32 protein-coding genes (1 of these 32 cut by a window edge) are annotated in these 44,313 nt (G+C 66.5%); 11 read left to right on the forward strand and 21 right to left on the reverse strand.

Annotation, left to right across the window (positions count from 1 at the left end):
- The 4 genes in view from hutU to hutI are tightly spaced (at most 1 nt apart) and all read right to left on the reverse strand, a layout consistent with a single transcriptional unit that may run on beyond the window.
- Positions 1 to 1,641, reverse strand: partial view of a urocanate hydratase gene (gene hutU / locus ACODRZ_RS07115; protein WP_488969182.1) — the 5' portion only. 24 nt of this gene lie to the left of the window's left edge; 1,641 of the gene's 1,665 nt are visible here — the first part of the coding sequence; the start codon lies at positions 1,639 to 1,641; its stop codon lies off the left edge, out of view.
- Position 1,642: 1 nt separating this feature from the next.
- Entirely contained in the window at positions 1,643 to 2,455 is an 813-nt protein-coding gene (gene hutG, locus ACODRZ_RS07120) for an N-formylglutamate deformylase (protein ID WP_488969181.1), read from the reverse strand.
- Positions 2,452 to 3,981 carry a histidine ammonia-lyase gene (gene hutH / locus ACODRZ_RS07125; protein WP_488969180.1) on the reverse strand — a complete coding sequence of 510 codons (1,530 nt, stop codon included), beginning with the start codon at positions 3,979 to 3,981 and terminating at the stop codon, positions 2,452 to 2,454. Before hutH ends, hutG begins: the two co-directional genes overlap by 4 nt.
- Positions 3,978 to 5,174: an imidazolonepropionase gene (gene hutI, locus ACODRZ_RS07130; protein ID WP_488969179.1), complete on the reverse strand. Its 1,197-nt coding sequence runs from the start codon at positions 5,172 to 5,174 to the stop codon at positions 3,978 to 3,980. Before hutI ends, hutH begins: the two co-directional genes overlap by 4 nt.
- An 89-nt stretch (positions 5,175 to 5,263) precedes the next feature.
- Between hutI and ACODRZ_RS07135 the strand changes: the two genes are divergently transcribed.
- The 3 genes from ACODRZ_RS07135 (at position 5,264) to ACODRZ_RS07145 (ending at position 9,075) form a co-directional block, all read left to right on the forward strand.
- Entirely contained in the window at positions 5,264 to 6,643 is a 1,380-nt protein-coding gene (locus ACODRZ_RS07135) for a formimidoylglutamate deiminase (protein ID WP_488969178.1), read from the forward strand.
- 2 nt (positions 6,644 to 6,645) lie between these two features.
- Positions 6,646 to 7,353 carry a histidine utilization transcriptional repressor HutC gene (gene hutC / locus ACODRZ_RS07140; protein ID WP_488969395.1) on the forward strand — a complete coding sequence of 236 codons (708 nt, stop codon included), beginning with the start codon at positions 6,646 to 6,648 and terminating at the stop codon, positions 7,351 to 7,353.
- 249 nt (positions 7,354 to 7,602) lie between these two features.
- Entirely contained in the window at positions 7,603 to 9,075 is a 1,473-nt protein-coding gene (locus tag ACODRZ_RS07145) for a glycosyl hydrolase family 79 N-terminal domain-containing protein (RefSeq protein WP_488969177.1), read from the forward strand.
- 276 nt (positions 9,076 to 9,351) lie between these two features.
- Here ACODRZ_RS07145 and ACODRZ_RS07150 read toward each other — a convergent pair whose 3' ends face one another.
- From ACODRZ_RS07150 to ACODRZ_RS07160, 3 genes are all read right to left on the reverse strand, one after another.
- Positions 9,352 to 11,952: a M14 family metallopeptidase gene (locus ACODRZ_RS07150; protein WP_488969176.1), complete on the reverse strand. Its 2,601-nt coding sequence runs from the start codon at positions 11,950 to 11,952 to the stop codon at positions 9,352 to 9,354.
- A 152-nt stretch (positions 11,953 to 12,104) separates the two neighbouring features.
- Entirely contained in the window at positions 12,105 to 14,390 is a 2,286-nt protein-coding gene (locus ACODRZ_RS07155; protein ID WP_488969175.1) for a TonB-dependent receptor, read from the reverse strand.
- Between the two features lie 259 nt (positions 14,391 to 14,649).
- Complete coding sequence (locus ACODRZ_RS07160) at positions 14,650 to 15,117, reverse strand: Lrp/AsnC family transcriptional regulator (protein WP_488969174.1); 468 nt, start codon at positions 15,115 to 15,117, stop codon at positions 14,650 to 14,652.
- A gap of 126 nt (positions 15,118 to 15,243) precedes the next feature.
- Between ACODRZ_RS07160 and alr the strand changes: the two genes are divergently transcribed.
- From alr to ACODRZ_RS07175, 3 genes are read left to right on the forward strand one after another with little or no spacing between them, the layout of a single operon-like run.
- Positions 15,244 to 16,362 carry an alanine racemase gene (gene alr / locus ACODRZ_RS07165; protein ID WP_488969173.1) on the forward strand — a complete coding sequence of 373 codons (1,119 nt, stop codon included), beginning with the start codon at positions 15,244 to 15,246 and terminating at the stop codon, positions 16,360 to 16,362.
- Complete coding sequence (locus ACODRZ_RS07170) at positions 16,359 to 17,609, forward strand: D-amino acid dehydrogenase (RefSeq protein WP_488969172.1); 1,251 nt, start codon at positions 16,359 to 16,361, stop codon at positions 17,607 to 17,609. Before alr ends, ACODRZ_RS07170 begins: the two co-directional genes overlap by 4 nt.
- Before the next feature lie 42 nt (positions 17,610 to 17,651).
- Positions 17,652 to 17,999: a RidA family protein gene (locus ACODRZ_RS07175; protein ID WP_488969171.1), complete on the forward strand. Its 348-nt coding sequence runs from the start codon at positions 17,652 to 17,654 to the stop codon at positions 17,997 to 17,999.
- A 49-nt stretch (positions 18,000 to 18,048) separates the two neighbouring features.
- Here the strand turns inward: ACODRZ_RS07175 and ACODRZ_RS07180 are convergent, their stop codons facing one another.
- The 5 genes from ACODRZ_RS07180 to ACODRZ_RS07200 form a co-directional block, all read right to left on the reverse strand.
- The gene (locus tag ACODRZ_RS07180; protein ID WP_488969170.1) at positions 18,049 to 19,230 is read right to left on the reverse strand and encodes an SGNH/GDSL hydrolase family protein; all 1,182 of its coding nucleotides are present in this window, start codon (positions 19,228 to 19,230) and stop codon (positions 18,049 to 18,051) included.
- A 325-nt stretch (positions 19,231 to 19,555) separates the two neighbouring features.
- A complete protein-coding gene (locus ACODRZ_RS07185) occupies positions 19,556 to 20,692 on the reverse strand; it encodes a glycoside hydrolase 5 family protein (protein ID WP_488969169.1) in 1,137 nt (378 codons plus the stop codon).
- Positions 20,693 to 20,705: 13 nt separating this feature from the next.
- Complete coding sequence (locus ACODRZ_RS07190; RefSeq protein WP_488969168.1) at positions 20,706 to 21,830, reverse strand: aldose epimerase family protein; 1,125 nt, start codon at positions 21,828 to 21,830, stop codon at positions 20,706 to 20,708.
- Positions 21,831 to 21,852: 22 nt separating this feature from the next.
- Complete coding sequence (locus ACODRZ_RS07195; RefSeq protein WP_488969167.1) at positions 21,853 to 22,752, reverse strand: SMP-30/gluconolactonase/LRE family protein; 900 nt, start codon at positions 22,750 to 22,752, stop codon at positions 21,853 to 21,855.
- Positions 22,752 to 24,623, reverse strand: coding sequence for an IlvD/Edd family dehydratase (locus tag ACODRZ_RS07200; RefSeq protein WP_488969166.1), 1,872 nt, complete (start codon positions 24,621 to 24,623; stop codon positions 22,752 to 22,754). Before ACODRZ_RS07200 ends, ACODRZ_RS07195 begins: the two co-directional genes overlap by 1 nt.
- Positions 24,624 to 24,798: 175 nt before the next feature.
- Here ACODRZ_RS07200 and ACODRZ_RS07205 point away from each other — a divergent pair, with 175 nt between their 5' ends.
- Entirely contained in the window at positions 24,799 to 27,492 is a 2,694-nt protein-coding gene (locus tag ACODRZ_RS07205) for a TonB-dependent receptor (RefSeq protein ID WP_488969165.1), read from the forward strand.
- A gap of 104 nt (positions 27,493 to 27,596) precedes the next feature.
- Here the strand turns inward: ACODRZ_RS07205 and ACODRZ_RS07210 are convergent, their stop codons facing one another.
- Complete coding sequence (locus ACODRZ_RS07210) at positions 27,597 to 28,688, reverse strand: TauD/TfdA family dioxygenase (protein ID WP_488969164.1); 1,092 nt, start codon at positions 28,686 to 28,688, stop codon at positions 27,597 to 27,599.
- A 243-nt stretch (positions 28,689 to 28,931) separates the two neighbouring features.
- Here ACODRZ_RS07210 and ACODRZ_RS07215 point away from each other — a divergent pair, with 243 nt between their 5' ends.
- From ACODRZ_RS07215 to ACODRZ_RS07225, 3 genes are read left to right on the forward strand one after another with little or no spacing between them, the layout of a single operon-like run.
- Positions 28,932 to 29,570: an isochorismatase family protein gene (locus ACODRZ_RS07215; RefSeq protein WP_488969163.1), complete on the forward strand. Its 639-nt coding sequence runs from the start codon at positions 28,932 to 28,934 to the stop codon at positions 29,568 to 29,570.
- A complete protein-coding gene (locus ACODRZ_RS07220) occupies positions 29,567 to 30,487 on the forward strand; it encodes a hydroxymethylglutaryl-CoA lyase (RefSeq protein ID WP_488969162.1) in 921 nt (306 codons plus the stop codon). The genes ACODRZ_RS07215 and ACODRZ_RS07220 overlap by 4 nt, the downstream gene beginning before the upstream one ends.
- 5 nt (positions 30,488 to 30,492) lie before the next feature.
- On the forward strand, positions 30,493 to 31,704 hold the full coding sequence (locus ACODRZ_RS07225) for a CaiB/BaiF CoA transferase family protein (protein WP_488969161.1): 1,212 nt from the start codon (positions 30,493 to 30,495) through the stop codon (positions 31,702 to 31,704).
- Positions 31,705 to 32,152: 448 nt separating this feature from the next.
- On the opposite strand, the gene ACODRZ_RS07230 is transcribed toward ACODRZ_RS07225, so the two are convergent.
- From ACODRZ_RS07230 to scpC, 8 genes are all read right to left on the reverse strand, one after another.
- Complete coding sequence (locus ACODRZ_RS07230; protein ID WP_488969160.1) at positions 32,153 to 32,794, reverse strand: GntR family transcriptional regulator; 642 nt, start codon at positions 32,792 to 32,794, stop codon at positions 32,153 to 32,155.
- A gap of 152 nt (positions 32,795 to 32,946) precedes the next feature.
- The gene (locus ACODRZ_RS07235; RefSeq protein ID WP_488969159.1) at positions 32,947 to 34,344 is read right to left on the reverse strand and encodes an efflux transporter outer membrane subunit; all 1,398 of its coding nucleotides are present in this window, start codon (positions 34,342 to 34,344) and stop codon (positions 32,947 to 32,949) included.
- A gap of 166 nt (positions 34,345 to 34,510) precedes the next feature.
- Positions 34,511 to 37,693 carry an efflux RND transporter permease subunit gene (locus tag ACODRZ_RS07240; protein ID WP_488969158.1) on the reverse strand — a complete coding sequence of 1,061 codons (3,183 nt, stop codon included), beginning with the start codon at positions 37,691 to 37,693 and terminating at the stop codon, positions 34,511 to 34,513.
- 265 nt (positions 37,694 to 37,958) lie between these two features.
- Positions 37,959 to 39,227 (reverse strand): efflux RND transporter periplasmic adaptor subunit, encoded by a 1,269-nt coding sequence (locus tag ACODRZ_RS07245; protein ID WP_488969157.1) that lies wholly within the window; start codon positions 39,225 to 39,227, stop codon positions 37,959 to 37,961.
- Entirely contained in the window at positions 39,224 to 39,616 is a 393-nt protein-coding gene (locus ACODRZ_RS07250; protein WP_488969156.1) for a hypothetical protein, read from the reverse strand. The genes ACODRZ_RS07245 and ACODRZ_RS07250 overlap by 4 nt, the downstream gene beginning before the upstream one ends.
- Before the next feature lie 532 nt (positions 39,617 to 40,148).
- Complete coding sequence (locus ACODRZ_RS07255) at positions 40,149 to 40,772, reverse strand: TetR/AcrR family transcriptional regulator (protein WP_488969155.1); 624 nt, start codon at positions 40,770 to 40,772, stop codon at positions 40,149 to 40,151.
- A gap of 86 nt (positions 40,773 to 40,858) precedes the next feature.
- Complete coding sequence (locus tag ACODRZ_RS07260) at positions 40,859 to 41,491, reverse strand: DUF4198 domain-containing protein (protein WP_488969154.1); 633 nt, start codon at positions 41,489 to 41,491, stop codon at positions 40,859 to 40,861.
- A gap of 227 nt (positions 41,492 to 41,718) precedes the next feature.
- The gene (gene scpC / locus ACODRZ_RS07265; protein WP_488969153.1) at positions 41,719 to 43,233 is read right to left on the reverse strand and encodes a succinyl-CoA:acetate CoA-transferase ScpC; all 1,515 of its coding nucleotides are present in this window, start codon (positions 43,231 to 43,233) and stop codon (positions 41,719 to 41,721) included.
- A gap of 112 nt (positions 43,234 to 43,345) precedes the next feature.
- Here scpC and ACODRZ_RS07270 point away from each other — a divergent pair, with 112 nt between their 5' ends.
- Positions 43,346 to 44,215 (forward strand): LysR family transcriptional regulator, encoded by an 870-nt coding sequence (locus tag ACODRZ_RS07270; protein WP_488969152.1) that lies wholly within the window; start codon positions 43,346 to 43,348, stop codon positions 44,213 to 44,215.
- Positions 44,216 to 44,313 lie beyond the last annotated feature (98 nt).

Below are 44,313 nucleotides of genomic sequence, written 5' to 3' on the forward strand. Positions count from 1 at the left end.
CCCCTTCTCCGCCGCGCAATCCCGCGCGATTTCGTAGCCTGCATCGGCGTGGCGCATGACGCCGGTGGCCGGGTCGTTCCACAACACCCGCTCCAGACGCGCCGCCGCCTCGGGCGTACCGTCGGCGACGATCACCATGCCCGAATGCTGCGAGAAGCCCATGCCGACGCCGCCGCCGTGGTGCAGCGACACCCAGGTCGCGCCGCTCGCGGTGTTGAGCAGGGCATTGAGCAGTGGCCAGTCCGAAACCGCGTCCGAACCGTCTTGCATGGCCTCGGTCTCGCGGTTGGGCGAGGCGACCGATCCGCTGTCGAGGTGGTCGCGGCCGATCACCACCGGGGCCTTCAACTCGCCCTTCGCGACCATCTCGTTGAAGGCGAGGCCGAGACGGTGGCGGTCGCCCAGACCCACCCAGCAGATGCGCGCGGGCAGGCCCTGGAAGTGGATCTTCTCGCGCGCCATGTCGAGCCAGTTGTGCAGGTGCGCGTTGTCGGGCAGCAGTTCCTTCACCTTGGCGTCGGTCTTGTAGATATCCTCCGGATCGCCCGAAAGCGCGGCCCAGCGGAACGGCCCGACGCCCCGGCAGAACAGCGGGCGGATGTACGCGGGCACGAAGCCGGGGAAATCGAAGGCGTTCGCCACGCCCTCGTCCAGCGCGACCTGGCGGATGTTGTTGCCGTAGTCGGTGGTGGGGACGCCCGCTGCCTGGAAATCGAGCATCGCGCGCACGTGCTGCGCCATCGATGCCTTGGCGGCCTTGGCGACTGCCTCGGGTTCGCGCTCGCGCCGTTCGATCCATTCGGCGACGGTCCAGCCTGCGGGGAGGTAGCCATTGATCGGATCGTGGGCGCTGGTCTGGTCGGTCAGCAGGTCGGGGCGGATGCCGCGCGCGTAGATTTCGGGCAGCAGTTCGGCGGCATTGCCCAGCAGGCCGACCGAGACGGGCTTGCCGTCCGCCTTCGCCTGATCGATGATCGCCATGGCCTCCTCGATGGTGGTGGCGGACTTGTCGAGGTAGCCGGTGCGCAGGCGCATCTCGATCCGGCTGGGCTGGCACTCGATCGCAAGGCACGATGCGCCCGCCATGACGGCGGCCAGCGGCTGCGCGCCGCCCATGCCGCCAAGGCCCGCTGTCAGCAGCCACTTGCCCGAAAGGTCACCGCCGTGGTGCTGGCGACCCATCTCCACGAACGTCTCGTAAGTGCCCTGAACGATGCCCTGCGTGCCGATGTAGATCCACGAACCGGCGGTCATCTGCCCGTACATGGCAAGGCCGCGCTTATCGAGTTCGTTGAAATGCTCCCAGTTCGCCCAGTGCGGCACGAGGTTGGAATTGGCGATCAGTACGCGCGGCGCATCGGCATGGGTGCGGAACACACCCACCGGCTTGCCCGACTGCACCAGCAGCGTCTCGTTGCCTTCAAGGCGCTGGAGCGTCTCGACGATCCGGTCGTAGCTCTCCCAGTCGCGCGCGGCGCGGCCGATGCCGCCGTAGACCACCAGTTCCTCAGGGCGCTCGGCGACGTCGGGGTGGAGGTTGTTCATCAGCATGCGCAAAGGCGCCTCGGTGAGCCAGCTTTTCGCGGAAAGCTGCGTGCCGGTGGCGGGCTTGATGACGCGGGTATTGTCGATACGGGTCATGTCAGGCGTCCTGAAGGGCGAAGGCGCGGGCGGCCTTCATGATCTGGGAAAGGATTTCGGTGAGCGCGGCAGCGCGTGCTGGATCGAAGGCGGGCGGCCAGTTGGCCTCGCTGGGCACCTCGGGCTCATCCATGTAGCCCCGGATGGCGAGTTCCATCTGGATGGCGTGAATGTCCTTGTCGGGCTGGCCGTAATGGCGGGTGGTCCAGCCGCCCCGGAAGCGGCCGTCGAGGACGTGGCTCTCGCCCGATTGGGTGCAGATGCCTTCGACGACGGCCGCCAGCGCGGGATCGCAGGTCTTGCCGCCGTTGGTGCCGATATTGAACTGCGGCAGTTCGCCGTCGAACAGGCGCGGTACATGGCTGCGGATCGAGTGCGCGTCGTAGAGCACTACCCGGCCATGGACGGCGCGCAGCCGCTCGATCTGGGCCTGCAGCGCGGCATGGTACGGATCGAACCAGAGCGCGCGGCGGCGGGCGATCTCGGCTTCGTCGGGGGTATCACCGGCGTAAAGCGGCTCGCCGTCGAAGGTGGTCGTCGGGCACAGTTCGGTCGTCGCCTGCCCCGGATAGAGCGAGGCGCCCGAAGGATCGCGGTTGAGGTCGATCACGCTGCGCGAGATGCGCGTGCTGACCAGCGTGGCGCCAAGATCGGCGGCGAAGGCGTAGAGTTCGTCCACCCACCAGTCGGCATCGCGCCGCGCCAGCCACTCGGACGCGAAGAGGTGCCCCACGTCGGCAAGCTGGGTGCCGACGTGGGGGAAGGCGACGATGAGGGGGGCGTCGCCTTCTACGATCTTGAGCCAATCGCTCACGCCACACCCGGCAGGCTGTCACCCGCCGAGGCAAGCAGCGCGCCCGAGCGGATCAGCAGGTTCGCGGCCTCCATGTCCGGGTGGAAATGGCGATCGTCCTCCAGCGTCGGCACCTGCTCGCGAAGGGTCGCGCGGGCGGCTTCAAGCGCATCGCTGGACGCGAGCGGGGCGTGGAAATCCACCCCTTGCGCGGCGGCGAGCAGTTCGATGCCCAGCACGGCGGTCGCGTTCTCGGCCATGTCGAGCAGGCGCCGCGCGCCGTGGGCGGCCATCGAGACGTGGTCTTCCTGATTGGCCGAAGTCGGGATCGAATCCACGCTGGCCGGATAGGCGCGCTGCTTGTTCTCGCTGACCAGCGCGGCGGCGGTCACCTGCGGGATCATGAACCCCGAATTGAGGCCGGGGCGCGGCGTCAGGAACGCGGGCAGGCCGGACAGCGCCGGGTCCACCAGCATGGCGATGCGGCGCTCGGCGATGGAGCCGATCTCGCAGATGGCCATGGCGATCATGTCGGCGGCGAAAGCGACCGGCTCGGCATGGAAGTTGCCGCCCGACAGCGCCTCGTCCGTCTCCGGGAAGATCAGCGGGTTGTCGGAGACGCCGTTGGCTTCGATCTCCAGCGTGGTCGCAGCCTGGCGCAGAATGTCGAGCGCGGCGCCCATGACCTGCGGCTGACAGCGCAGGCAGTAGGGGTCCTGCACGCGCGCGTCGTTCTCCAGATGGCTGGCGCGGATGGCGCTGCCGATCATCAACCCGCGCAGGGCATCGGCGACTTCGATCTGGCCGCGATGCCGGCGCAGCGTGTGGATGCGCGGATCGAACGGGGTGTCGGAGCCTTTGGCGGCCTCGGTCGAAAGCGCGCCGGTGACGAGCGCGGAGCGGAACAGCAGTTCGGCCTCGAACAGCCCGGCCAGCGCGTTGGCGGTGGAGAACTGGGTGCCGTTGAGCAGCGCCAGACCCTCCTTAGGCCCCAGTTGGGTGCTGCCCAGTGCCGCTCTGTGCAGCGCCTCGGACGCTGGCAGGCGTTCACCCTGATAGAATATCTCGCCCACGCCAATCATCGTCGCGGCCATGTGCGACAGCGGGGCAAGGTCTCCGCTCGCGCCGACCGAGCCCTGGCGGGGCACTACCGGGGTCAGCCCCTTGACCAGCATCGCCTCCAGCAGCGCCACCGTCTCTGGCCGCACGCCCGAGGCGCCCTGCGCCAGACTGGCGAGTTTCAGCGCCATCATCAGCCGGATTACCGGCACCGGCGAGGGCGTGCCCGTGCCCGCCGCGTGGCTCAGCACGATGTTGCGCTGGAGCGTCGCGAGGTCTTCGTCGCCGATGCGCACGCTGGCGAGCTTACCGAAGCCGGTGTTGATGCCGTAGACCGGCGCGCCTTTGGCGAGGATGCGCGAAACGGCGGCGGCGCTCTCCGCCACGCGCGGCGCGCAGGCCGGGTCGAGCGAGACGGCAGCGCCGCGATAGATCGCGCGCCAGTCCGCCAGCGGGATGTCGCCGGGGGTGAGCAGGACAGGATTCATTGACCACTCCAGATGCGGGCATGGAGCGGATTGAACCCCATGCGATAGACCAGTTCGGCGGGACGCTCGACGTCCCAGATGGCAAGGTCGCAGCGCTTGCCCGCCTCCAGCGTACCGCGATCGGCAAGCCCGAGGGCGCGCGCGGCATGGCGGGTGACACCGGCAAGGCATTCGGCGACGGTGAGGCGGAACAGCGTCGCGCCCATGTTCATCGTCAGCAGCAGCGAAGTGAGCGGCGACGTGCCGGGATTGCAGTCGGTCGCCAGTGCGATGGGCACGCCGGCCGCGCGCAAGGCTTCGATCGGCGGCAGCTTCGTCTCGCGCACGAAATAGTACGCGCCCGGCAGCAAGGTGGCGACGGTGCCTGATGCGGCCATGGCGGCGATCCCGGCCTCGTCCAGATGTTCGAGGTGATCGGCGGACAACGCCCCGTGCCGCGCCGCCAGCGCCGCGCCGTGGAGGTTGGAAAGCTGCTCGGCATGGAGCTTCACCGGCAGGCCATGGCGCGCGGCGGCGGCGAACATGCGCTCCGTCTGCGCCGGGGTGAAGCCGATGCCCTCGCAGAAGGCGTCCACCGCATCGGCAAGGCCGAGCGCGGCGACCTCGGGCAGAACTTCGTCGCAGAGCAGGGCGATGTAGCCGTCCGCATCGTCCGCGAACTCGGGCGGCAGGGCGTGCGCACCGAGGAAGGTGGTGGCGATGGACACCGCGCGCTCCTCGCCCAGACGGCGGGCGGCGCGCAGCATGCGGATCTCGCTGTCGCGGTCGAGGCCGTAGCCGGACTTGACCTCCACCGTGGTCGCGCCTTCCGCGATCAGCGCGTCGAGGCGGGGCAGGGCGGCGGCGACGAGTTCGTCCTCGCTGGCGGCGCGGGTGGCGCGCATGGTGGAGACGATGCCGCCCCCGGCCCGCGCGATGTCCTCGTAGGAGGCGCCGCCTAGGCGCATCTCGAACTCGGCCGCGCGGTCACCGCCGTGGATCAGGTGGGTGTGGCAGTCGATCAGGCCTGGGGTGATCCAGCGACCTTCGCAGTCGACGATCCGCTTTGCATCGAGGGCCGGAGCCTCTGCCGCAGGCCCGGCATAGGCGATCACGCCATCCTTCGCAGCGATCACGCCATGGTCCACCGCGCCCATGCCTTCACCCGCCATCGTGGCAAGCCGGGCGCCTTTCCAGACGGTGTCGTACAGCATGATTCCGTGGCCCTCGTTTGCCTCGCCCATTGTGATTGCACCGTTCAAAATTAATGTATAGACAAAAAATCGAAGCAAGGAGCAGATTCATGTCGGCAAGGTCGGGTGGGCCGCACAGGTCGTTGTTTTTCGAGCATTGTCTGCTGCCCGAAGGCTGGGCGCGGCGTGTCCGCGTCACGCTGGCGCAGGGCCGGATCGCCGCCATCGCGGCGGGTGCGGAGCCTTCGCCCGAGGACGAGCGGCACCTTTGCGCGTTGCCCGGAATGCCCAACCTGCACAGCCACGCCTTCCAGCGCGGCATGGCCGGGCTGGGCGAGCGCCGTGGCCCGTCGAACGACAGCTTCTGGACCTGGCGCGAGATCATGTATCGCTTCGTCCAGCGCATGACCCCGGACGACGTGCGCGCCATCGCCGCGATGGCCTATGTCGAGATGCTGGAAGGCGGCTTCACCCGCGTCGGCGAGTTCCATTACCTGCACCACGACCGCGAGGGCCGCGCCTTCGCCGACGTCGCGCAGATGAGCGCGGCGGTGCTGGCGGCGGCCGGGGACACCGGCATCGGCATGACGCTGCTGCCGGTGCTCTACAGCTACGCCGGGTTCGGCGCGCAGCCGCCGAGCACCGGGCAGGCGCGCTTCATCAACGATCTGGACCGCTACGCACGGTTGTTCGAAGGCGCTCAGGCCCATGCCCGCGCGCTGCCCGATGCCGTGGTCGGTGTGGCGCCGCATTCCCTGCGCGCCGTTTCGCCCGATCAACTGCGCGATCTCGAACCGCTGGCGAAAGCCCGTCCGGTCCACATCCACATCGCCGAGCAGGTGAAGGAAGTGGACGACTGCCTCGCATGGAGCGGCCGGCGCCCGGTCGAATGGCTGCTGGACAATGCCGAAGTGGACGGACGCTGGTGCCTCGTCCACGCCACGCATATGACGAAAAGCGAAACCGTCGCCGCCGCGCGCAGCGGCGCGGTGGCGGGGCTCTGCCCGATCACTGAGGCGAACCTCGGCGACGGGCTGTTTCCGGTGGAGGGGTTCCTGCAGGCGGGTGGCCGCTACGGCATCGGCAGCGATTCCAACGTCCTGATCGACACGACCGAGGAACTGCGCCTGCTCGAATACGGCCAGCGCCTGACCCGCCGCGCGCGCAACGTCATGGCCCGGGAGAGCGGGCGCTCCACCGGCGCGGATCTTTACGCAGGCGCGCTGACGGGCGGGGCGGCGGCATTGGGCGTCGAGGGCGGCATCGCGGTCGGCCTGCCTGCCGACATCGTCAGCCTGAACCTCGACCATCCGGCCATGCTGCACCGGGCGGGCGATGCGATAACCGACAGCTTCGTCTTCGCCGCCGGGCGCTCGGCCATTGACTGCGTGTGGCGCCATGGCGACAAGCTGGTGAGCGAAGGGCGCCACCGCGCCCGCGACCGGGTGGTGCGCGACTATGCCAAGGTACTGGAGACACTGATCGCGTGAGAATGCCCCTTCACGAACGCATTCGATCCGATTTCGAGGGCCGCATCCTCGGCGGCGAACTGGCTCCCGGAGACCGCCTGCCGATCGAGCAAGAGCTGATGCAGGAATACGGCTGCTCGCGCATGACGGTGAACAAGGCGCTGTCCGCGCTCGTCGCGGCGGGGCTGATCGACCGTCGCAAGCGGGCGGGGACCTTCGTAGCGCGCCCCAAGGTCCACTCGATGGTACTCGACGTGCCCGACATCGCTGCGCAAGTGCGCGAGCGCGGGCAGGACTATGCGTTCGAGCCCATCCGCCGCCGGGTGCGCCCCGCTAGTGATGATGAGGAGGAAGTGCTGCTCGCGGGTGGCGGGGAACTGGTCCACATCGACGGCCTGCATCTGGTGGACGGCGCGCCGCTGGGCGTGGAGTTCCGTCTGGTGAGCGCGGCGGCGGTGCCGGAGATCGTCGGCGCCGACCTCGACGCGGTGCCTCCGGGTACGTGGCTCCTGCAGCACGTCCCCTGGACCGAGGCGGAGACGCGCATCTCGGCCGTCGGTGCGCAGGGCGAGGAAGCGGAATGGCTGGGCGTGGCGGCCGGAACGCCGTGCCTGTGCGTCGAGCGCCGGACGTGGCGCGGCTCGGAGCGGATCACTTACGTGCGCCAGTTGTTCCTCGGCGATGCCTACGACATGGTGGCGCGTTTCGGGCCGGGCGCTTCGGGGCGGTAATACCCCAAAGGCGGCTTACCATGCGCGTCATCCCGGCGCAGGTTGCCAGTCACAGCAACACTTTAAAACACATACTTTTCCCGGCAGGCAACCAAAGGCACATCCCGCCTTCAGTAACCCCTTCGAAGGCCCGACCCTTGCGCGCAGTCTGATCCAGTGTGCGAGGCGAGATTGATTCGGAAGCGTCTTATTCTTTTCACCGGCTGCGCCGCCTCGGCACTTGCAGGTTGCGCGACGGCGCATCAGCCATTGGCCAACGCTGAAGATGCCGCCATCCGCCATTTGTCCGTTTCACGACTTCCTGCGGTCGGGACGATCAGCGAGCGCTTCCTCTCCTACAACGTCGAAATGCTGGAACTGACAGGTGGGCGCTTCTGGAAGCCTTACGGCAGCACCAACGGTTCCAAGACCGATCTTTACGAGGATCGTCCCCCGATCGACTTGCAGAATTCCCGGCTGCGCGTGCTCGCCAGAGCGCTTGGACCGGCTTACGTCCGCTATAGCGGTACATGGGCCAACGGGACGGTCTTCTCCGATACCGAAGCGGCGCCTGCGACCGTGCCCAAGGGATACGACGCGGTTCTCACCCGCCGGCAGTGGCGACAGGCCGTTGAGTTCGCGCGCGATAGCGGCGCCGAGATCGTCGCGTCGATGCCCACGAGCCCGGGATCGCGGGACACTGATGGAAATTGGACACCCGAAGCTGCCGAACGGCTGTTCGCCTATACGCAGAGCCTTGGCGGCAGGATCGCGGCTTCGGAATTCGCGAACGAGCCCAATCTCATCGGCGGCACCAAGCCCCCGACCAACTACGATGCGGCGCGCTATCGCGCGGATTTCGGGCGGTTTCACGACTGGCTGCGCAAGCGGTCGCCTGATGCGCTCATCCTCGGGCCGGGTGCGTTCGAACTGGGCAAGGGCAGCGCCTTTCCGCCGTTCATCAAGATGCTGCCGACGGCGGATGTGGCGTCCATGACGGCGCATCGACCGGACGCGGTTTCCTTCCATTTCTATGGGGCACTGTCCCAGCGCTGCAACGGCCGGAAGGACATTGATCCGCAGTCGGGCGCATGGCTCTCGACGATCGACACGGCGATTGCGGACACCCGCGCGCTGCGCGACCGGATCAGCCCCGACGCGCCCTTGTGGCTGACCGAGACCGCCGACGCGGCCTGTGGCGGCAATCCGCAGGCGAAGACTTTCGCGGATACCTTCCGGTTCGTCGACCAGCTTGCCGCTTCGGCCCGGCAGGGCGTGCAGGTCGTCATGCACAATACTTTGGCGGCGAGCGATTATGCCCTGCTCGACGAACACGATTTTGCGCCCCGGCCCAACTATTGGGCGGCCTGGCTCTGGCGCAGAACGATGGGAACGACAGTGCTCGACGGCGGCGGCATCGTCGGGACTGACGGGCTGAGGATCTACGCGCATTGCCAGCGTGGACGACCGGGCGGGGTGACGGTTCTTGCCATCAACCCGGATCGAACGAGTGCACGTTCGCTGCGGGTGGATGGACGCGCGGAGGTCTTCACCCTGACTCAGCCGGACGGCCAGCCGGGCGGCGCGGCGCTGAACGGCGTGGTGCTCGAACTGGGGCCGGGTGACGCCTTTCCTCGCATGACGGCACGGCGGCAGCGCGGGGGCGTTACAGTGCCTGCGTCGAGCATCACCTTCATCACGATACCGGATGCAGCCAACCCGGTATGCGCGGCGAAGGGCTGATCCGCGCTTTCCTACAAGGTGCGCGGACCGGTACGTTGCGCGGCATGAACTCGCCGCTCGCTTCTTCCCGTCACAAGGTTACACATCGGGTCCGCAAGGTGACACTTCGAGCGCGCAAGGTGACACATTTTGCGCCGGATGTGTCACCTTGTGTGCCCAAGGTGACACTTTTCGGCCCAAGGTTACACCTTTTCCCTCTGGACCGTGTAAACCGTGTAAACCTGCGTCACCTTGTGAAAAAAGGGGCGCCGCCATCGCGACGCCCCCAAGGGTGGATCACTTGCCCGCGCTGTCGGGGTAGAGCGTGTTGAAAAACGCCTTGTAGGCCCCGTGCGACTGGCCCCGCCACTGCGGGCGGAAGCCGTAGAGGTAGACCTTGCCCTTGCCGTACTCGACGACGACGGCGGCCGCCTTACCCTGGATCGCCTCAGGGTGGAGCAGGACGCCGCTGCGCAGCGGATTGCCGGTGGGGGCGTAGGAGGCGAGCACCTCGCCCTTGAAGCCGGGCTTGGGTGCGAACGCGGGGCCACGCTCGAACATCACGATGGGGTCGATGGGCATGCCCGCCGCCATCTTCGTGCCGGGCGTCAGCTGCACCTGCAGCAGCGCGCCGGAGCAGAAGAAGAAGTCGGCCTTGGCGTCCTTGAGGATGTTGGTCACCGGCAGGTCGAACAGGTCGATCACCGCGTCCGACGCATTGTTCAGCGCCACCAGCGTACCGCCGTTCTTTACGAAGTCCTTGAGCTTCTTCGCACCGTCCTCGCCGATGCCGCCGGCGTAAGGGGCGGGCATCTGGTTGGGGCTGAACCCGTCCATCAGCGAGGCGAGGGGGCCTTTGTACTTGGACTCGAAGTCGGCGGCAGGCGCGGTGTCGCCGGGGCGGGATTTGCCCGGAGCGGACATGTCGGGCAGGACGATGGTGTCGTACTTGCCCGCAAGGCCCGCCTTGACGTCGGCGTTGTAGACGCTCTTGGCGCCGAAGTCGTACTGCTCCAGCAGCCAGCGGGTCCAGCCTTCGTCAATGTTGGAGCCCCACGGCCGGTAAAGCGCGACGCGGCCCTTGCGCACTGCCTCGCCCGCCAGTTCGCCGGTGTTGGCCACGACATTGACGCTGTACTGCGCGGCGATCTTGCCCATGGCTTCGGGCGAAAGGCCGGTGATGGCGATCTGGCCCTCGTTCCAGCGCGCCTTGCCGCCCGCCGCCAGCGCCGTGTTGAGCACGCGGTAGCTGTTGTTGACGTGGCGATCGACGATGTAGCTGGTGCCGGTCCCGCTGATCCCGCCGGTGGGCGGCGTCGCGGCGTCTACCTTGGTGAGCGCGCCGCGGACGGCGGCATCGAGCGGCTTCTCGACGCGGTCGACGCGCACGCCCATATGCATCGGCAGGGTCCAGCCGGTGACGTCGTAAGGCAGGTCGGCCGGGTTGCCGTCCCCGCCGAGGATCGCATCGGGGTACTTCTGTGGATCGAACAGCTCACGCGCCAGCCCGGCGAAAGGCTGGTCCATCGGCACCACCCAGCTGCCCGCCGGATAGTTTTTCTCGCCGATGGAGACGGGCGCAGAGGTCTGCATCACGTCGAGGCCGTGCGAAATCATCAGCTGCGCCAGCGAGGCTGCTTCAGGCAGATCGGGCTGGTTCGCCGGGATGACGTAGGCGCCCGGGCCGCCCTTCGCTGCGGCGGCGATCATGTCGCGGCCCGCCTGATAGCGGTTGAACAGCAGCGTCTCGCGGTACTTCTGCGCCGTTTCCAGCACCGACATCGACGCGGTCAGCATGTAGTCGACCGAGTTCTTCAGGTGCCACTCGCCGCCCTGCCAGGGGTGCGGGTACATGATCTGGGCCTTGAGATCCTGCTGCGGCTTGGGGAAGTCGCTGACCTTCCAGGTCTTGGGCGTCGCGCTGTCGTGCGCGGTCTCGGTGAAGAACGAGATCGTGTTGCGGAAGACGTGGATGTAGTCGAGGAACCCGGCGTACCAGTTGTCGAACCGGGCCTGCGCGATGGCGCCGGGCTTACCCTCGGTCTCCATGCGGGTCATGATGTTGGTGCCGATGGCGTTGGTCCAGATCCGCATGTACGGGCTGATGTTGGACGAGACCGGATCGGCGAAGGGCGGCACCCAGATGCGCGCGGGGAACGGCGCGACCTGATGCTGGCTGTACCAGATCACCGGCGCGTAGTCCTGCTCCGTCGCGTTGACGACCTGGCTCTCTTTCATGTTGAGCATGTAGCCGTCGCGGTTGTTGTCGTGGCCGACATATTCCTGATAGAGCCAGGGCGTACGGCTGGTTTCCCACTTCGTGCCGCGCTGCTTGCGGTACCAGTCGACCACCATGTCCTGCCCGTCCGGATTCAGCGTGGGCCACAGGACGAGCACGACGTTCTTGAGGATGCCGTCGACTTCGGCGTCGTTCTTCGCCGAAAGCAGCTTGTGCGCCAGCGCCAGCGGCAACTGGTGGTCGGACACTTCGCTGGCGTGCATGCCGCCGTCGATGTGGACGATGATCGGGCTTTCGGCGGCGAGCTTTTTCGCCTCCGCGTCGGTCAAGCCGCGTGCGTCGCCGAGGCGCTTGGAGATCGCCTTGTACTTGTCGAAATTGGCGATGTTCTCAGGGCTGGAGATGACGGCGTAGACGAAGGTCTTGCCGTGCGTGGACTGGCCGCTCCGGAACAGCTTGATGCGGTCCGAGGCCTTGGCAAGCGCCTCGAAATAGCGGACCGAGTCTTCGTAGTTGGCGAGGTAGTAGTCCTCGCCGACCTCGTGGCCGAGCACGTCCTTGGTGCTCGGCACATTCTGGGCAAGCGCCGGGGCACAGAGCCCCAGCGCCGAGGCGGCCATCAGGACGCGCGCGAGGCGCGCCGACTTGTGCGTTTTCATGTGCTGGAACTCCGTGAGCAGATCAAAATGAGAAGGTTTCCGATCCCCGCTTCGTTATTGCGAGGCCCGCCAGGGCCGCGGCAATCCAGAGCGGCGTGGCACCCGCCCTGGATTGCTTCGCTACGCTCGCAATGACGAAGTCGGGGTGAGCATCAGAAGCTGCGACGCACGTTCACGCCGATGGTGCGCGGCGCGGCCGAGGTGGCGGCGTAGCTGTTGGGCGTGGACGACATCGAGGCGCGGTTGATCGCGACCGCATCGAAGACGTTGTTCACGAACAGGTAGATGCCCGCATCGCTTTCCGGCAACTCGAAGCCGACGCGCAGGTTGGCGAGGGCGTAGCTGTCCATCTTCACGCGGTAGACGTTGGTCGGGCGGAACTCCGAGTAGGACGCGCCGACGTAATTGACGTCCGCGCGGGCGAAGAACTCGACCGTGTCGCTGACCGGCGTGCGATACTCCGCGCCCACCGATCCGGTGAAGTGCGGGATGTAGGGGATGCGGTCCCCGGCGCGGCCCGCAGCGACGACGGCGTCGCTGACCTGGTCCTGGGTCAGCTTGGCGTCGAGGTAGTTGCCTGCAAGGTTGAAGGTCAGGCCCGGCGCCGGGCGGATGAACGCTTCGGCCTCAAGCCCGCGGATGCGTGCGGCACCGGCGTTCGACAGGAACGAGAACGCGCCGTTGGTGGTGCGGCCGCTGACCTGCATGTTGTCCCAGTCGATCTGGAACGCGGCGAGGTTCAGCGTCAGCGCGCGGCCCAGCAGGCTGAGCTTGCTGCCCACTTCATAGTTCCACAGCTTGTCCGACTGGTACGGGGTGAGGTCGGCGGAAAGGCCGATCACCTGGTTCGCGCCGCCCGGACGGAAGCCCTGCGATGCCGTCGCGTAGAACAGCATGTCGGGGTTCGCCTGCCACGAGGCATTGAACTTGAGCAGCGTGCCGTTTTCGGAGGAATCCACGGTGTTGACCGGGCGAACCGGCGCGCCGATCAGCGTCCAGCCGATGTCGGTGAAGCCCGAGACGGTCTTGTCGTAGTCGTAGTAGCGGATGCCCGCCGTCAGGCTGAGTGCGGAGGTGACGTGGTAGGTGCCTTCGCCGAAGACCGCGACCTGCTTGAGCTTGTCGAAGATCTCGCGGCGGTAGAACAGCTGCACCGGGAAGATGATCTCGCCGGTGGCGTCGTCGGCGCGCGCGTCGGACGAGGTGACGTCGTTCTTGCGGTTCTGGAAGAAGGCGCCGACGGTCCAGTCGAACACGTTGTCGCCGGTGGAGCTGAGGCGCAGTTCCTGCGTGAAGTCCTTGGTCGAGCCGGGGTAATAGATCGCCGCAGGGCTCAGGCTGTCGATATAGCCGTAGTAGCTCGAAAGCTGGTCTTCCGAGCAGGCGCCGCCCGCGTTCACATATGTCGCACAGCGCGCGGCGGTACGGTAGGTGCCGATGTAGTAGCTGTCGTCGGCGGCGTAGGCCGACTTGCGGTGCTGGTAGCTGGTGATCGAGGTCAGGTTGGCAAAGCCCACGTCCCAGTTCGCGGTCAGGCTGTAGAGCTGCGACTTGTCGGTATAGGGCAGGTTGACCTGCGCCGCCGACTTGTAGCGGCCCACCGCCGGGTTCCAGGTGGCGGAGACCGCATCGGTGTTCTCGAACGCGGCGGTGCCGTCGATCGTGAAGTTGGAAGTCGGCGTGAAGCGCAGCATCAGGCGGCCGCCGGTGGCGGTGTAATCGTTGACGTTCTTGCGGTTGAGGAAGGTGTTGTCGATGTAGCCGTCGCTGTCACGGCGGTAGAGCACCGCGCGCGCGGCCAGCACATCCTTGACCAGCGGCACGTTGACCATGCCGTTGACGAAGTAGCCGAAGCCGCCGCCCTTGGTGGTCATCGCCTGGCCCTCGACGGTGCCCTCGTATTCCTGCGTGGGCTTGTTGAAGATCACGCGGATCGCGCCGCCCATCGAGCTGGCGCCGTAGAGCGTGCCCTGCGGCCCGCGCAGCACTTCGATGCGGTTGACGTCGAACAGGGTGAAGTCGGCGGTGCGACCCGCCGCGTCGCTCGACACGCCGACCGAGCCGGTCACCGGGGTGTCGTCGTAATAGACACCCACGGTCGCCTCGCCCGATGCCTGGACGCCGCGAAGGCTGACGCGGCGCTGGCCGGGGCCGTTGTCCTGAATGCGCAGCGAGGGGACGAACTTGGCGTAGTCGGCGATGTTGGTGACGCCGGCATTGGTCAGCGTCTCGCCGGTGAGGGCGGTGATCGCCATCGGCGTGGTCTGCACGGTGGTGTCGCGGCGCAGCGCGGTGACGACGATGTCGGTGCCGTTATCGGTCGCCTCTGCGGCGGTTTGCGCATGAGCGACGACAGGAGTGATGGCGGAGAGCGTGAAAACGGCGGAACCGACCCCGCAATTCAGGAAGGCGCGACGAAACTTGCTGTGAACGGTCATCGACAATCTTTTCCCTCAATATGGCGAAGGCGGCTTCTTTTGGCCGGTAACCTTCATCCCTGTTGACGACTCGCATAGTGCCGAGTCGATAATGTATATACAAGAAATATTATTGCTCAAAAAATGAACATAGAGCAGCTCAAGTTGCTCATTTTTTGTGCATTACCACGCGGACGGCGGCGGCGCCCCGAAAGCCGATGCAATGGGGAAGGTCAAGGCCGCAGTGCGGCGAAACCCGAAATCGACGGAAGCTGCGGTGCTATTTCCTCGCACGGCGTGGCCGCATCGCGTCCCGCATGGCGAAGCTGGAATTGATGCGGGTGACGCCGGGCAAGCGAGACAGCACTTCGCCGTGGATCGCTTCGTAGGCGGCGACGCTTTCCGTGCGCAGGCGTAGCCAGTAGTCCACGTCACCGGTCATCAGGAAGCATTCTCGCACTTCGGGGCACTGTCGTACTGCATGTTCGAAGCGGGACAGATAGTCGTCCGTCTGGCGGTCCAGCGTGACCTGGACGACGACGTCGACCCCGCGTTCGTCATCATCCTCTGGCCCGGTCAGCACGGTGTAGCCGCGAATGACGCCGCGGTCTTCCAACAGGCGGATGCGGCGAAGGCATGCCGATGGCGACAGGCCCACCTCTTCGGCGATCTCGGAATTGGGACGTCGCCCATCCAAACGCAAAAGGCGAAGAATCGCACGATCGACGGCATCGGCGGCAATTGGCATGATCTTGTGATTTCTCCGCATTATCGTGTGCAAAGTCTCATAATATGGCAAAATATTGGAGCATTTGGCAGCCTATTTGCTTCGTTATGCGATACGATTCACTCATCGGATCGCCAAGGGGGCTTCGTGATCACCGCCACACGCCTGACTATCGACATGGAAGCTCTCGCAGCCAACTATCGCCTGATCCGCGACCGGGTGGCGCCTGCGCAGGCGGGCGGGGTCGTCAAGGCGGATGGCTACGGCCTGGGGGCGGTCACCGTGGCGCGAACCCTCATCGCTGAGGGTTGCGCCCACCTTTTCGTCGCCCTCTTCAGCGAGGCGGAAGCCCTGCTGCCGCATCTGACGGGCAAGGCAGCAGTCTACGTACTCAACGGCCTGCTTCCCGGGCTTGATGCGCGGTGCGCCGACCTGGGTGCCATTCCGGTTCTCAATTCGCTGGATCAGATCGAACGCTGGTCCGCTCAGGCGCTCCTGCGCGGCGAGACGCTGCCTGCCATCCTTCAGGTCGATACCGGCATGTCACGCATGGGGCTGCCGCCTGACGAGGTTGCGCGCCTGATCGCCACACCAAGCCTGCTGGACGGCATCGAGCTGCGCTTTATCATCAGCCATCTCGCTTGTGCGGATGATCCGGCTGACCCGGCCAACGCCGCCCAGCAAGCCCGCTTCGGCGCCATTGCCGCGCATTTTCCCGGCGTACCTCAGGCGCTCGACAACAGCGGGGGAACGTTCCACCCACGCGGGCATTTCGACCTCGTGCGCGCAGGTATCGCCCTTTACGGCGGCAACCCAGGGACCGGGCCGAACCCGATGCAGCCGGTCGTGGGGCTGGAGGCACCGATCGCGCAGTTGCGCACCATCCCGCCGGGCACGGGCGTCGGTTATGGCCTGACCTTCCATGCCTCGCGAGAGACACGCATAGCGACGATACCGGTGGGCTATGCCGATGGCTGGCCGCGCTGCCTCGGCAACCGGGGCGCTGCCTATGTCGCGGGTGTGAGGGCGCCTATCGTCGGCCGGGTGTCGATGGACAGCATCACCCTCGATGTCACCGACGTTCTGGCCGAATACCTGTATCCCGGTGCTCCGGTCGAACTGATAGGGCCTCATCAGAGTGTCGATCAGGTCGCGGCCGATGCCGGCACGATCTCCTACGAAATCCTCACCCAACTCAGCCGCCGCTATGATCGGGACTACCGTCCCGTCCGACCGCCCGCCCTTGATCGGAGCAACAACGCATGAAGATCGTCATTCTCGGCAGCGGCGTCATCGGCGTCACCTCGGCATGGTATCTGGCCGAGGCGGGCCACGAGGTGATCGTGATCGACCGGCAGGAGGGGCCTGCGCTGGAAACCAGCTTCGCCAACGCCGGAGAAATCTCGCCGGGCTATGCCTCCCCGTGGGCTGCGCCGGGGATTCCGATGAAGGCGGTGAAATGGCTGATGATGAAGCACGCCCCGCTGATCCTGCGGCCGCATGCCGACATGGCCATGCTGCGCTGGCTCGTCGCCATGCTGGGCAATTGCAATGCGCGGGACTACGCCATCAACAAGAGCCGCATGGTGCGCCTTGCCGAGTTCAGCCGCGACTGTCTGATCGCGCTGCGCATGGAGACAGGCATCCGCTACGACGAGCGCAGCCAGGGCACCTTGCAGCTGTTTCGCGAGGAAAAGCAGCTCGAAGGTATCGGCAAGGACATCGCTGTCCTGAAGGCTGACGGAGTTCCCTTCGAAGTGCTGGACCGCGCGGGATGCATCGCGGCGGAGCCCGGCCTCGCCGCCAGCACCGCGCCGATCGTCGGCGGGCTTCGCCTGCCGCACGATGAGACGGGCGACTGCTTCAAGTTCACCAATGCCCTGGCGGCTATGGCAGCAGCGAAGGGTGTCGAATTCCGCAATGGAATCAACATTCAGCGTCTTGTGGAGGAGGACGGCCGGATCGTCCGGGTAGACACCGACAAGGGCAGTGTCTCCGCCGATGTCTTCCTCGTTGCGATGGGCAGCTTTTCGCCGCAGGTGGTCGCACCGCTGGGCATTCGCCTGCCGGTCTATCCGGTAAAGGGCTATTCGCTCACCGTGCCGATCGTCGACGAAGCGCGCGCGCCCGTATCGACGCTGCTGGACGAGAGCTACAAGGTGGCGATCACGCGCCTCGGTGACCGTATCCGGGTGGGCGGAATGGCGGAAATCTCAGGGTTTTCGCGCGACCTTCCGCCCGCGCGCCGCGCCACGCTCGAGCATTCGGCGGGCTCGCTGTTCCCCGGCGGCGGCGATCTGGAGGCGGCGAGCTTCTGGTGCGGACTGCGGCCGATGACGCCTGACAGCACGCCGGTGATCGGCCCGACATGCATTCCCAACCTGTTCCTCAATACGGGGCACGGCACGCTGGGCTGGACCATGGCGTGCGGTTCGGCCCACGTCATCGCCGATCTTATCGGCGGGCGTCGCCCGGCAATCGAGGCTTCCGACCTCGCCATCAGCCGCTATTGAGCGGCACACAACGGCACTCAACGGCACACAGAAGGGCCAGACATGACCATAACCCGCATCGATCAGGGCACCCGCATGAGCGAAGCCGTGATCCATGGTGACACCATCTATCTCGCCGGCCAGATCGGCGTCTCCGGTGAAAGCGTCGCCGAGCAGACCCGCGTGGCCCTTGCCGAAATCGATGCGCTGCTGGCCCGGACCGGGAGCGATCGCGATCACCTGCTGTCGGCGACCATCTGGCTTGCCGACATGGCCGACTTCGAGGAAATGAACTCGGCCTGGGACGCCTGGATCGCCGGGCACCCGGCGCCCGCCCGCGCGACCGGCGAGGCGCGGCTGTTCGAGCCGGGCTACAAGGTCGAGATCATCGTGATCGCGGCCAAGGCATGACCGACCAAGGGTAACCGGCCAGGCGCCCCTTGCCGCGCCGGAGCGCCTGTCAGGGCAGGCGCTTCAGCGTGGCAAGGTCCACGGCGTCGCCCATGGCCTTCAACCCGGCGTCGTTGGGGTGGAGGTGATCGCCCGGATCGAATTCGGGCCTCAGGTCGGCGGGCGCGGCGGGGTTACGCACCGCCGCGTCGAAGTCCACCACCGCGTCGAAGACCTTGCCGCTGCGGATCGCGGTGTTCACCGCCTGTCGCACCCGCTCCTTGACCGGCGACATGTACCCGGCGCGCAGCGCGGGCGTGATCGTGCCGCCGAGCACCTTGATGCCGAGCGCATGGGCGCGCGCCACGAACTGACGATAGCCATAGAGCAGCTGCTCCGGCGTCACCGCGTCGGGGCCGGTCTCCGTCCCCGCGCCGATGTCGTTGATGCCTTCCAGGAAGATCACGTGCGTGACGTTGGGCACGCTCGCCACGTCGCGCCAGAAGCGGTCGAGCGCGGAAGTCGCGCGGCCGGCCCGCAGCACGCGGTTGCCGCTGATCCCCATGTTGACGACACTGCAACGCTGCGCGGCGGGAAGGGCGGCGAGCCGTTCGGCAAGGCGCCCCGGCCAACCGCGCGTCTGCGGCGAGAGCCCGAGGAAGCCGTCCGTGATCGAGTCCCCGAAGGCGACTACGGTGCAGGGCGCCTGCGTAGAGCGCACCGATACCAGCGAAAGGTAGGGCCTGACCTTGATCGGCGAGAACGTTGCCCCCGGGGTCGCCGGTGCGAATGCCATCTCCATGCCAAGGTTGGTCCTGCCCGGCCGCGTGGGCGTGGAGAACGTTACGCTGACAATCACGTCCTGCGCATTGTGGAACGGCGCCAGGATCGGATCGCTGACGACCGTACCGCCCCTGGGCAGCGCCACCGCCTGAAGGCCGGAGAACCGGATCGGATGGACGGGGTTGGTCCCCATCTCCGTCCCAACCGGGCCGGAGGGGCTGGCGATCGTCACCGAACCGATGGCGATCGGCTTGTCGCCTTCCGCGTTGCTGAAGCTTAACTGCAATGCATCGCCGGACTGTGTCAGACGCACGCGATAGCGGTATGTGCCGGCGGGCTGTTCCGGCTCGTTAGTGCCGCTGTCGGCGGGAGCGTAGCCCCATGCACCCGCCCATACCGGAGCGGCCGAGGCAGGAGTGGCGATCAGGGCTGCGCCGCAAAGAGCGGCGAGGAACGTGGGCGTCTTCATGCGCTTCTCTTGTCGGAGCAATCGGGTCGCTGTCCAGCCCCTTTGGAGGCGGCCATGTGTGAAAAAGGGGCGTGGGGGCTGAACACTTCCACGTGGCTTGCCTGTCCTCGTTCGGCATCACCCTTCATCATCGCGCTTGGCCATTGGGCTTAACCATTTCCCTTCGTCATTGCGAGGCCCGAAGGGCCGAAGCAATCCAGGGCAGATGAGAACCGCCCCGGATTGATTCGCCAGGCTCGCAATGACGAACGGTTGACGCTCACGCCCCCCACTTGAGCTTCACGGCCAACAGCCGTAGCCGACAGCGAACGGTACGGCCGGCTGCTTACTTCTTCGGGGCCGGAACCACGCCCTTGGGCGCATTCGCCAGCGAACGGATCAGGTCGACCTCGGCCTGACGGTAAGGCGTGCCGTCAGTGTGGAACACTTCGTGGAACCAGATCGTCGGCTCTTCCATCGTGTAGGGCTTCTTCCAGGAATCCCATGGCATCCGGGTCTGGGTCTTGCCGTCCACGAAGCCCCAGTTGATCATCGCCACGTTCTCGCGCTTGCCGATCGGCAGCGAGCCGTCGAAGGTCGAGCCGTTGCCGCGTGCCATGAATTCGGTACACAGGATCGGACGGCCATAGACCTTGAGCTGGTTCACGCGGTCCTGGAACTTCTCGGGCCAGTTGTAGTCGTGGAACGAGATCACGTCCGACTGGGTGAGCTGCAACTGCTCCATCGGGGTGAGGGCGCTGGCCGTCTTCCAGTCGTCATGCTGCCACACGCCCGAGGTGAGCGGCTGCGTCGGCTCGGCCTCGCGCGCCCAGCCGTAGACCTTGGTCAGCAGCGCGAGCACCAGTTCCTGCTTGCCTTCCTGGCCCTTGTACTGGTCGGCGCCGTTGTCGGGCTCGTTCCACAAGTCCCAGCCCAGCACGCGGTCGTCCTTGGCGAAGGCGCCTATCACGCCCTGGACGTAGGCCTTGAAGCGCGGCTCCTGCGAGGGATCGCGCATGGCGGGAAGGCCCGGGCCTTGCACCCAGCCCGAGTTGTGGACGCCGGGGATCGGCGGGTGCTGCGGCCCGAGCACCGGGTTCGGGTCCCAGCAGCTGTCGAACAGCACGAACAGCGGCTTGATCTTGTGCTTCGCGGCGATCGTCAGGAATTCGTCGATGCGCTTCCTGAAGCCCTCGGGGTCCTGCTGCCAGAGCTGGTCGTGCAGGAACACGCGCATGGTGTTCATGCCGATGCCTTCCGCCAGGCCCAGCTCGTAGTCGATGCGCTTGGGGTCCCAGGTGGCTTCCTGCCACATCTCCAGCTGGTTGATGGCATTGGCGGGCGCGAAGTTGGAGCCGACCAGCCAGGGCTGTTTGGCGTACCATGCCTTTGCTTCGGCCGGCGTCCACTGCGGGCGCGCTTCGGCCGGAACGGCGGCCATGGCCGCGACGCTCGCGAGCAGGGCGGTTGCGAGAACTTTCACAGGTATTCCCCTCTTATTCTGCGACAAAGAACTTGTAGGTGATGACGTTCCGGTAAGTCTTGCCCGGATCGAGACGGACCGACGGGAACTGCGGCTGGTTCGGGCTGTCCGGGAACAGCTGGGGCTCGAAGACGAGGCTGTCGCCCTCACGGTAGATCTGGCCGGACTTGCCGACGATCGTGCCGTCCATGAAGTTGCCCGAATAGAACTGGAGACCCGGTTGGTTGGACCAGATCTCGAAGCCGCGGCCCGAGGCGGGCTCGGTGACGCGGGCCATCAGGTGCTGGTCTTTCGTGACCGCATCGCCGACGACCCAGTTGTGATCGTAGCCCCGGCCGTAGACGATCTGCTCGTCCCTGCCTTCGCGGACGCGCGCACCGACAGGCGTGGGCTGGCGGAAATCGAACACGGTGCCCTCGACGCTCTTGTGCCGGCCGAGCGGAATCGCGGTCGCGTCGGTCGGCGTGAAGCGGTCGGCGGGGATGGTCAGGACATGGTCCATCGCCGTGCGCCCCGGCCCGGCGAGGTTCCAGTAGGCGTGGTTGGAGATGTTCACGACCGTCGGCTTGTCGGTGGTCGCGGTGTAGGTGATGGTCAGGTTGTCCTGCTCGTCCAGCGCGTAGGTCGCATCGGTGGTGAGCGTGCCGGGATAGCCCATGTCGCCGTCAGGGCTGACGTAGCGCATGGTGACGCTCGCGCTCTTGCCGTTCTTTACCTCGCGCACGGTCCATACGACCTTGTCGAAGCCCCTGGTGCCACCGTGCAGCGAGTTCACGCCGTTGTTGACCGGCGTGGTGTACTGCCTGCCCTCGAAGGTGAACTTGCCCCTGGCGATGCGGTTGGCCACGCGGCCCACGGTGGCGCCGAAGAACTGGCCATCCTTCGCGTAGCCGTCGAGGCTGTCGTAACCTACCGCGACGTCCACCGCCTTGCCGTCCTTGCCGGGCATCAGGACCTGCTGGATCGAGGCGCCCAGCGTCATCACGCGCACCGACATGCCCCTGGCATTGGTGAGGGTTACCGCTTCGACGGCAGTGCCATCCGGCATCGTCCCGAAAGTCTCGCGCTTCGCCTCGGCAGCAAGCGCGGAGGTGGAGGCCGCGCACAACAGGGCGGCGGTTGCCAGGGTCTTCAGCATCGTCTCTCCTATCATTCCAAATTCACCCTGCGCTCGCAATGACGAGCGGCGGGGGTGGCAGTTGCTGGTCCCGGTACAAGAACGCCGGCACACCGCGGCAGCCCGGATCGACCTCGAACAGCGCGCCGCCGTGTTGCTCCTCGACGCCGTTGGCGGCGCTGGTCACGTAGAGGCGGTCGAGATCGACCCCGCCGAACACGCAATTGCTGATCTGGCTGGCGGGCAGCGCGATGCGGCGCAGCAGCACGCCCTCGGGCGAGAAGCGGGTGACGCACGAGGCGCCCCAGCACGCGACCCACAGGCAGCCCTCGGCATCGAACGTCATGCCGTCGGGCGAACCCCAACCCTCCTCGAACACCACGAAAGGCGTGCGTTCGCCCGGCACGCCGTCTTCCAGCGGATAGCGGAAGATGACGCCCAGCGCGCTGTCGGTGTGCAGCAGGAAGCGGCCTTCGGGGTCGATCGCCGGGCCGTTGGGGATCGTGTAGGGTGTTGCGTCGGCGCGGGTGACCGTGCCGTCGAAGCGCCAGAATGCGCCGGTCGGCACGTCGCACGAGAACGGCATCGTACCCAGCCAGAGGCGGCCCTGCGGGTCGGCTGCGGCGTCGTTGACCCGGGTTGCCCCGGTCTGGCCGGGTATCTGCGCCAGGACATCGACGGTGAAGGGATCGAACGCCACTTGCGCGATCGAACGGCCGATCCCTGCAAGGAAGCCGCCCTCCGCGCGCTCGATGATCCAGCCCGCGACGTCGGGCGCCTCCCAGCTCTCGACCAGCCCGGTGGCCGGGGAGAGCCGGTTGATGCGGCGGCCGAGAATGTCGGTCCAGTACAGCACGCCCTCGCGCGCCGACCAGAACAGGCCCTCGCCCAGCGTATCGACGCGGTCACGGGCGATCACGCCGACGCTGCCCCCGGCAACCATCAGTGGCTGTCCCTCGGCAATCCGCGCGTCTGCGCGATGCGCTGGTACTTCTCCGAGCCTTCGAGGATCGCGCCGGTGGCGAACTGGCCGACGAGACTGCGCTGGATTTCCTGCCACGGCGTCTGCGATTCCGGGGTCACGCGGCGCTCGACCTTGACCAGTTCCTCGCGGCGGCGGGCGATCTCGGCGTCATCGACCAGCATGTCGGCGCTGCGATTGGCAAGGTCGATGCGGACCCGGTCGCCGGTGCGCAGCAGGGCGAGACCGCCGCCGACCGCAGCTTCCGGGGAGGCGTTGAGGATCGAGGGGCTGCCGCTGGTGCCTGACTGGCGACCGTCGCCGATGCAAGGCAGGGCGTGGATGCCTGCGCGGATCAGCGCGGCGGGGGGACGCATGTTGACGACTTCCGCACCGCCCGGATAGCCGACCGGCCCGGCGCCGCGGATGACGAGGATGGTGTTCTGGTCGATGCCCAGCTCCGGCTCGTCGATACGTGCGTGATAGTCCTCCGGACCGTCGAACACGACGACGCGGCCGGTGAAGGCATCGGGATTCTCGGGATCGGAGAGATAGCGGCTGCGGAACTCCTCGGAAATGACCGAGAGCTTCATCACCGCGCCTTCGAACAGGTTGCCCTTGAGCACGGTCAGCCCCGCAGCGTCCTTGAGCGGGCGCTCGAACGGGCGGATCACGTCGGTATCGACGATACGCGCGCCGACCAGGTTCTCGGCCACCGTCCTGCCGTTGGCGGTCATCGCGGCGCCGTCGATCAGGCCCGCCTTATCGAGCTCGGCCATGACGGCGGGGACGCCGCCCGCGCGGTAGTAATCCTCGCCCAGATACTCCCCGGCGGGCTGCAGGTTGACCAGCAGCGGCACGTCGGCGCCGGTCTGCTCCCAGTCCTCCAGCGTCAATTCCACGCCGATATGGCGGGCGATGGCGTTCAGGTGGATCGGCGCGTTGGTGGAGCCGCCGATGGCAGAATTCACGCGGATCGCGTTAAGGAAGGCCGAACGGGTGAGGATGTCGGACGGCTTGCGGTCGGCCTTCACCATCTCGACGATGGCGCGGCCGGTTTCCCAGGCGCATTCCTGACGGTCGCGGTAGGGGGCGGGGATGGCGGCAGAGCCGGGCAGGGACATGCCCAGAGCTTCACACAGCGAGTTCATCGTCGTCGCGGTGCCCATCGTGTTGCAGTAGCCGGTGGAGGGCGATCCCGATGCCACCAGCTTCAGGAAGCCCTGATAGTCCAGTTCTCCCTTGGCCAGCATCTCGCGCGCCTTCCACACGATGGTCCCGGCGCCGGTGCGCTTGCCCTCGTGCCAGCCGTTGAGCATCGGCCCGACCGAAAGCGCGATCGCCGGGATGTTCACCGTCGCGGCAGCCATCAGCGAGGAAGGCGTCGTCTTGTCGCAGCCGATCGTCAGCACGACGCCGTCGAGCGGATAGCCGTAAAGCAGCTCGACCAGGCTGATATAGGCGAGGTTGCGGTCGAGCCCCGCAGTCGGGCGCTTGCCGGTTTCCTGCAGTGGATGGCTGGGGAACTCGATCGGAATGCCGCCCGCGTCGCGGATTCCGGCCTTGATCCGCTCGGCCAGGACGAGGTGGTGGCGGTTGCACGGCACCAGGTCGCTGCCCGACTGGGCGATGCCGATGATCGGACGGCCGGACTGCATCTCCTCGATGGAGAGGCCGTAGTTCAGATAACGCTCCAGATAGAGCGCCGTCATGTCCGGGTGGCTCGGATCGTTGAACCAGGCGCGCGAGCGCAGCGTCCGGACCGATGTGGGGCCAAATGCGGGGCCAAATGCGGGAATGCTGTCGTCAGCGGAAGAAATGTTCGCCTCCCATGAATCTCGCTCAGTTTCCATCGTGCGCCGCGCGAAAGCGGGGCGTCTCGCGGGAGCGTTGCCTGAATGCCGCTACCACCGCCCCATATGCGTGGCAACTTATTTATCGTACAAATATGGCTTGTAGGACCAAGGTTGCAGGTATAAGAGCGCCGACAAGCTGACCAGGGAGTCGGCTTTTCGTGAGGGAGGGATTATGAATCGCATAACCAGAACGCTCGTCCTGTCGTCTTCGGCGCTTGCGCTGGTCGCATGGACGCCTGCTCGTGCGCAGGATGCGGCGCCACCACCCGCCGACGCCAACGAGATCGTCGTCACCGGCCAGCGCGCGAGCCTCGAGGCGGCGCGCAACGTCAAGAAGAACTCCGACCTCGTGGTCGATTCCATCGTCGCCGAGGACATCGGCAAGCTGCCCGACACCTCGGTCGCGTCCGCGCTGCAGCGCGTTGCAGGCGTGCAGGTGTCGAACGGCTTCAACAATGAAATCCAGAGCCCGATCGTGCGCGGTCTTGGTGACATCCTGACGACGCTCGACGGACGCGAAATCTTCACCGGCGTTGGTCGCGGCTTCGCGTTCCAGGACCTTCCGGCCGAAGCGGTCGGCGGCATCGACGTCTACAAGTCGAATTCGGCCAATCTGATCGAAGGCGGCGTCGCCGGCGTCATCGACATGAAGCTGCAGAAGCCCTTCAACTTCGACAAGGGCCTGACCATCGCCGCCAACGGCCGCGTCTACAACGGCCGCGTGTCCGACAAGACCAGCTACACCGCCGGTCTGCTCGTCTCGAACCGCTGGGACGCCGGTGACGGCCAGATGGGCCTGCTCGTCGACGTGTCCTACGCACGCAACAACTTCAGCCGCCCGATCTCGTTCAACTGCGACCCGCGTTCGTCCAACCATGGCCCGGCGGGCGCCGAGGACATGGTGCTGCCGACCTGCACCGGCGGCCTGACCGACACCGGCCACAACACCCGCCCGCAGGTGAACGCCGCGTTCCAGTGGGAAATCACCCCGGAACTCGAACTCTACGTGGATGGCCTCTACAGCGGCTATCGCTCCGAGTTCGCGACCAACTTCATCTTCTCGGACCTGTTCGCGGGCAGTTCGATCACCAATGCCGTCGCAGGAGACAATTGCTTCTCGGCGCCGGTCAACGACGTGGGCTTCGCGGGCGGATCGGGCGATCCGGTCGAGAACCTGTGCATCGGCAAGTCGGCCACATTCAACGGCGTCGACGTGCTCACCAGCACGCAGGCCAAGAAGCAGCGCACCGACCAGTACGTGCTGGGCGGCGGCATGAAGTGGAACACCGACACCGCGCACCTCGTCTTCGACGCCAGCTACATCCAGTCGAAGAACGCCAACCGCACGATCATCGTCGATACCGCCAAGCATGGTGCGTCGGTCGACGTCGTCGTGAACGACAACGGCCACGGAACCACCGTCATGCAGGGCGATCCGCTGGGCACGGCCGAAGGCTTCGTCTTCGCCAACACGCTGTATCAGGACCTCAACAAGTCCAACAGCCGCCAGTACGCCTTCAAGCTGGACAGCGCGTTCGACATCGACAGCGATTTCCTGCGCCAGTTCCAGGTCGGCGCGCGCTATTCGGACCGCAAGGGTTCCTACCGCGCCTCGGTCGGCGGCCCGGCCTTCCCGGGAGACAACCGCGCCACGCTGGTTTCCTCGGTGGGCCTGCCTTCGGACTTCATGGTGAAGTCGCCGGACTCGATCCGGTATATCAACAACGGCGCGCACTGGTATACGCCGAACGCCGACTACCTGCTGAACCACACGGATGAACTGCGCGAGTTGTACGGCGCTCCTGCCGGAGACATCGACTGGCAGCCGACCCGTAACTTTGACGCTTCGGAAAAGACGTTCGCGGCTTACGTCCAGGGCAAGTACCAGCTCGACATCGGCGACGTCTCGATGATCGACGGCCTCGTCGGCGTGCGTCTCGTGACGACCAGGCGCGTGCTTGCGGGCACCTCCCTGATCAATAACGCACTCGTACCGGTAAGCCGCGACACCGACGACACTTACGTGCTGCCCAACGCGAGCATTCGCTTCAAGGCGAACGACCAGCTCCAGTTCCGCGCGACTTACGCCAAGACCGTGTCACGCCCCGCATTCGGTGACCTGAACCCGGGCCTGTCGCTGGCGGCGCCCGGCGGCAACCCGAACGTGATCCTTGCCGGATCGGGCGGCAACCCCGACCTCAAGGCGCAGGAATCGAACAACTTTGACGTCACCGCCGAATACTACTTCGGCCGTTCCAGCTACGTTTCGGTGGCAGGCTACTATCGTGATCTGAAGAACCGCGTGTCACCAGACACCTCGATCCAGATCATCGACGGTTACAGGTATCAGATCACGCAGCCGCGCAATCTCGGCTCCTCCAAGCTCAAGGGCATCGAAGTCGCGGGGCAGATGTTCTTCGACTTCCTGCCCGAAGGCCTCGACGGCTTCGGCATGATGGGCACCTTCACGCTGGCCGACAGCAAGGTGACCACCCCCGGGGACCCCCTGGAAGGCAGGGAGCTGCTCGGCGTCTCGAAGTACAACTACACAGCCGGTGCCCTTTACGAAAAGTACGGCATCACTGCGCGCGTCGTCTATACCTGGCGTTCGGGCTACAACGAAACGCTGTTCGGTGCGGGTACGCTGACGAGCGCGAACTTCACCAGCCAGTTCAACAAGGTGAAGTCGACCGGCCGCCTCGACTTCTCGGTCGGTTACGACGTGACGCCGAACGTCACGGTGACCGTGGACGGCGTGAACGTGACGGGCGCGAAGTACTACAGCTACTTCGACACTCCCGCATTCCCGCACGACATCCGCATCGACGACAGGTTCTACGGCGCGAGCATCCGCGTGAAGTACTGATCATCCCCCCGGGGGCGGGGCCGAGCGCAAGCGGCCCTCCTCCTCCAAATGCCCCCGGGTACATCGGGCGGGACGGCCTTGCCGCTGTCCCGCCCATTTTTTCATCAGGAGAGCAGGCGCGGCACCGACATCGTGCGGATGGAGAAACGCGCGTCGGGATGCTCCACTCCGTCGCGGTGCGCGGCCCGGTGCTGGACGACGCCGTTCTTGCCGAAGCCTTCCACCACCGGCCGGTCGGTCTTGCTCGAGAGCCACAGGCGCAGGAGATGGCGTTTGCGCTGGGGCTCGGGCCAGTCGAAGAACTCGGTGCGGGAGTGCAGGGCGGCGTAGTTCGACAGCCACTGGATATCACCGGGCCTGAAGTCCATGGCGATCGCCATGCCCGGCTCGTAAGTGATCTCGTCGAAGAGGCGCAGCACTTCAAGCTGGTCGTCGGTCAGCCTGGGCACGCCGGGATACTCTTGCGCCGTCACGATGTAGAGCGAGCCCGCGTACATCGAGAATACCCCGTCCTCGACGCTTACCACCGGGGAAGTATAAGTATCGGCGGGAGCCTCCTGGTCCTGCCGCCGCCAGTCCCAGTGGAACGGTTCCAGCAGAAGATGCGCAAGATCCGGTCGGCGGCGCAGGATCTCGTTGTAGATCTCCGCACCCGAGACGAGGCACGACAGCCCGCCCTGGCGCGCGCCGCGCAGGCACATCAGCGCAACGATGTCCGAACTGTCCGAGTGATAGACCAGCTTGTCCCGCACTTTGGAGGACTTGGCGGTGGGATCGTCCATCGTCTTGTCACTGGTGGCGTAGACGTGATCGAGCAGGTCGCCCATCTCGTTCTGGCGGATCGGATCGCCCATGTGCAGGCCGAGCACGTAATAGATCGCACAGGACAATGCGTCGGAATAGAGGTCCGAGCGCAGCCCGCGCACCAGCACGAAGCCGCGCCCGAAATCCACGTCCTCGCGCCACGCCGCCACTGCCTCGGCACAGGCGAGCAGGGGGTAGTCCCGCGCCTGCACGAAGCGCAGGTCCGGGTCGTCCTCCAGGAAGCGCTTGCCCAGTGTTTCCAGTTCGGCGAGCTGGGCCGCATCGAGTTCGTAGACCCACTCCTGTCCCTCCATAAGACGGTCCCCGCGCCACGCGGCAGCGGTCAGCACGGAGCCAAGAGCGGAGGTGGAAGGAACTTCGGCGACGGTCATGCGGCATCTCCTGTGGCGCGTGGCGGCACTCTAGGCATGATGGCAGCGCAATGTCTTGATGCTGGACGCACACGAATGTGCGCGAGCGCCCTCGAACGGCCACAGGCAAAAGCCTTTTCTGTGCACTGATTTGGCCTAAAAAGCTGAGCATTCGGCTGTTTTGCGTTGACCACATCATTTTTTGTATACTAAAAAGTACTTTTGTGGCCGCATCGATTCGACGGCCCATCGGGAGCTTGCGCGATGGCGGCGAATGCTGCGCTGGAAGACAATTACGCCACGGCGTTTGGCGGAAAGGCCGGTTTCGGGCGTTCCCCGGCGCTGATCCTGATCGATTTCGTCGAAGCCTACTTCGCGCCCGACAGCCCGCTCTATGCCGGGGTGGAGGACGCGCTCGCTTCGGCGCTGCGGGTACGCGAAGCCGCGCGGGCGGCGGGAGTGCCGGTGATCCTGACAAATGTGGTCTATCATCCGGGCGGCGTGGACGGCGGCCGCTTCTTCGAGAAAGTGCCCGCACTCGAAGCTTTCGTCGCCGGCAACCCGATGGGCGCATGGCCGCAGGGACTTGCACCGCAGGCGGACGAGATCGTCCTGACGAAGCAATACCCCAGCGCGTTCTTCGGCACTTCGCTCGCCGCGACGCTGACCGCACGGGGCATCGACCAGGTGATCCTCGGCGGCCTGTCCACCAGCGGCTGCGTGCGCGCGACCTGCGTAGACGCGATGTCGCACGGCTTCCGCACCGCCGTCGTCGCCGACGCCTGCGGCGATCGCCATCCCGAGCCGCACAGGGCCAACCTCTTCGACATGAACGCCAAGTACGCGGACGTCGTCTCCGAAGCGGCAATCCTCGCCTATCTGTCCGAACTGGAAACCGTATGATGACCACCGCAACGATCGAGATCGTCGAGGTCGCCCCGCGCGACGGGCTGCAGAACGAGAAAGTCCTCGTCTCGCTGGAGGACAAGGCCGAACTGATCCGCCGCCTGATCGACTGCGGCGCGCGCCGGATCGAGGTCGGCAGCTTCGTGAACCCCAGGAAAGTGCCGCAGATGGCGGGCACCGACGAACTCCTAGCCATGCTGCCGCGCCGTGACGACCTTACTTATATCGGCCTCGTCATGAACATGCGCGGGCTGGAGCGCGGCCTTGCTGCAGGGATCGACGAGGCGGGCGCGGTCTGCGTCTCCACCGACGGTTTCGCTATGCGCAACCAGGGCCAGACCAGCGACGAATCCATCGCGGTCGCCTCCGAAATCGTGCTGGCGGCCAAGGCCGCTGGCAAGAGCGGGCAAGTGACTATCGGCGCCGCTTTCGGCTGCCCCTTCGAGGGCGAAGTGCCTGCGGAGCGTGTCGTCGCCATGGCCCGGAAACTCGCCGAATGCGCCCCGCGCGAGATTGCGCTGGCCGACACCATCGGCGTTGCCGTACCCGCGCAGGTATCGCGTCTCGTGACGCAAGTGCGCGAGGCGATCGGCGACATTCCCGTGCGCGTCCACCTCCACAACACCCGCAACACCGGCATCGCCAATGCCTGGGCCGCGATCGAGGCCGGCGCGACCACGCTCGACGCCGCGCTCGGCGGGATCGGCGGCTGCCCCTTCGCGCCCAACGCCACCGGCAACATCGCGACCGAGGACCTGCTCTACATGCTGGACCGCTCGGGCGTGGCGAGTGGCTACGACCTCACGGCCACGATCGGCCATGCCAAGTGGCTGGAAACGGTCATGAACAAGCCCCTTCCCGCAATGGTGAGCCGCGCCGGCTCGTTCCCGCAGACCATCGAACAGAAAGCCTGACCGCCATGGACACCCCTAACACCGGAGCCTTGACCGACATTCGCGTGGTCGAACTCGGCCAGCTGATCGCCGGGCCGTTCTGCGGCCAGCTGCTCGGCGACATGGGCGCCGAAGTCATCAAGGTCGAACCGCCGCAGATCGATGGGAAGGGCGGCGGCGACCCCATGCGCAACTGGGGCCACGGCGACGCCAAGCTGTGGTGGGAAGTCGTCGCGCGCAACAAGAAGTCAGTCAGCGCCAACCTGCGCGTGGCCGAGGGGCAGGAGATCGTGCGCAAGCTTGTCGCCCATGCCGACATCCTGATCGAGAACTTCAAGCCCGGCACCATGGAAAAGTGGGGCCTCGGCCCGGACGTGCTGCACGAAATCAACCCGCGCCTGATCATCGTGCGCGTCTCGGGCTACGGCCAGACCGGGCCTTATTCCTCGCGCGCGGGCTTCGGCGGCATCGGCGAGGCCATGGGCGGATGGCGCTACATCGTCGGCGATCCCGACCGCGCGCCGAGCCGCATGGGCGTCTCGATCGGCGACAGCCTTGCCGCGACTTACGGCTGCATGGGCGCGCTGGCCGCGCTCCATGCCCGCGAGCGGACCGGCAAGGGCCAGGTCGTCGACAGCGCGCTCTACGAAGCGGTGCTGCAGGTGATGGAAAGCCTGGTGCCGGAATACATGGTCTCCGACCACATGCGCCGCCGCACCGGCTCGATCCTGGAGGGCATCGCCCCGTCGAACGTCTATCCGACCAGCGACGGCGAATATCTGATCGGCGCCAATCAGGATGCGATCTTCAAGCGGCTCTGCGCCGCCATGGGCCGCCCCGAACTGGGCAACGACGAGCGCTACGCGACCCACATCGCGCGCGGCCAGCGTCAGGCGGAGTTGGACGATCTCATCGCTGAATGGACCCGCACCCTGACTGTGGACGAGCTGGAGGAGAAGATGATCGAGCACTCGATCCCCGCCGGCAAGATCTACCGCGCGCCCGAGATGCTGTCCGACCCGCACTTCGCCGCGCGCGAGGCGCTGATCGACGTCGAGCACCCGCAGTGGGGATCCTTCAAGATGCAGAATGCCTTCCCCAAGCTGTCGGCCACGCCATCCTCGGTGCGCCGCCGCGCGCCGCTGGAAATCGGGCAGGACAATGCCGAAATCTACGGCGGCCTGCTGGGCATGAGCGAGGACGAGATCACGGCATTGAAGGCCGGCGCGGCGATCTGAGGCTATGGGCGGGGGCTTTTGCGAGCCCCCGCTTTGCTTGCCCGCAGCCTCGAGGTTTGGTCGGCAGCTGACGCCCCGTAGCTGACTTTGCCTTATCCTCCCTGTCGCGCAGCGATGGGGAGGGGGACCGCTCGCGTAGCGAGTGGTGGAGGGGGACAAACCCCTCCGTCAGCGACTGCGTCGCTGCCACCTCCCCATTCCTTCGGAACAGGGAGGATGAACGGTAACATCCCACCCAAAGTCATCATTCCAACACCATCATCATCCCAGCGAAGGCTGGGACCGTTATGACCATGATGCGCCTTGTCGGCAGGGCGCCCCAACTCCACCCGAGCCTCGCCGAGACGTTGCTAGATAACGAGAGCGGTCCCAGCCTTCGCTGGGATGACGGTCTGCGTCTGGAACGGCCGCTTCCCACCCAAAGCTGACGCCGCCTCAACTCCCTAAATCAGCCCTCCGCAGGCACCAGCCTCGCGTGCAGCGCGCGGCGAATATGCGCGGTCATCAGCGCCTCGGCCCAGTCGGGGTCGCGGCGGGCGAGGGCGGTGGTGATCTCGACGTGCTCGCGGTAGCTGCGCAGCAGTTGTTCGCGGCTGTAGGCACGCACCGTCTGCTGGACCACCGGCTGCAGCACCAGCTTGCCGAGAAGCGCGGCGAGGCGGTCGGAGGCCGCCGTCTCCAGGATCAGCGCGTGGAAGCGGGCATTGGCGGCGAGATAGGCGGGAAGATCGAAATCGAGGTCCTCGATCACCGTGCGCATCGCCTCGTTAGCGGCGGTCAGACCCGCAATCACGCTCGCGTTGGCGCGGGTGGCGGCGCGGCGGACGGCATAGGCTTCGAGCATACCGCGCAGGACGAAAACTTCCTCCAGATCGTCGTTGTTCCACTCAGCCACGAAGGAGCGCTGGCTGTCCGTGCGGCGCACGAAAAGCTCGGCTTCCAGCTGGCGGATAGCGGCGCGAACGGGCGTGCGCGATACGCCGCAGAGCGCCGCCAGCTCCTCTTCCTTGAGCTGAGTCCCGGGAGCGAGTTCGCCCGACAGGATGCGGCTGCGCAGTTCCTCGTAGGCCTGATCGCTGGCTTTCGACACTCAAAACCTTCCCGGCACACGGCGGCACTCAACGGCACACAAAGGGTGCACAACGCTACCAAACCATCCTCGCAGGACGACTTCGAAGCGCGGCGCACCCTTTGCAATGATATGCCACCGGAACCGCGCGGGAAAGGTCTTTGTATACTAAATTACCAACGCCCTCCCAGCGCGCGGAACAGATCAACTTGCGCGAAGGCGACCTCGCGCTTGGCGGCGGCGGAGTCTGCTTCGGCGCTGGCCAGCGTGCGCTGGGCGTCGAGGACGTTGAGGGCGTCGATCTGGCCGCGGCTCTGGCGGGCGAGGCTGACGTTGGCGGCGCGGTTCGCCGCGTCTCGTGAGGCGGCGAGGCGTTCCTGCCGGAGCAGGGCGTTGCGGTAGGCGGACAGGGCCGTCTCGGTTTCGCCCAGTGCCGTCAGCACGGTGCCGTCGAAGGTGGCGAGGTCGGCCTTGGCGTCGGCCTTGCTTTCGTTGATGCGGGCGCGGATCGCTTCCTGGTTGGGGAAAGCCCACGAGATCAGCGGGCCGAGCAGCCAGCGTAAGGGGCCGCCGCCGAACACGTCGGTCGCGCCGACCGCCGTGGTGCCGATCGAGCCGCCCAGCGTGATGCGCGGGTAGAGGTCCGCCGTCGCCACGCCAATGCGCGCGGTGTCGGCGGCGAGGCGGCGCTCGGCAGCCTTCACGTCGGGGCGGCGGGCGAGCAGCGTGGCGCCGTCGCCGACCGGGATCGGAGTGGCGACGTTGGGGGTGGTGTCGCGCGCGATCACGCTGTCGGGCAGGTCCTGCGGGGTGCGGCCGGTCAGGACGGCGATGCGGAACAGCGCGGCGTCGCGGCGGGCCTGCAGCGTCGGGATGGCGGCGGCCTGTGCCTCGCGCAACTGGGTGACGCGGATGACGTCGAGCTTCTGGTTGAGGCCGCGCTCGAACCGTGCATTGGTGATGCGCTCCGAGCGGGCGAGGAGGTCGACGGTGCGCTGCGCGACGTCGATCTGTTCGTTGGCGCTGGTGGCGTCGACATAGGCGCGCACGGTGTCGGCGACCACGGTGACGCGCACCGCGTCGGCATCCTCCTGCGCGGCGGCGAGGTCCGCGCGCGAGGCTTCGATGCCGCGCTTGACGCGGCCGAACAGGTCCACCTCGTAGTTCACCGAGAGCCCGCCATCGACGCGGCGGCCTTCACGGTCGAAACCGGGGAGGACCTGCGCCTCGGAGACGCGGCCGTATGTGCCGGTGGCGCTGAGGTCGGTGGAGGGCAGGCGGTCGGCGCGCGATCCGCGCAAGGTGGCGCGGGCCTTCTCGATGCGCGCCACGGCGACGCGGATGTCGGTGTTGGCGGCCAGCGCGTCGGTTACGAGGGCGTTGAGCGCCGGGTCGTTGTAGAGCTTCCACCAGTTGTCGTCCGGGGCGGCGGTGGTGACGTCGGCGCTCTGCACGCCGACGAACGGCGCCTCAGCCGAAGCGGGCGGAGTGGGGGCCACATGGTCCGGCCCGACGGCGCAGGCGGAAAGGGCGGTGGCGGCGAGGAGGGCCGCTAAAGTCTGCTTCATCATCGGATATGTCCTGTGTCGATGAAATCGTGAGGTGGGCGCCGGGGGCTTCGACAAGCTCAGCCTGAGCGGGGGTGGGGGATTTCGCGAAGCGTTGGGCGAGGGGATCGGGATAAATCCCAACCCCGCTCGCCCTGAGCTTGTCGAAGGGCCTCAACGCCGCCCTTCGTTATTCAGCCGGAACCGCGTGGAGGTCCGCGTGATGCGGGCGCGGACGGCGGCGCAACTTTTCCGCCAGACCCCGGCACACCACGTAGAACGTCGGCGTGAACAGCAGGCCGAAGCCGGTAACGCCGGTCATGCCGAAGAACACCGCCGTGCCCAGCGCCTGCCGCAGTTCGGCACCGGCGCCTTGCGCGATCACCAGCGGGACTGCGCCCAGGATGAACGCGAAGCTGGTCATCAGGATCGGACGCAGGCGGGTCTGCGCGGCGTAGACGGCCGCCTCGACGATGCCCATGCCCTGTTCCTCCTCGGCCTGCTTGGCGAATTCGACCACGAGGATCGCGTTCTTGGCCGCCAGCGCGATCAGCACGACGAGGCCGATCTGGGTGAGGATGTTGTTGTCCATGCCCCGCAGGTTCACGCCCGCCATGGCCGCGAAGAGGCACATCGGCACGATCAGCACGATCGCCAGCGGCAGGGTCAGGCTCTCATACTGCGCGGCCAGCACGAGGAAGACGAAGACCACGGCCATGCCGAAGACGATCGCCGCCGTGTTGCCCGCCGTCACCTGCTGGTAGGCGATGCCGGTCCACTCGAAGCTGTAGCCCGAGGGAAGCGTCTCGTCGGCGACCTTCTCCATGGTGGAGAGGGCCTGTCCGGTCGAGAAGCCCGGCGCCACGCTGCCGTCGACTTCCACGGCGGGATGCAGGTTGTAGCGCACCACGCGGTAGGGGCCGGTCTTGTCCTGGAAGGTGGCGACCGAACCGATCGGCACCATCGCGCCGGAGTTCGAGCGGGTCTTCAGGTTGGCAAGGTCGGCGATCGAACCACGGCTGCCCTGATCCGCCTGCGCGGTGACGCGGAAGGTGCGGCCCAGCAGGTTGAAGTCGTTCACGTAAGCCGATCCGAGGTAGACCTGCAGCGTCTCGAACACGCGCTCGGGCGGAATGCCGAGCATGTCGGCCTTGCGGCGGTCGATGTCGGTGAAGACGCGCGGGGTGTCCTGGTTGAACAGGGTGTAGACCTGCGCCAGATCCTTCTGCTGGTTGGCCTTGCCGATCACGCCGCCCGCCGCTTTGGCGAGTTCGGTGTAGCCGCGACCTTCGTTGTCTTCCACGATCATGCGGTAGCCGCCCGGGGGGACGATGCCGTTGATGGTCGGTGGCGGAATGACGAGGACCATGGCCTTGTCGTAGCCTTTGAGCGCTTCCTGCGCCTGCGCCATGATTTCCGCGCCGGTCACGCCCAGTTCCTTGCGCTCCTCGAAGCTCTTGAACGGGAAGTAGATCGCGGCCGAATCCGGCGAAGCGGTGCGCGAGGGGCCGTGGAAGCCGGCGAACATCACCGCGCCGCGAATGCCCTTGATAGGCAGGAGACGCTTGGCGATGTCCTTGGTCACCTCGTCCGTGCGCTCCAGCGAGGAGCCCGAGGGCAGGAACGCGGCGGCAAGGAAGTAGCCCTGATCCTGCTGCGGGATGAAGCCGGTCGGCGTCGCCCAGAACAGGCCCACGGTTCCGGCGATGAGGGCGGCATAGGTCGCCATCATCCGGGTGGGGGCCTTGACCAGACGCAGGGTGAGGCGGGCGTAGCTGGCGCTCATCCGGTCGAAGCCGTGGTTGAACGTGTCCGCGCCCGACTGGAGCGCGCGGCGCCAGCGGGGGGCTTCGGGTCCGACCCGCTCCTTGTGCTTGAGCAGCAGCGCGGCCATCGCGGGCGAGAGCGTGAGCGAGAGCACCAGCGAGATGACCGTGGCGGTCGAGATGGTCACTGCGAACTGCTTGTAGAATTGGCCCGAGATGCCGGTAATGAAGAGCGTCGGCACGAACACCGCGCAGAGCACCAGCACGATCGCCACCAGCGCGCCGGACACTTCGTCCATCGAACGGCGGGCGGCTTCGAGCGGGGTCAGGCCCTCCTCGATGTAGCGCTCCACGTTCTCGACCACGACGATCGCGTCATCGACGACGATGCCGATGGCGAGCACGAGACCGAACAGCGAGAGGTTGTTGAGCGAATAGCCCACCGCCATCAGCATGATCGCGGTGCCGACCAGCGAGACCGGGATCGCGAGGATCGGAATGATCGCCGCGCGCCAGTTCTGCAGGAACACCAGGATCACGAGGACGACGAGGATCACCGCCTCGAACAGCGTGTGGTACACCGCGTCGATCGACTGGCCGATGAACTCGGTGGGGTTGTAGATGACCGAGTATTCAAGTCCCTTGGGGAACTTGGCCTGCATGGCGTCCATCTCGGAACGCACCAGCTTGGCGGTTTCGAGCGCGTTGGAGCCAGGGCGCTGCATCACCGCCATGACGACGGTGGGATTGCCCGAAAGGTAGGTGTTGGTGGTGTAGTCCTGCGCGCCCAGTTCCACGCGGGCGACGTCGCGCACGCGGACCTGATGGCCGTCCGCATCGGTGCGCACGATGATGTCGGCGAACTGCTGCGGCTCGGTCAGGCGGCCCTGCGCCTCGACGCCGATCTGGTAGGCGTTGCCCTTGTCGAACGGGGGCGCACCGATGGCACCGGCCGAAATCTGCACGTTCTGCGCGCGCAGGGCGGCGACGATCTCGCCTGCCGTCAGGTTGAGCTGCGCGGCGCGGCCGGGATCGATCCAGATGCGCATGCCGTAGTCGCGCGCGCCGAAGGTCTGCACGTCGCCCACGCCGTCAAGCCGCGCGAGGCGGTCCTTCACTTGCGTCAGCGCATAGTTGGAGATGTAGTCGCGGTCATAGGTGCCGTCCGGAGACTGCAGGTTGACCACCATCAGGAAGTCCGGGCTGGCCTTCTTGGTGACCACGCCCATCGAGCGCACCGCGTCGGGAAGGCGCGGTTCGGCGATGGCGACGCGGTTCTGCACCAGCACTTGCGCGGCGTCGAGGTCGGTGCCGATCTTGAAGGTGACGGTGATCGTCACCTTGCCGTCGCCGGTCGACTGCGAGTCCATGTAGAGCATGTTGTCGACGCCGTTGATCTCCTGCTCGATGGGAGCGGCGACGGTGTCAGCGACGGTCTCGGCCGAGGCGCCGGGATACTGCGCGTTGACCGTGACGGTGGGGGGGACGATGTCCGGGTACTGGCTCACCGGCAGGCCGATGAACGCGATGGCACCGACGATGGTGATGATCACCGCGACGACGCCCGCGAAGATCGGACGGTCGATGAAGAAGCGGGAAAGTCGCATTGGGAGTGCCCCTGATGGGCGCGCGTCGGTCCGGGCTGCGGGCGGTGTGCCTGCAACTTGGGGAGCCGGGCGCGCCGGTTGGCGCGAAAATTTGCAAGAACGGTTGCGGGCTTACGAGATGCCCGCCCATCACTCACCGTCACCCTGAACTTGTTTCAGGGTCCATCGTGCCGATCGAACTGCCGTGTGACCGGCGCAATGGATCCTGAAACAAGTTCAGGATGACGGCGGGGTATTTATGGTACGTCTGTGTGGTGATTTGTCGTCAGTCGAACGTCGCCTGCGCCGCTGCCGGTTCGGCCGGCGCGGGTGCGCTTTCGACCTTGCCGCGCGTGATGGTGCCCGCCTTGGTCGTGACCCTGGTGCCCGGGATCGCCGCCTGATAGTTCGAGACGATCACGGAATCGCCCGCATCCAGCCCGGAGCGGATGACGCGCAGGTCGTCCACCAGCGGCCCGACCTGGACCGGCTTGGCGGCGACGGTGCCGTCCTTGCCGACGACCATCACCACCTTGCGGGTCTGGTCCGAACGCACGGCGGCGTCGGGAACCAGCGTCGCCTTGACGGTGCCGCCATTGGCGAGGCGCATGTTGCCGAACATGCCCGGCGTCAGGAAGCCGTCCTTGTTGTCGAGGCTGGCGCGGATGCGGATGGTGCCGGAGCTGGGGTTCAACCCGTTGTCGGTGAAGTCCAGCTTGCCCTTCCAGCGATAGGCCGTTTCGTCCTGCAGACGCACTTCGACGTCCGAAGTCGCGCCCCTGGCCTTGTCGCGCTGCGCCTTGAGGAACAGCGATTCAGAGGCATCGAAGGTGAAGTAGATCGGGCTGACGGCGTTGATCGTGGTCAGCAGCGTGGCGTTCGCCCCGGCGTCGCCCGAGACGAGGTTGCCCGCGTCCACCCGGCGATCCGACACGCGGCCTGAAATCGGCGCGCGCACGGTGGCGAATTCCACGTCGAGGCTGCGCGACCGCACCCGCGCCTGAGCCGCCGCCAGCGCCGCTTCGGCAGCACGGACGCGCGAGCGCAGGTTGTCGACTTCGCTGGCGGCCATCGCCTCGTCCCCGGTCAGGCCAGCCACGCGGGCATAGTCCGAACGGGCGAGGGCCAGAGTGGCATTGGCCGAAGCCGCATCCGCCCGCGCTTCGGCGAGCGAGGCGGCGTAAGGGCGCGGATCGACCACGAACAGCGCCTGTCCGGCCTGCACGTAGTCGCCGTCCCTGAACAGCACTTGCGTGATGGCGCCCGAGACACGCGGGCGCACTTCGACCGTCTTGCTGGGCGCGAAGCGGCCGACGTAGTCGTCCCACTCGGTGACGTCCTTCACCAGCGGATGGGCCACCTGCACCAGCGCGGGCGGAGGCAGGGCGGCGGCGGGCTCCGTACCGCCGATGAACTTCCAGCCAAGCCCGGCGACCGCGACGAGCGCCAGCGCGCCGATGGCGATCTGGGCCCGACGCGAACCGGTGCGCTGCTTGGTGGTCTGTTCGCCGGAAGCGTATTCGGAGGGGATTTCGAGTTTGGTCGCGACTGTCACGCGGAGATGCTCCGGAAGGGGGGGCGATTGCGCCCGATGGTATCGATGACGGCGCCGATCTTGGCCTCGGAATACCCGGCTTCGCGGGCCTCCCGCAGCGCCGAGACCGGCAGGGTGTAACCGTGGTGCCAGGCGCGCACGGCCAGACGGCGCAGCGCTTCGAGGCGTTCGTTCGCCAGCATGGGCGAGGGCGGCGTGGGGCCAAGGATCAGGCGCGCCAGCCAACCGCGCTTGCGCTGCGGTTTCAGCGATTGCATCCCGTCGGTCCGCGCGAGGGCGAGGATGCGCCGCTCCGTCAGCGTCAGCGGTTCGACGAGCGTACTGGCCGAGGGGGCCTGCGAGATCGGCAGCGCCTGCAGCGCTGCATCGGAAAAGTCGATGAAGGCCATGTCCGTGCTCCTGCGTAAGAAGGGCGAGTTCAGGTGTGCCCCGGCACGCACCCCGGGACAGGGGGGAAGGGTGCGCGCCGGGGCGGCTTCCGGCTTGGGGCAGCCGGAAGGATGCGGGTAAGGCTCTGCCGTCGCCGGACATGCGAATGTCCAGTCGTCGGCGGAAGCCGGATGTGGGTCATCGAGCCGCTTCCCGGATGGGATTGCGACTGTCTGGCGGCCGGTCAGGACCGGTCGGTTATGGGAGTACCCGAGGCCGGGGGAGGCGAATCGGGCGGTTCTTTTCTATACCAAGCGGTATATATTCAGGTCCGGGCAACGTCAAGCAGCTTTCTGTACCGCCCGGTAGATTAGGACTCTGAAGCGGGTTTCAAGAGGCTGAACGCCCGTTGAACGAAATTTTCCGCAAGTGCGAAGAGTGCTGCATTTGTGCGCAGGGGCTTCGACAAGCTAGCCTGAGCGGCGTTGAGAGCGGGTCTTTAAATTCCGCTCAGGCTGAGCTTGTCGAAGCCCCGGCCCAATAGAGCCGTGTTCAGCGCCCCGGCCACATCGCCAGAAAGGTGTCCGCCGTACCCTGCAGCTCTTCCGGCCCGGCACCGCCCTGTGCCTTGACCGAAAGGCCCTGCAGCACGGTGGTGAGGCAGCCCGCAAGCTTGGCAGGGCATACGCTATCAGGCAGATCGCCTTCGTCGCGAGCCTGTTCGAAGCGCTTGATGACGGCGGCTTCCGAGGAGGCGCGGCGCTTGATGACGTCGGCGCGGATCGAGTCCGCCTCGGTCGAGCAGGCGACGGTGCTGATGACGCCGAGGCAGCCGTGAGGGTCGCTGGCACCGCAGTGAGTCGCCAGCGCGCCGCTCAGAAGCCGCTCCGCCACGCCGCGCGCGGTGGGGGCTTCGAGCGCCTTGCCCATATAGGCCAGCTTGTCGCGTTCGTAGAGGTCCAGCGCCTTCTTGAAGAGCGCTTCCTTGTTGCCGAAACAGGCGTAGAGGCTGGGCTTGGTGATACCCATGGCCTCGGTCAGTTCCGCCATCGAGGCGCCCTCGTACCCGTGCGTCCAGAACACCCGAAGCGCGGCTGCAAGAGCCTCGTCAGGATCGAATTCGCGGGGACGGCCCCGCGTCGTCACGGAGCCCGCAGAGGGAGCGGAACATTTCATACCGGGCGGTATATAGGTGCGGCCGCAAGCAGAGTCCAGTGTGACAAGTGTGTCATTGAGTTGCCTGCAGCCCCGCGCCGTCCGGTTCAGTCGATGGTAAAGCTGGTGGTAGCGATACGGTGCAGCACGGCGACCTTGCCCAGCGTGGTATCTCCGCCGGTTTCGTCCTTCTGCGAGGCGGTCAGCAGGTAACGTCCCTTGCCGCGCGTGGGCGCGGTGAAGCTGCCCTGCGCGTCGGTCTTGACCGATTTCGTCCACTTGTCGGGCGAGATCACGGTGACTTCGGCATCGGCCACCGGCTTGCCGTCGCGGACGAGATGGAAGCGGTCGCCGCCCGCCGAGACCGGGGCGATTTCCAGCGGCATCACCGCGCGCGCTTCGGAGCGACCGGCGCGGGCGTAATAGGCGACGCCTTCCTTCTTGCCCTCGTCACCCCACGGCTCGAACACGGTGTCGTCATGCGCGCGCACGTCGCCTGCGGGGACGGCGACTTCGAGGTAGCCCGCCTTGCGGGCCATGGCAGCGGTGCTCGTCGGCAGCAGCCTGGGCGCCTTGAGGTGGTGGAATTCCGGGTCACCGCCTTCGGGCAGCACTTCCGCCGGTTCGCCGAGGTAGATGCGTGCCGGGCCGGTGCCGTCGCGCTCGATCCACACTTCGTGCGCGTGAGCGGCAGGGGCGGCGAGGGCCAGCAGCAGAGGGGCAAATTTCGTGATGGTCATTTCGATCTCCGTGACGTGCCGCCATGCGGCCCCTGTTGCAAGGGCAGTGTCGGTGATCGCGCATCTCCACGCGGCAGACCCGAACTCCGGCCTTCCGCGTGCCGATGCGAATAGCACGGCATCCTCCCTCTCGCCTCCCAGATAGAGCTAATGCGAATTATAAGCAACATGTTGGCGCGACAAAGTGCCATCGCGACTAACGATGGCACTTTGTATTGCAGCAGGGATCAGCCCGGCAGCATCGTGCCCGTATCGATGAAGCGCTGGTGCCAGGACAGCGCCTCGCTCGGCAGCGAGGGGGCGTGGCGGCCGTAGCTGCTGTGGAACGCGCGATCATAATAGTCGCGCAGGGCGTCTCGATAAATCGGGTGCGCGCAGTTCTCGATCACCAGCGCGGCGCGCTTGCGCGGGGTCAGGCCGCGCATGTCGGCGAGGCCCTGCTCGGTCACCAGCACCGCCACGTCCTGCATGATGTGATCGACGTGCGCGGCCTGCGGCACGATCGCCGAAATGGCGCCGCCCTTGGCGGTCGAGGGCGTCATGAAGATCGAGACATAGGCATTGCGCGCGAAGTCGCCCGAGCCGCCGATGCCGTTCTGGATGCGGCTGCCCATCACGCAGGTCGAGTTGACGTTGCCGTAGATGTCCGCCTCGATCAGCCCATTCATGGCGATGCAGCCCAGACGCCGGATCAGTTCTGGATGGTTGGAGATTTCCTGCGGACGCAGGATCATCCGGCTGGCGTAGCGCTCCATCTCGGCATTGATCCGCTCGGCCGCCTCGGGCGAGAGCGAGAACGCGGTGGCAGACGCCATGCGCAGCTTGCCGGCGTCGATGAGGTCCAGCATGCCGTCCTGAATCACCTCGGTATAGGCGGTCAGATCGTCGAACGGGCCGTTGACTAGACCGGTCAGCACGGCATTGGCGATGTTGCCGACGCCCGACTGCAACGGCAGCAGCGAGGCGGGCAGGCGGCCCTTCGCGACCTCATGGCTGAGGAATTCGATGATGTGATCGGCAATCTTCAGCGCATTGGCGTCGGGCGCGGTGAAGGGCAGGTTGCGGTCTGGCGCGTCGGTCTCGACGATGGCGACGATCTTGGCCGGGTCGCACTGCAGCGTCGCCTGGCCGATCCGGTCGTCGGGGCGGACCAGCGGGATCGGCACGCGATGCGGCGGCAGTGCGGTGCCGTAATAGATGTCGTGCATCCCCTCGAGCGCGGCGTTCTGCCAAGAGTTGACCTCCAGGATCACCTTGTCGGCACGGTCGAGCCAGGTCTTGTTGTTGCCCACCGAGGACGAGGGCACCAGCGAACCGTCGGGCCGGATCGCGGTCACTTCCACCACCGCGACGTCGAGCGGACCGAGGAAACCCTGCCACGCCATCGGTGCCACCTGCGACAGATGCATGTCGAGGTAGTCCATCTCGCCCTTGTTGATCCGTTCGCGCGCAATCGGGTCGGAGTTGTAGGGCAGGCGCAGTTCGATGCCATCGGCCTTGGCCAGCGCGCCGTCGAGTTCGGGGCCGGTCGAGGCACCGGTCCAGACCTTCACCCGCATCGGGCAGCCGGCGGCGTGCTCGGCCTCAATGCGCTCGGCCAGCGCCATCGGCACCGCCTTGGGATAGCCGGATCCGGTGAAACCGCTCATGCCGACGGTCTGGCCGTGGCTGATGAGCGCGGCGGCATCCGCTGCGGACATGACCCTGGAACGCAGGTCGGCGCGGGCGATACGATCTGTCATGGATTGCCTCTCAATCTTGGTGGCCTTCTCGGGGCTGCAGTTCCCCTTCGATCCGTGCGCGCGTGAAGACAATATCTCAAATATGCACACCACTTGTGCTACATGCGTTCAAATGAGCAACCTTATTCGATCCATGCGACTCTTCGTGCGCCTTAACGAGGAGGGCAGCTTCTCCGCACTCGGCCGCCGCCAGAACCTCAGCCATACCACCATTGCGCGGGCGATCAGTGATCTGGAGCAACATTTCGGCGTGCGCCTGTTTCAGCGCACCACGCGCAGCCAGGTCCTGACGGCGGACGGCGAGCGGCTGCTTGAGCACGCAGGCGCGATACTCGATCAGCTCGGGCTGGCCGAGGCTGACCTTGCCGGAGCGGTGGCGGCGCGCGGGCTGGTGCGGGTCGGCGTGACGACGGCACTGGGCTTCCATTATGCGCAGCGTCTCTCGGATCTGGCGCAGCATCACCCCGACCTGATGATCGAACTGCTCGTGGCCGATTGGCGCGATGCCGCCGACCATGGCGGCCTGGACTTGTGGCTGTGGGTCGGGGAAGGCGGGACCACGGCCGGAAGCACACCGCTCGGCCAGCTTCCGCGCGTGCTGGTCGCGGCGCCGGAATACGTGGAGCGTCACGGTTCCCCCGCGAGCGGCGATGACCTGAAGCGGCACCAGTGCCTGACTTACGGCTACGCGGCGCGGCCCGCGCCATGGTGGATCGACGGACGCGAACTCGACGTCCGCGGCTTCCTGCGCGCCAATTCCAGCGAAGCGGTGCTCCGCGCGACGAGGGGCGGCCTCGGCATCGGCCTGCTGCCACGTATCCAGGTCGAGGAAGACCTTGCACGTGGGCTCGTCGTGTTGGTCATGCCGGATGCCGAGATTCCCTCGATCCCGGTCATGCTCGCCACTGGTTTTCGCGGGATGCGCATACCGATGCGCGCGCGCGTGGTGATGGACTTTCTCGAAGCCGAATTTCCCTTTTAAGAAAGGCACCTGAAGAGAGAGCGAGGTGTAGGCGCCATCTGTTTTAACAGGTTGCGGAAAAAGGTTCTTTCCTTGAGCCGCTTGAGGTGATTCAGACG

Source organism: Novosphingobium sp. FG90, from assembly GCF_057808725.1.

What these genes read in the sequence shown, in the direction of transcription:
- ACODRZ_RS07270 (WP_488969152.1), top strand. Translation starts at nt 43,346, where the DNA reads ATGAGCAACCTTATTCGATCCATGCGACTCTTCGTGCGCCTTAACGAG.
- ACODRZ_RS07235 (WP_488969159.1), bottom strand. Translation starts at nt 34,344, where the DNA reads ATGATGAAGCAGACTTTAGCGGCCCTCCTCGCCGCCACCGCCCTTTCC.
- hutC (WP_488969395.1), top strand. Translation starts at nt 6,646, where the DNA reads ATGCCCCTTCACGAACGCATTCGATCCGATTTCGAGGGCCGCATCCTC.
- ACODRZ_RS07210 (WP_488969164.1), bottom strand. Translation starts at nt 28,688, where the DNA reads ATGACCGTCGCCGAAGTTCCTTCCACCTCCGCTCTTGGCTCCGTGCTG.
- ACODRZ_RS07190 (WP_488969168.1), bottom strand. Translation starts at nt 21,830, where the DNA reads ATGCTGAAGACCCTGGCAACCGCCGCCCTGTTGTGCGCGGCCTCCACC.
- ACODRZ_RS07175 (WP_488969171.1), top strand. Translation starts at nt 17,652, where the DNA reads ATGACCATAACCCGCATCGATCAGGGCACCCGCATGAGCGAAGCCGTG.
- hutH (WP_488969180.1), bottom strand. Translation starts at nt 3,981, where the DNA reads ATGAATCCTGTCCTGCTCACCCCCGGCGACATCCCGCTGGCGGACTGG.
- ACODRZ_RS07240 (WP_488969158.1), bottom strand. Translation starts at nt 37,693, where the DNA reads ATGCGACTTTCCCGCTTCTTCATCGACCGTCCGATCTTCGCGGGCGTC.
- hutI (WP_488969179.1), bottom strand. Translation starts at nt 5,174, where the DNA reads ATGCTGTACGACACCGTCTGGAAAGGCGCCCGGCTTGCCACGATGGCG.
- ACODRZ_RS07135 (WP_488969178.1), top strand. Translation starts at nt 5,264, where the DNA reads ATGTCGGCAAGGTCGGGTGGGCCGCACAGGTCGTTGTTTTTCGAGCAT.
- ACODRZ_RS07170 (WP_488969172.1), top strand. Translation starts at nt 16,359, where the DNA reads ATGAAGATCGTCATTCTCGGCAGCGGCGTCATCGGCGTCACCTCGGCA.
- ACODRZ_RS07250 (WP_488969156.1), bottom strand. Translation starts at nt 39,616, where the DNA reads ATGGCCTTCATCGACTTTTCCGATGCAGCGCTGCAGGCGCTGCCGATC.
- ACODRZ_RS07260 (WP_488969154.1), bottom strand. Translation starts at nt 41,491, where the DNA reads ATGACCATCACGAAATTTGCCCCTCTGCTGCTGGCCCTCGCCGCCCCT.
- scpC (WP_488969153.1), bottom strand. Translation starts at nt 43,233, where the DNA reads ATGACAGATCGTATCGCCCGCGCCGACCTGCGTTCCAGGGTCATGTCC.
- ACODRZ_RS07255 (WP_488969155.1), bottom strand. Translation starts at nt 40,772, where the DNA reads ATGAAATGTTCCGCTCCCTCTGCGGGCTCCGTGACGACGCGGGGCCGT.
- ACODRZ_RS07155 (WP_488969175.1), bottom strand. Translation starts at nt 14,390, where the DNA reads ATGACCGTTCACAGCAAGTTTCGTCGCGCCTTCCTGAATTGCGGGGTC.
- ACODRZ_RS07220 (WP_488969162.1), top strand. Translation starts at nt 29,567, where the DNA reads ATGATGACCACCGCAACGATCGAGATCGTCGAGGTCGCCCCGCGCGAC.
- ACODRZ_RS07215 (WP_488969163.1), top strand. Translation starts at nt 28,932, where the DNA reads ATGGCGGCGAATGCTGCGCTGGAAGACAATTACGCCACGGCGTTTGGC.
- ACODRZ_RS07205 (WP_488969165.1), top strand. Translation starts at nt 24,799, where the DNA reads ATGAATCGCATAACCAGAACGCTCGTCCTGTCGTCTTCGGCGCTTGCG.
- ACODRZ_RS07225 (WP_488969161.1), top strand. Translation starts at nt 30,493, where the DNA reads ATGGACACCCCTAACACCGGAGCCTTGACCGACATTCGCGTGGTCGAA.
- ACODRZ_RS07180 (WP_488969170.1), bottom strand. Translation starts at nt 19,230, where the DNA reads ATGAAGACGCCCACGTTCCTCGCCGCTCTTTGCGGCGCAGCCCTGATC.
- ACODRZ_RS07150 (WP_488969176.1), bottom strand. Translation starts at nt 11,952, where the DNA reads ATGAAAACGCACAAGTCGGCGCGCCTCGCGCGCGTCCTGATGGCCGCC.
- ACODRZ_RS07195 (WP_488969167.1), bottom strand. Translation starts at nt 22,752, where the DNA reads ATGGTTGCCGGGGGCAGCGTCGGCGTGATCGCCCGTGACCGCGTCGAT.
- ACODRZ_RS07200 (WP_488969166.1), bottom strand. Translation starts at nt 24,623, where the DNA reads ATGGAAACTGAGCGAGATTCATGGGAGGCGAACATTTCTTCCGCTGAC.
- ACODRZ_RS07160 (WP_488969174.1), bottom strand. Translation starts at nt 15,117, where the DNA reads ATGCCAATTGCCGCCGATGCCGTCGATCGTGCGATTCTTCGCCTTTTG.